Raw genomic sequence first — 56,703 nt, forward strand, 5'->3', positions numbered from 1 at the left:
GAGCGCATCCTCGGCCATCGGCATGCGGGCGAGGGCTTCGGCGCCCGGCTCCCCGAGGAGATCACCCCGGAGTTCGTGCGCGACGAGGTGGCCGCGGGCCGGGCGATCATCCCCTGCAACATCAACCACCCGGAATCCGAGCCGATGATCATCGGCCGCAACTTCCTGGTGAAGATCAACGGCAACCTCGGCAACTCGGCGGTGACCTCCTCCATCGAGGACGAGGTCGACAAGATGACCTGGGGCATCCGCTGGGGGTCGGACACCGTCATGGACCTCTCCACCGGGGCCAACATCCACGAGACCCGTGAGTGGATCATCCGCAACGCCCCGGTGCCGATCGGCACGGTGCCCATCTACCAGGCCCTGGAGAAGGTCAATGGCGTGGCCGAGGACCTAACCTGGGAGGTGTTCCGCGACACCCTGATCGAGCAGGCCGAGCAGGGCGTGGACTACTTCACCATCCACGCCGGCGTGTTGCTGCGCTATGTGCCGCTGAGCGCCAAGCGGGTCACCGGCATCGTCTCCCGGGGCGGCTCGATCATGGCCAAGTGGTGCCTCTACCACCACCAGGAGAGCTTCCTCTACACCCACTTCGAGGAGATCTGCGAGATCTGCAAGCGCTACGATGTCGCCTTCTCGCTGGGCGACGGCCTGCGCCCGGGCTCCATCGCCGACGCCAACGACGCGGCCCAGTTCGCCGAGCTCGAGACTCTCGGTGAGCTGACCCGCATCGCCTGGCAGCATGACGTCCAGGTGATGATCGAGGGACCGGGTCATGTGCCCATGCACCTGATCAAGGAGAACATGGACAAGCAACTCGCCGAGTGCGACGAGGCGCCCTTCTACACCCTGGGGCCGTTGACCACCGACATCGCGCCCGGTTATGACCACATCACCTCGGGGATCGGCGCGGCGATGATCGGCTGGTACGGCTGCGCCATGCTCTGCTACGTGACCCCCAAGGAGCACCTGGGGCTGCCCAACAAGGACGACGTCAAGACCGGCATCATTACCTACAAGATCGCCGCCCATGCCGCGGATCTCGCCAAGGGCCACCCCGCCGCCCAGCGCCGCGACAACGCCCTGTCCAAGGCGCGCTTCGAGTTCCGCTGGGAGGACCAGTTCAACTTAGGGCTGGATCCCGACACTGCCCGGGACTACCACGACGAGACCCTGCCCAAGGACTCCGCCAAGGTGGCGCATTTCTGCTCCATGTGCGGGCCCAAGTTCTGCTCGATGAAGATCAGCCAGGAGGTCCGCGACTATGCTCGGGACAGGGGCCTCGACGGCGACCGGAACGCCGTGATGCAGGGCATGGAGGAACAGGCGGAGAAGTTTCGCCGCGAAGGCGGCGAGCTCTACCGGGAGGTATAAGGCTCGACGCGGGCCTTGAAACGGAATGCCCCGCTGCCACCCTGTAGCGACGGGGCATTCTTCATAGGCGGCTCGGGCCCGCGCGGTTCAGAAGCGGTAGGTCAGACCGATGCTGGCCGCGTCGAAATCGAAGTCCGACTCCTCTAGGTAGCGCATGTAATCGGCACCCACCGCCAGGTTCGGTGTCACGGCATAGCTGGCACCGGCACCGTAGGAGAAGTCGCTCTCGCTGTCGGTCCTTTCGAACTCCACCTCGGTGCCCCCTAGCAGGCCATAGACCTTGAACGCCTGGGTGATGGGCAGCATACCCTTCACATAGCCGCCGGCCAGGTAGTCCAGGTCCACCGAACCGTCGGAGCCGCCGGTACCCAGGTGGCCTTCGATGGCGAGGTAGTCGTTGAAGGCCACGCCGCCCCGCAGCCGCAGGCCGGTGCTGTCGAAATCGCTGCGCCCATTCCGGTCCAGTTCCCAGTACATGGCATCGGCACCGACGTAGGGGCTCGGTTGGTAGGCCAAGGGCCCGCTCTGCGCCTGAACCGCACCGGTGACAAGCAATGCTGCCAAGGATGAGGCGGTAATGACTGATGTTTTCATGGCCATCTCCCATTGATAGGCTTGCACTCTTTGTCGTCGAGGGCAGGGGCAACTTACGTACCCGGCGATGTCAAGTGGGGGCCCATCAGCTGAGGGCTATGGGGAGGGTATCGTGATGCCGACGACGAGCGCCCCCGCCGGGAGAAGGTCGGGGGCGCTCATCATTCCGTTTCCGACTGGAGTCGACAGGGGTCAGAAGCGGTAGGTCAGACCGACGCTCGCCGCGTCGAAATCGAAGTCCGACTTGTCGAGGTAGGGCCCGAACGCAAATCCCACCTTACCTCTGCCGCGACTGGCCCAGCAGCATGCCGGGTATCCCTACTTTCTGACGCAACGCAGCATGCATTCGCCGTTACGACATCCACGGCACCAGCCATGCATCGTCAGAAGGCCCTGGGGTTGCCGATGGCCGGCCGCGCCATGGTGTTCGTCTTCCCCGACCTCAACACCGGCAACACCACCCACAAGGCGGTGCAGCGCAGCACCCGGGGGCAGCATCGCCCCCATGCTGCAGGGCCTGATGGAACGCGCTCTATCCCGCTCGCCTCTATCGGCCTAGAGTGGAAGCATACATTGTTCGCTAAGCAGCAGGAGGCATGCCCATGACGGCGCAGGACCGGCCCACGGCCTTGGCAGGAAACGGGAGACGCGCTCAGCTATCGCTCTTCGCACGCAACTTCTTCAAGCATCCCCGTATGCTGGGCTCGATCATCCCCAGTTCCCCCTTTCTGGTGCGGCGATTGGTCGAGCGGATCGACTGGCAGAACACCCGGGTGATCGTCGAATACGGGCCCGGCGTCGGGACCATCACCCGGGAGCTCCTGCGCCACATGCCAACGGAGGTGACCCTGCTGGCGCTAGAGACCAATCAGGAGTTCGTCGACTTCCTCCAGCAGTCGCTGCCAGATCCCCGGCTCCGAGTGGTCCGGGGCTCCGCCGAGACGATCCAGGCCGAGCTGACCCGCCTGGGGCTACCCGCCGCCGACTACGTAGTGGCCGGTATCCCCTTCAGCACCATGCCGGCCACAAGCCGCGAGTCCATCCTCATGAACAGTCTGGACGCGCTCTCGCCCCAGGGCTCCATGCTGATCTACCAGTTCTCCTCCAAGATATTACCCGACCTACACCGCGTCTTCTCCGACGTAGAGTGCGATTTCGAGCCCCTCAACATTCTCCCGGCGAAGCTCTACTACTGCCGCCCCTGAGGCGCCTGCCCGACCACCGCACCGATTGGAGAGATGGACCGCCCTCAGCCTCTGATACCGCCAGCAACGGGTGATCGTCATGGCCGGCCCTGAGGGCATGGCCTGAGACGACGCCCCTGCCGGTGGGGACGTCGCCGTTCAAGGCTACGCCAGAGCGTCAGAAGTGATAGCTCAAGCCCACACTGGCCGCGTCGAAGTTGTAGTTCTCCTCGTCGAGGTAGCGCATATAGTCGGCCCGGGCCGCCAGATTGGGCGTCACATCCAGTTCGGCGCCGCCCCCATAGGAGACATCGTTCTCCTCGTCGACGTCGAGCTCCACCTGGGTCACCCCCGCCAGGCCGTAGAGGCGAAACTGCGACCCGAGCGGCACGCTGCCCTTGGCATAAAGGCCGACAAGGTCATCCAGCTCTACCCCTTCATCGGATCCGCCGGTGCCCAGATGGCCCTCGAGGGCGAAGTATTCGTTGAACGCCAGGCCACCGCGCAGGCGCAGACCGGCACTGTCGGCATCCTTGGCAGGTCCGTCACGGTTGAGCTCCCAGAACATGGCGTCGGCACCGAGATACAGGCTCGGCGCGTAGGCCAGGGGACCCTCCTGGGCCTGAGTGGCGGTACCGACCAGCAGCAGGACGGCAGAAACAGCAGGTAGCGCGACGGGCTTCATGAACCACCTCCATGTAGGAAAGAATGTTTCAAATTGTTACGCAAGCAGTCTGGTCGCGCTTCGGTCAAAATGCAATATCCCTGGCTGAGAAAACCCGCCCCCTGATGGTCCTCATGATGAAGGGGTTCCATTGGAGCCCTCATCCCGTCGTGAGTTGAGGGCTCACGCGCCGAGACGCCCCGCCATAGGCGAGGAGGGCTCGGCCTGGTCCCGGCGCGGCATGCGACCGGCCAGGTAGGCACCGCGCCCGGCCTGAACGGCGGCCTTCATGGCCCGGGCCATGGCTACCGGGTCGTGGGCATGGGCGATGGCGGAGTTCATCAGCACGGCATCGCAGCCCAGTTCCATGGCCAGCGCCGCCTCCGAGGCGGTACCGATACCGGCATCGATCAGCACGGGCACCGATGAGCGCTCGATGATCAATCGAATGTGGTAGGGGTTCTGGATGCCACAGCCCGAGCCGATCAGCGAACCCAGCGGCATGATGGCGCAACAGCCCAGCGACTCGAGTTCCCCGGCCACGATGGGATCGTCGCTGGTATAGGCCATGACATCGAAGCCGTCGGCGATCAGCGCCTCGGCCGCCTTGAGGGTCTCCACCACATTGGGGTAGAGCGTAGTCTCGTCGCCCAGCACCTCGAGCTTGACCAGGTTATGGCCGTCCAGCAATTCCCGGGCCAGCCGGCAGGTACGCACGGCGGCCCGAGCGTCGTAGCAACCCGCGGTGTTGGGTAGCAGGGTGTAACGTGACGGCGGCACCACCTCCAGCAGAGGCGGCTCGTCGTTGCCCTGGCCCAGGTCGGTGCGGCGTACCGCGAAAGTCACCACCTCGGTGCCGCTGGCTTCGAGGGCCGCGGCCGTCTCTTCGGCGTTGCGATACTTGCCGGTGCCGACCAGCAGGCGCGAGGCAAACTCACGGCCGGCAATACGCAGCGGTTGGTCGTCTAGCGTCATCATCACAGGCTCACTAGGTCGAAGTGGATAAAGGCCAGCACCAGCAACAACAGAAAGACGGTCTCCGCCACCATTAGAATCACCGGTTTCCAGCCCACCACGGCCAGCTTCTGGAAGGAGGTCTTGATGCCCAAGGCGGCGATGGCCGTGACCAGGCACCAGCGTGACAGATCGGTGAAGCCCTCGGTGACCACCGGTGGAATCCAGCCGAGACTGTTGATGATCACCAGCGCCACGAAGGCCACCAGGAAGGTCGGCAGCATCGGCACCTTGCCTCCCCCATCCTCCTCCTGGCGGTTGCGACGGAACAGGAACATGAAGACCATCACCGCCGGCACCAGCATCGCCACCCGCAGCAGCTTGACGAAGGTCGAGACATCACCGGTGTTCTCGGAAATCATGTAGCCGGCACCGACCACCTGGGCTACGTCATGAATGGTGCCGCCGAGGAAGATACCCGCGTTGGTGTCACTCAACCCCAGCACGCCGACGATCAGCGGATAGGTCACCATCGCCATGGTGGACAGCGTCGTGACCCCCACGACGGTCATGATGGTGTTGCGCTCATGGGTGGCATTGCGTGGCATCACCGCCGACAGGGCCAGGGCCGCCGAAGCGCCACAGATCGCCACCGACCCGCCCGTGAGCAATCCCATGTCCCGATCGAGGCCCAGCAGGCGCGCCAGCACGGCCCCCATGACGATGGTCAACATCACGCCACAGACCACGGTAAGCACCGGTCCGATGCCGAGTTCGGCGACCTGCTCGATGGTGATACGCACGCCGAGCAGGGCGACACCGATCCTGAGCACCTGCCGGGCGGCAAACTCGACACCGGCCAGGCAGCGCCCTTCCTCGGAGAGAAAGTGCAGGGTCATGCCGAAAAGCAAGGCGTAGAGCAGCGTCGGTCCGCCGTAGTGATCGGCAATGAATGTGGTGGCCAAGGCGATGGTGATGCAGATCATCAGCCCCGGGAGAATGCGTTGGAAGGGCTCCAGGCTGCGGGGCAGGGCCCGCTTGTGAGCCTGGAGGGTCGACATATCGGATGCGCCATCGGCGTCTCGACGAGTCATATCGCCACCTTTGTAAGCCAGGGGTCGATCATCGCTTCCTGCGACACAGGATCGGCCCTTCGTTGTTTGGAATAGGGATCCCGGCAGGGAAACGCTCGGGGGACGTCCTCACCGGACATCGGGGCCGGGCGCCCATTACCGGCCCCACGGGCGTCATGTTGCATGGGCGCTGGAAGGGAAGTTAGGACCAGTTACGGGCCGGCCTTGAGGCCAATCCGGGCGCCACTATCAGGAGGCCCGCGCATGCTGGGCATGCGCTGCCTTGATCATGTCGGCCGCCTTCTCGGCGATCATGATCGTGGGCGCATTGGTATTGCCGGAGACGATCACCGGCATGATCGAGGCGTCCACCACGCGCAGCCCCGCCAGGCCATGTACGCACAACTGGTCATCCACCACCGCCAGCGGGTCATGCCCCATCTTGCAGGTACCGGCCGGATGATAGATCGTCTGGCTGTGCTGGCGTGCCGCCTCGAGGAGTTCCTCGTCGCTCTGATACTGCGCCCCAGGCACGTACTCCTCGGTAATCACCGAGGCCAGCGGTTCCTGCTCGGCGATGCGCCGCGCCACCTTGATGGCATCCACCGCGACCCGGCAATCCTTCTCGGTGCTCAGGTAGTTGGGCCGGATCGAGGGGTAGACGGCGGGGTCAGGACTGGTAATGCGAATGGAGCCACGGCTAGTCGGGCGCAGCTGACAGACCGAGGAGGTAAAGGCGGAGAAGGGATGCACGCCCTCGGCCGGCTTGTCGGCAGAGAGCGGCTGCATATGAAACTGGATATCCGGGCGCTGCAGACCATCTCGGGACCGAGTGAACACACACACCTGGCTGGCGGCGAGGGTCAGAGGGCCGGTACGGGTCAACAGATACTGGGTGCCCACCGCGAGTTTCCTCAGGGGATGACGCACTTCGTCGTTGAGCGTTCGACAGCGCGTCTTGAACACCAGGCGGACCTGCAGGTGATCCTGCAGGTTCTCTCCCACCCCCGGCAGCTCGTGCAGGCACTCGACCCCGACCGCTTTGAGATGCTCGGGGTCCCCGATGCCGGAACACTGCAGGATCTGCGGCGATCCGATGGCACCGCTGGCAAGCAGGACCTCGAGGTTGGCCCGCACGCGCTCCAGACGCTCACCATGACGATACTCGACCCCCACCACACGCTTGCCCTCGAGCAGCAGCCGCTGGCAGTGCGCCCGCTTGATGATGGTAAGGTTGGCTCGCTTCTGGGCCGGTCGGAGAAACGCCTTGGCCGTCGAACAGCGAAAGCCTTTGTAGGAAGTCTGCTGGAAGTAGCCCACCCCTTCCTGGGTCGCCCCGTTGACGTCGCGATTCTCGGGAATCCCGGCGGCCTTGGCGGCCTCGATGAACCGCTCGGCGATCTCGCGTCGCAGCCGCAGGTCCGACACCTTCAACGGCCCCTCGGTGCCGTGATACGGGTCGGCACCGCGTTCCTGACACTCGGACTTCTTGAAATACGGCAATACGGAATCGTAGTCCCAGCCCGCGTTGCCCGCCGCGGCCCAGTCATCGTAGTCCTCGCGCTGCCCCCGGATATACAGCAGTCCATTGAGAGAGCTGGACCCTCCCAGCACCTTGCCGCGAGGCCACTGCAGGCGACGGCCATTGATCCCTTCATCCGGATCGGTGAGGTAGCACCAGTCCGTCGCAGGATTGTGCATGGTCTTGAAATAGCCGACGGGGACATGGATCCAGGGATTCCAGTCGGCACCGCCCGCTTCCAGCAACAAGACCTTCGCCGTGGGATCCTCACTGAGCCGATTGGCGAGCACACACCCCGCCGACCCGGCCCCCACGACGATGTAGTCAAAGGCTTCTTGCTTGTTAGTTGTTGATTTCATAGCAAATTCACCATAACGAAACATTTTGTCTCGTTTATAATGCACGACAACCTAGACACTCGTCAATAACGATTCATTTCGTCTCAAAAAAACTTGAAATTATCGGCTGCTTGGCATATTTTGAGATCGTACTCCTCAATTGATCAGACGATGAAGCGAGGAGTCTGGCACACATCACGCACCATCCCTTCACAAGTCCAACCACAAAATGCGGGAGTCCTGCTCATGAAATCACCGTTTGGTAACGTATCTCGCCGGGACTTTTTGAACATCTCGGGACGCTTCGGCCTCACCTCCACCCTGATCGCGGCCTCCGGGCTAGGCGCCGGCCTCACCGCCAGCAGCCTGGCCCGAGCCGCCGAGCAGGAACAGCAGCGCCGCTATCAAACCGAACCGAAGTTCCAGCTTCGCTTCGGTGCCTCGGGATTCAACGAGCGAAACCTCGACATCCAGAAGTCCGGTCAGTTGTTCTTTGCACGCGATCTCGAGGAACGCACCAACGGTGCGATCCGTGTGGAGTTCATGGGGAGCAATGAGGTCTGCAACCAACTCGACTGTGTCAGCAAGGCCCAGCAGGGGATCGTCGATATCTTCTCTGCCTCGACACAGAATTCCGCAGGGGGCGCGCCCTACCTCAACATCCTCGACTTCGCCTATATGTTCCCGAGCGTCGCCTCGATGTTTCATTTCTTCTACGACAAGCGGAGTGAGACGCTGCTTCGCGAGCCGCTGCGCCAGCGACACAACCTGCAGTTCCTGTACACGCACTGCGACCTGAGAGGCCTGATGCTGGGCCTGAAGTGGCAGGACAGGCCGCTGGTGACCAGCCTGGAGCAGCTTCAGGGCACCAAGAACCGTGTTACCGGCACCCAGCTCGGGCGTATCGCCATGGAACAGCTAGGGCTCAATCCCGTTCCTGTCGCCTGGGAAGAGACCCTGGATGGGCTTCGCCAGGGCCTGCTCGACGGTGCCGAGACCTGGATGAGTGCCGTGGCTTATGCGGGCATGGCTCCCGTGGTGTCCCAGGCGGTCGACCTGAGGTTCTTTGCGGGTACCGAGCATACGGCCATGAACCTCTCCAAGTTCGAGAGTCTGGGTAGCGAACTTCAGGAACAGGTCATGGAATCGGCCTACTGTGCACAGATCTTCACTCAGGGCATGAACGAGGCCGGTCGCTACCAGATCGTCGGTGCCACCGAGCATCCTGCCGAGGGTACCGTCTTCGCCGAGAACAACGTCCGCGTCGCGCCTCTCTCGGATGCCGAGCGTGACAAGGCCGAGCAGCTCTGCGCCCCGGAATTCAACCCGGAGCCCTGGGAGCAATGGCGAGAGCGCCTCAATGCCTGGGCCGGTGGCGTGGACATCTACAAGGAAATTCATGGCATCGCCCGTGAGATACCGCGGGACACTGCCGCAGTCAATGTCAAGCCTCAGCGCTGGTGGAAAGGCTGAACCGGAGGCTCATGATGGCAAACCACAATTACCAACACGTTCAACCAGCCACGAGATGGCTGGTTCCCCTCCGCTGGCTGGATGAGAACCTTGAGAAGTGCATCATCCTTCTTTCGTATGCAGGCATGTCCGGCATCATCTTCGTGGAGGTCATTCGCCGATTCTTCTTCAACGTTCAAGCCCCCTGGAGCACTAGCATCCCCGTGCTACTGTTCCTCTGGCTGACCTGGTTCGGTGCCTCACTCAACGTAAAGAAGCGCACGCACCTGTCGCTCAATGAGATCCGCATGCGCCTGCCCTACACCGGGCAGTTCCTGTGCCTCATCCTGGATGCCGTGCTGTGGATCGGCTTCGGGGTCATGGTGATCAACTTCACCATCGACCAGGTACAACTGGCCTACAACAACTTCGCCATCGTGCCGGGTACCGATAACGTCATGCAATGGTGGTTCTACCTGGCCACACCGCTTGCCTGGATACTGATCATCTACCGTGTCCTTCAGAACCTCTTCGCTGACTGGCAACGCTTCCGCCTGCGTGAGCCTTTCAACCTCCAACCCTCGATAATGGATTAGGAGGACAGATCATGACAGACGGTCTTCTTATCGGCCTGATCACCACAGGCGTGACGCTCTTCTTTCTTCTCGGTGTGCCCATCTTCCTGGTCATCGGGCTATGGGTGGTCGGCACCAGCATGGTCATCGACTTCACCCTGGCCAATATCGGCGTGACCCTTTTCCAGGGCCTGAGTTTCTTCGGCCTGCTTGCCCTGCCTTTGTTCATTCTGACGGGTGACCTGATCAACGCGGCGGGTATCGCCAAGCGGCTATCCGACTTCGCCTACTCGGTGCTTGGCTGGCTGCGAGGCGGCATGGGAATGTCGACGCTGGGCGCCTGTGGCCTCTTCGCGGCGATCTCGGGCTCCAATGCCGGTACCACGGCGACCATAGGCTCGATCATGCATCCCGAAATGAAGAAGAATGGCTATGATGACCGCTTCTCGGCGGCCACCGCGGCATGCGGGGGCACCGTTGGCATCATCATTCCACCGAGCATTATCTTCATCGTTTACGGCTTCATGATGAACCTGTCGATCAGCGATCTGTTCATCGCCGGCATGATTCCCGGGGCCATGATGGTGCTGGGCATGATGGTGGCTTGTCATCTGGTGGCGCGGCGTCATGGCTGGGGCACTCTGATCCCCTTCAAGGTCAAGGAAAGTGCCGGCTTCGCACGCAAGGCCTACCTGGGATTTGCCACCATCGCCGTCGTCCTTTACGGCATCTACTCCGGCAAGTTCTCCCCGACCGAGGCTGCCGCCATCACGGTAGGCTTCACCTTAATCGCGGGGCTGATGATCACCCGGGAAATCAGCATCTTCCGGTTGCCCGCCATCATGCTTCGCTCGGGACAGATCGCCGGCATGCTGGCACCGCTGATCGCCATTTCGGTGGTGATGCAGCAGCTGCTATCCGTGCTGGGCGCCGGTCAGATCCTGGAAGGACTCTTGAATGATCTTGGCAACTACTATGTCATTCTTGGCGCTTGCATGGTGATGATCCTGCTCGCCGGTATGATCCTGGAGAGCCTTCCCGTCACCATCATCCTGGCCCCTATCCTGGCGCCGATCGCCCAGAACGCCGGCGTGGACCCTATCCACTTCTCGGTAATCTTCCTGGTGGGGGCGGCCATCGGCTTCGTCACACCGCCGTTCGGTCTCAACCTCTACGTGGCGAGCAGCATCACCGGCATTCCCTATCTCAGGTTGGTGCGCTACGTGATACCGTACTTCATCGCGCTGATAACCGCCTGGCTCGCCATCGCCCTGCTCCCGCCACTTTCCATGTTCCTGGTCAACCTGTGACCCGGCCGATGCGCAGCAGGCCCCCGGGCCTGCTGCGCTATCATCGCGGCAGCCACCAACAGGAAGCTCGTCGTAAGGAAAGCCCATGTCCAAAGACACGTCCACCAACACCACGCTCCTCCGCGCGATCCGCCTGCTCGAGGAGATCGCCACCGCCGACTACAGCATCAGTGCCGCGGATCTCGACAAGCGACTGGACATCCCCAAGCCGACGATCCACCGCCTGCTCAAGCAGCTTGAGGATCAACAGCTGATCACGCGCGATCTGGACGGCCGCCACCTGCTGCCCGGGCCACGGCTGCATCGCATGGCCATGGGCACGCTGGCCAACGAAAGCCTCAAGGCGCCGCGCCGCCTGTTGCTGGAGCGCCTGGCCAGGGAGGTGGGTGAAACCTGTAACCTGTCGCTGCTTGATGGCCATGAGCTGCTCTACTACGACCGGGTGGAAACCAACTGGCCGGTACGTGTCCAGCTTACCCCCGGATCACGCCTGCCGCTGCACTGCACGGCCAGCGGCAAGCTGTTTCTCGCCCTGATGCCTCCCCATCGGCGCCGTACCCTGCTGTCAAGCCTGACCCTGGACACCCATACCCCTTATACCCTGACATCCGTCTCGGCCCTCGAGGAACACCTCGCCCAGATCGCCCGGGACCGGCTGAGTACCGATAACGAGGAGTTCATCCAGGGCATGGTGGCCATTGCGGTGCCCATCTATGATCAGGTGGGCCATATGCAAGCCACCTTGGCGATCCATGCCCCGCGTCTACGTCATTCCATCGACTCGCTGCTGGAGTGGGCACCGCTGATGCGACAAGTCGCCTCGGAGCTTGAAGAAACCCTCTAGCCCGGTGCCCACAGAGGCGGGTGGTAGGCTTGCGGCGTTACCCTTCGCCGGCGGCCAGGATAAGTCGATCGAGCTGGTGCTTGGGCATGTCGTGGATATGCAGACGACGAGCGGCATAGAGCGCGGCTCCCAGGCCTCCCCAGCCCACCAGAGCGATCCAGGACGGCAGGCCAAGGGCACCCGGCGAACCGGGAATCAGCAGCAGCGCCAGGAAGCACAGGCTGCTCATCGCCCCCAGCAGCGACAGCACCTTCTTGAACGGCGACACGCAGCCGTCGTAGTGCTCGCCCGCGCAGGTCGGCGACCACTTGAAGCACTTGTAGGCCACGGCACAGCAATAGAAATAGGCGATTGCCACGCCGGTGGCGGCCATGTCGACGATCCACAGCAGCACCTCACGACCAAACCAGGGCGCCAGCAGGCAGACGCCGCAGGTGAACAGGATGCCCGCGGACGGCGTGCCATGGACGGGATGCAGGTGGGCGAATACCTCGGGCAGGAACGTCGCGCGCCCCTGGGCGAACAGCAGCCGGCTGGTGGAGATGTAGAACCCGTTGAGTCCGGTCGCGATTCCCATCAGCAACGCCACCGCCAGCATCGCCAGCCCGAGGTTACCGAGTACCCCCTGAACCACCTCGCCGGTACCCCAGACCGGCGACCCGGCCACGAGTTCGGTCCAGGGCATGGCAATCGAGGTCGCGACGATCAGCACCGAGTAGTGCACAGCCGCCATGAGCAGTGCCAGCACGATCAGCATGAAGGCCTTGGCCGGCGAGAAATCGAACTCCTCCGCCGCCTGGGGCACGCTGTCGAAGCCCACATAGGCCCAGGGCGCGATGGCCACGATGGCGAAAACCGCCGACCAGGTCGCCTTGTCCGGCTGAAACAGCGGCATCATGTTGTCGAAGGAGGTGGTAGGCGATACCAGCATCCCGGTGACCACCAGCAGTGCACCGATCACCAGCAACATACAGAAGACAAACTGGCTCTTGCCGGAGAGGCTTCCACCACGGATGTTGATCCAGGCAAACAGCATCAGCGCCAGGCTAGCGATGGCCACTTCTCCGAAGTACACTTCCCACCCGGCGATGGTGTACATCTCGCCGAAGGTCGCGATTTCCGGCACCAGAAACTTTGCCAGTAGCGCCAGTGCCGAGGCATTCAGCGCCACGATGGAGATATAGCCCAGCGTCAGGAACCAGCCGCAGAAGAAGGCATGACGGCGTCCAAACCCCAGGTAGGCGTAGGAGAAACCGCCCCCGGTGACCGGGAATATCTTGATGAGGAAACCGTAGCTGACACCGATCACGATCATCAGCAAGGCTCCGATGGCCAGTCCGATAATGGCCCCCATGGGGCCCGCTGTGGCGATCCAGTCTGCGGGTAATACGAAGCTCCCCCAGCCGATAGCAGAGCCGAAGGCAATTGCCCATACCCAATGCGGTTTCAGGCATTTCTTGAGCTGATTGGCTTGTTCCATGTTACCTCTCCTCTCGACCCCAGGGTGCCCTGCTAGCGGCGCCTTCCGATGCCTTATCTTGTCCAGCATCTTTTGGGAATTGTCGATCACGATTATTCTTGTTTCGCTACCTGCCCGGGATGTCAAGACATAGCCGCCAGGCGAAGACAGGACCCCATGAACATCGGCACCCTCGGGCGATGAGGCCTCACGAGGCCTTGGCAGGCACGACGACCACGGGCACCTTGGCCCGCTTGATCACGCCCTTGGTGACCTTGCCGGCATAGGCGGCGACAAAGCTGCGTTTGTTGGCCGCCATCACGATCAGGTCGCTGCCGGAGCGACTGGCGAAGTGAGTGATCACCGACGCCGGGTAGCCCTCGAGCACGCTACGCGTCACTTCCTTATCACCATAGGCGTCGTGTAGCTCGGGATGACGTCGCCAGAAGATGTCGATTCGCTGGTCGAGCTCCTCACGGGCCTGATCGAGGCGTTGTGCCATCAGGGTCTCAAGCATCTCCCGGTCGCGGATATTGACCTTGAGGGTATTCACCACGTCATCGGACAGGGACTTGACCGCATGCAGGATGTGAAGCTCGGCACCGGTGGCCAGTGCGAGCCCCACCGCCTGGGTCAGCACCAGGTCGCAGTCGCCTCTCAGCCCCACGCAACACAGGATACGACGGATATCATGGCTCATGATTCCTCCTCGGCCACCACAGGCGCGACTGGTGCGCCCGCGATGGCCTCCATCACGTGATTTTGCCATCTAGTAGCCCAGCAGGCTGGGCAACCACAGCGAGATCTGCGGGAAATAGGCGATGATGAACAGCGCCACGATGGAACCACCGGCAAAGGGCAACGCCTTCAAGGAGATCTCCTCGATCGACGAGCCCCCGATCCCCGAGGCCACGAACAGGTTTTCCCCGAGCGGTGGCGTCTGGAAGCCGATGGCCAGGGCGCAAACCACCACGATGCCCACATGCACCGGGTCCATGCCCAGCATGTACATGATCGGCAGCAGCACCGGTGTGAGGATCATGATCGCCGCCAGGGTCTCCATGAACATGCCCACGAACAGCAGGAAGAAGATGATCATCGCCCAGATGGCATAGGTGTTATCGGTGACGCCCAGCATCACCTCGGCAATGTAGGCAGGGACCCGCTGTTCCACCAGCAGGCGACCGAAGACGGTGGCCGTGAACAGGATCAACAGCACTCGCCCGGTGATCCAGGTGGTGGTCTCTAGCGTCCTCAGGGCTGGTTTCCAGGCCAGTTCCTTGTGCAGGAAGATGCCCACGACCAGCGTATAGAAGATCGCCACGATGGCCGACTCGGTGGGTGTGAACAGGCCGCTATAGATACCGCCAAGGATGATGAGCGGTGCCAGCATCGACCAGACCCCCTTGCGCAGGGTCCCGCGGATCTGCGGAAAGGACCAGTGATCGGTCAGGCCGCGATAGCCACGCTTGCGAGAAATGAAATAATTGATGGTCAGCAGGCAACCGGCGATCACCACTCCCGGCATGATGCCGGCGATGAACAGCTTGGGGATCGACAGGGTCTGAAAGGCCCCGTGCTCGGCGACGGCTTCCGGAGGCGGCTGCAGCCCCATGCCGGAAATACCGAAGATGACCATCGGGATCGAGGGTGGAATCACCACCCCAAGCCCTCCCGAGGAGGCGGTGATGGCGCTGCCGTAGCCCCGGTCATAGCCGCGGCTTGCCATGGCCGGGATCATCAGCATGCCCACCGCGGCAGTGGTCGCCGGACCGGAGCCGGAGATCGCCCCGAAGAACATGCAGGCAAACACCGTCGCCGCGGCGAGGCCACCGGTGGCGGGCCCGGCGAAGGCCTCGGCGATGTCCACCAGGCGCTTGGAGATACCCGCGGCCTCCATCAGTGCCCCGGCCAGGATGAAGGCCGGCAGGGCCATGAGGGGGAAGGACCCCACCGAGGTAAAAGCGATCTGCACGAACGCCATAGGATTCTCACCCAGGCTAAGATAGGTGGCCAATGCCGCCACCCCCAGCGAGACCGTGATGGGCGCGCCGAGGATCAACAGCAGGAAGAAGGCACCGAACAGGACATAGACAATCGTGGGATCCATACTCATTGCTCCCGCGGTTTCGGGCCATTACCCGTCGCGTCATCGTGGTGCTTGAACTTCTCGACCTCTTGGGACTCGGGGTCCACGAGATCCACCTTCTTGACGAACTTCAGGTAGTTGTTCTGGAGGATGCGCAGCGTCATGGCGACGAAGGCGATGGGCAGAATCAGGTAGAAATATTTCATCGGAACGCCCAGGGTCTGGGACTTCCAGAAAAGGTTCATCTTGTTAAAGACGAAGTCGTAGCTCAGGTAGATGAAGACCGCGTTGAAACCGATCCAGATCAGATCGGTGAGCACCATACAGAACGACTCGACCCACCGGGGAAAGAACTTGAACTGGAAGGTCACCCGGTTGTGGGCCGACATCTTGGTGGCATAGACCGCCCCAAGATAGGCGAACCACACGAAGGCGTAAGTCGCCAGTTCATCACCCCACGGCAGCGAGTAGCTGAATAGGTTCCTGAGCACGATCTGAGCGAACAGCAGCAGGACGAAAGACACCAGGAGCAGCTGGCAGAGCACGCCCTCCAGGTTGTCGATGATCTTGAAGAGTAACGGTTTCATGAGGTTGGCCCCTTGACGATCAGGCTCCCGGTAGGCACCTCCCCGCACCGGCACGAAGGCCGATGCGAGGGGTACTGCATGCCGTGATGCCGGGGATCACTCTGCCGGTGCAGGATCGCGGCCGAGGGCGGTCAGCACCTGGTCGAGTTTTTCCTTACCCCCGATGCTGTCGTAGAATTCGGGCCAGATACCGGTTGCCAACTCGATCCACTCCTGCTCGTCGTTGGCGGGGTGAGTGATCTCCATGCCGTGCTCTTCTACCAGGCGTTCCTTGATGGAGGCCTCGGTCTCGAGCAGGTACTCGTAGCTGTGATCGGTCGCTTCCTGGCCGGCTTCCAGCACCAGTTCCTGCATCTCGGAACTGAGACTCTGGAACTTGCCCTCGCTGATGATTAACGGCTCCATCGAGAACACATAGCAGCTCTCGGTGACATGGTCCTGGACCTCATAGAACTTCATCGCATCGATGGTGATATAGGGGTTGTCCTGTCCATCGACCACGCCCTGCTGCAGCGCCGTGAAGGTCTCGGACCAGGCCAGCGGATTGGGATTCACGCCCCAGGCCTGGTAGGCAGAGATCATGATCTCGTTCTTGGGTACCCGGATCACCAGCCCTTCGAGGTCGGCAGGGGTGGCCACGGGCCTGACGGAGTTCGTCAGGCGACGGCACCCGGAATAGGCCCAGCCCAGGATGCGCACGCCGGCATCGCGGATGGTGTTCTGGGTGAGTTCCTCACCGACCTCGCCTTGGGTCAAGGTGCGTGCATCCTCCGGGCTCTGGATCACATAGGGCAGCGTCATCACGCCCACCGTGGGTGAGAAGGGGGTGATGTTGTTGATGGCGAGTATCGACAGGTCCAGCAGGCCCATACTGGCATTGTTGACGGTGTCCTGCTCGCTGCCGAGCTGGCCGTTGGGAAACAGGTCGACGGTCACTTCACCATCGGTCTTCTCCTCAACGAGATCGGCAAAGGTCGTGCCCAACTCGTACTGGGTGCCCCCGGCGGCATCGCCCAGGGCCATCTTCCAGGTCTCGGCCATGGCGTTGCCGCTCAAGGTCAAGCTCGCGGCGGATACTGCCATGGGGATGATCAGTTTCTGGATACGCATGGTGACCTCCAAGCCTTGTTATTGTCGGAAAGTCAGGATGTCAGCGTGACGTAACGCTTGCCTGGATGACCGGCAGAGGACTTCAATCTGGTCCGATCATCGAGATACGTGCCGTTCGCCATATCCTGATCATCATGTTCTACGCTCTCGCCTGTCGTGCCACTAGAACCAGTGAGACACCGTCGATTGGTCCAGCTCTGTAAGGGTGTGCAGGACAGTCGGCGGGCACCCGTCGGGTTCGGATTCCAGGGCCATGGCCGCCGGAGGTATGGCATACTCAGGAGTTGCCTATTCATCAGCCGTGGCGAGACATAATTTCAATGAGCCAGTTTCTCTTCCATCTCGACCCCGACCTGCCGGAGAGCCTTCAACGCCAGTTACGTGAGCAGATCGCCCGGGCCATCCTGGACGGCCATCTGCCCCTGGACGAGGCGCTTCCCTCCAGCCGCAAGTTGGCCAAGGAACTGCACGTGGCCCGCAACACGGTGATGCTGGCGTACGAACAACTGCTCGATGATGGCTATCTGATCGCCAAGAAGCGCAGCGGCTACTTCGTCAATCCCGAGATTCTCGAGGGCCGTGCCGAGAAGCCCGTGCGCCTGAACGACATCGATGCCGAGCGCCTGCCTTGGGAAGACCTGCTGACCATGCATCCCTCTCGGCAGTCCACCATCAGCAAGCCCAGTGACTGGCATCGCTACGACTATCCCTTCATCTACGGACAGATCGATCCCGAACTGTTCCCCACTCAGCACTGGCGGGAATGCAGCCGCGATTCCATGAGCGTGCCGGCGATTCGCAGCTGGGCGGTGGACCACCTCAATGACGACGACCCCCTGCTGATCGAGCAGATCCACCAGCGGCTGCTGCCGAGGCGGGGAGTGTGGGCGAATCCCGAAGAGATCCTGGTGACAGTCGGCGCGCAGCAGGCCCTGTGGATGACCTGCATGCTGCTGCTCAAGGCCGGGCGCAGGTTCGGCATGGAAAACCCCGGCTACGTGGACATGTACAACATCGCCCGCACCTTTACCGATGACATCCGCCTGCTGCCGGTCGACGACCAGGGCATGCGCTTGGAAGCCGATATCACCGACTGCCAGCTGGTCTACGTCACGCCTAGCCATCAGGCGCCGACCACGGTCACCATGCCCTTGGAGCGACGTCGCGAGTTGCTGGATATGGCGGAGATCGACAACTTCCTGATCATCGAGGACGACTACGAGAGCGAGACCAACTACCTGGACAACCCCACCCCGGCCCTGAAGAGCCTGGATCGCCACAACCGGGTGATCTACGTGGGCAGCCTCTCCAAGACACTGGCACCGGGTCTGCGCCTGGGCTACATGGTGGGGCCGCCGGCGCTGATCCGCGAGGCCCGCGCGCTACGTCGCCTGATGCTGCGCCACCCTCCCACCAACAATCAGCGCGCCGTGGCGCTGTTTCTCGACCGCGGTTACCACGATGCCCTGCTGCGCCAGATCCACCAGGTGTTTCACAGCCGTTGGCAGCGGTTGGGCGAGGCCCTGGCTCGCCACATGCCCCATGCTTCGGTGCCTTCCACCTATGGGGGGTCCAGCTTCTGGGTGAAGGGTCCCGAGGGCCTCGACTGCCATAAGCTTCAGCGCCTGGCCGCCGAGCAGAGCATCCTGATCGAATGCGGCGACATCCACTTCTTCGATGCCCCCCGCCTCGAGTACTTCCGGCTGGGGTTCTCGGCGATTCCCGAGTCGCGCATCGAGCCCGGCATCGAGCACTTGGCAGCACTGATTCCTCAGGCCATCACCAAGCAGTAAGCGACTGACGGCCCTTCCCCCACCACAAGGCCGCCCCGAGGGCGGCCTGGTGACTGGATGACGCCTGATGCTGGGCCTAGAGCACTTCGTCCTTGAGGTGGTACCAGCGATACAGGAAGCGCTGGCCGAAGCGCCGGAAGGGGGCGAAGGCCTGGGACTCGACCATCTCGCGAATATTGGGATACGGCAGCCGGGAGGTGAAGATCGGCAGGTCCAGCTCCTTGCCGTGACCGGCGATCCACTGTGCCAGGCGCCGGCCGGCCTGGGCGGAATACATCACGCCGTTGCCGCCGTAGCCCAAGGCATAGTAGACCGTTTCCTTGGCATCGGGCTGATGAATGCGCGGCATCATGTCATGACTGACGTCGACCCACCCCCACCAGGAGTAATCGAGTTCGATGCCCTCGAGCGCCGGGAACTTGCGATGCATATCGCCGACCAGCAGATCCTCGTACTTCTGCTGCGGCGCGTCGCGGCCGGTGATCGCACTGCGGCTGCCGATCTGCAGTCGGTTGTCCGGCAGCAGACGGTAGTAATGGCGCAGGATTCGGGTATCGGTGATCACCTGGCGCGTGCGCAGGCTGCAGGCCTCGATCTCGTCATCGGTCAGCTGACGCGTGACGATGGAATTGGAGAGGATCGGCAGCAACCGGTTCTTGAGCTCGCGATGCAGGGTCTGGGAGGTGTAGCCCCCGGTGGCGATCCCCACCGCGCGCGCCTTGACCACCCCACCGGGGGTCGTCAGGTAGTGCACGCCGCCCCGGGTCTCGAAGCCCTGCACCGGACTGGCCGGGTGGATCTTCACCCCCAGCGCCCGGGCCTTGCGGTGATAGCCGAAGGCCAGCTTGCCGGCGTGGATGCCGATGCCCTCGGGCTCGTGCATGGCCCCGGCGGCTTCCCGGTCGCCGATCCAGTCGCGCTTGACCGTATCGGCATCCAGGATCCGGACATCGTAGTCGAAGGTCTCGCGTAGCAGCTTCGCTTCCTTCTCCAGAGTCGGCATGACCTTGTCGCGATGGGCCACATAGAGATGACCGCCGGGTTGCGGATCGCAATCGATATCGGCGATCAACTCCTTGAAGGTCGCCATGCCATCCAGGCATTCCTGATGAAGCTTCAGGGCGGTCTCCAGGCCGTAGCGCTGGATCCACTGGGAGCGCTTGAGGCGGCCGGAAGCACACTGGGCCTGCCCACCGTTGCGGGTCGAGCAGCCCCAACTGGTGCGGTTGGCCTCCAGCACCGTGGCCTTGATGCCGTATTCCCGGGCCAGGAAGATGGCGGCGGTCAACCCCGTGAAGCCGGAGCCGATGATCACCACATCGGCATCCGTGTCCTGCGTGATGGGTCCGTCATCGGCGGGGGGCTCGCCGGCTGTGCCGATCCAGTAGGTGGGCGCATAGTCACGCCCTGCCCCCGGTGTCGCAGCCTTCAGGGGATCATAGGCCGGATCATACGGCTGGGAGGGTGAGGTCTTGCCCTCCGTCTCCCCCTTGGCTGTTGGCATTGGTGTCTCCATGATCGGACTCCTCGCAGACTGGCTACCGTGATCGAACCCGGGGCAATCAAGCCTTGACGGGGGGGCGGTTCTTGCGGAAGGCGTTCTTCACGGCGATCTTGCCGTCGCGGAAGGTAAAGGCATCGATCATCCGAGCCTCGCTGCGCATGCCGTCGGCGGTGGTCCCCTGGTAGGTGGACTCGGTGAAGCCCTTGTCGCCGCTCACGTGGTGCTCGGCATCGACCCAACTGGCGTCCGGCGCGGTCTTCCAGGCATTCTCGAGGCCCTGACGGACCTCCGCCTGTCCCACGAAGCTCTTGCCCTGCAGTTCCGGGCCGGCAATGGCATGGAAGACACAGTCCTCGGTCATCATGTCCATGACGGCATCGATGTCATGACGGTTCAGGGCATCGCTGAAGGCCTGGAGAAATTCGATGTCGGGTTGGCGCATGTCGGGCTCCTAACGGTTGTGGTTGTTCAGGAAACGAAAACTGACACGGCACGGCCGCTTTGGCCTGTGTCATCGACGAGCCTACTGCCGAAACCACCCCAACATTAGCGCCAGATACCGGTGGAAGATTGGGCCAGACAATCGCCGTTCCCGCTCAGTCCGTGGCCACCATCGTCGGCACCGGCGCCAGACGATGAATCGGCTGGAAGGCACGGGGATCGATCACCGGTCGACGCCCCAGCACCTCGTCGGCCAATAGCCGCGCCGAAGCCGGGGCCAGCACCAGGCCATTGCGATAGTGGCCGGCATTGATGAAGAGCCCTCTCACGTCGGGCATTTCACCAATGAAGGGCAACCCATCGGGCGTGCCCGGCCGCAACCCCGACCAGTGATGTTCGATCTCGCACTCGGCCAAGGCCGGCAGGATGGACACCGCGCTGGCATGCAGGGAGTCACGGGCCTCACGGGTCGGGGTCTTGTCGAAGCCAGCCTCTTCCAGGGTCGATCCCACCAGCACGCGGCCATCGGCGCGGGGAATCAAGTATCGGCCGTGCCGCAGGACCACACGCTCGAGCAGCTGGCGTGACCCGGTGACCACCGGCGTCTTGAATACCATCATCTGCCCCTTGACCGGCCGCACGGGCAAGGCAAGCCCCAGGGGTGACAGCAGATGATTCGTCCAGGCACCCCCGCAGACGACCACCCGACCGGCCATGAAGCGACCGCCGGCCGTCACGGCCCCCTTTACGCGCCCTTGGCCGGTGATCAGCCGCTGGACCGCACAACCCTCACAGAGATCGACCCTCGGCAGGCGTTGCAGCAGCGCACGGAGGGCGCGGACCAGCCGCGGGTTACGAAGGCTGCCCAGGGTCGGCATCCAAAGCCCGCCCTCGATACCCTCGACGAGGCCCGGCTCACGGGCATAGACGGCGTAGGCATCGATACTGGCCAGGGACGTATCGAGGCCTTGTGCCCAGCGCCTGGCCATGTCGGCCTCGGCCGTGTCCAGGTAGAGCAAGCCGTTCTGGCGATACTCCGGGTCGATTCCGGTCATGTCGATCAGGCGGTCGGCCAGGTGCGGGTAGCGACTCTCCGACCAGCGCGAGAGCCGTGAGATGGCCTCGGGCTGACGCCAGGGATAGAGCGGCGAGACGATGCCACCGCCGGCCCAGGAGGCTTCCCGCCCGGCCTCGCCTCGCTCGAGCAGGGTGACGCTGAGACCGTCCTCGGCCAGTTGCCAGGCCGTCATCATACCGATGACGCCACCACCGATGATCAGAACATCTTGCATGGGAACTCTCCTCGCACGGGGATAGGCAGGTGATGTCACGCGGCCATAAAAAAGCCCCGGCCCGGCGAGGGAGCCGGTGGGCCGGGGCTTGACATGGGCGTCAGCTCAGCAGGGCGCGAAGCCGCCCGCCTTAGACGTAGTCCTGGTACTTCTCGAGCAGCCGCACGGGCTTTTTCAGGGCATCGCGACGGAAGGGGTCGCCCAGCTCGCGGGTGCACATGATCTCGAGGATGCAGGTCTTGCCCTCGTTCATCTGCAGGTCCACCGCCTTCTTCAGCGCCGGGCCCACGTCTTCCAGGCGGTCCACGGTGATGCCCTCGGCCCCCATCGCCCGACCGATCTCGGCGAAGCTCTGGTTCTCCAGCTCGCCGGCCACGAAGCGGCGATTGTAGAACTCCACCTGGTTCTTCTTCTCCGCGCCCCACTGGCGGTTGTGGAACACCACCGCGGTCACCGGGATCTGGTCACGCACCGCGGTCATGGTCTCCATCAGGCTCATGCCCCAGGCGCCGTCACCAGCATAGGCGATCGCCGGGCGCTCCGGTGCGGCCACCTTGGCCCCGATGATGGTCGGCAGCGCATAGCCGCAGTTGCCGAAGCTCATCGGTGCGAAGAAGCTGCGCGGCTTGTCGAAGCGCAGATAGCTGTGGGCCACGGCGTTGATGTTGCCGATGTCGGTGGACACCATCACGTCCTCGGGCATGGCCTTCTCGAGTTCGCGCAGCACCTGACGCGGGTGCAGGTACTCGCCGCCGGAGAACGGCGTCTCGCCGGCGGCCTCGTCGATGGCATCCAGGCTGAACGGGTCCTTCTCGTGGGTCCATTCGTCCAGCTCACGCTCCCAGGCGGCCTTCTCGCTGGCGATCTGCTCGGCGCGCTTGGCCTTGGTGGCGTCGCAGGCCAGTTCACGGCTGGCCAGGCGCTCGGTGATCGCCTCGGCCGCTTCCTTGGCGTCGCCGCAGATGCCCACCGCGATCTTCTTCACCAGGCCCAGCATCTTGTGGTCGGCGTCGATCTGGATGATCTTGGCGTCCTTCGGCCAGTAGTCCAGGCCGTGCTGCGGCAGGGTGCCGAACGGCCCCAACCGCGTGCCCAGCGCCACCACCACGTCGGCCTGGGCGATCAGCTTCATGCCCGCCTTGGAGCCCTGATAGCCCAGCGGGCCGCACCACAGCGGATGGCTGGCCGGGAAGGAGTCGTTGTGCTGGTAGCTGTTGACTACCGGCGCGCCCAGCCGCTCGGCCAGCGCCTGGCAGGCGTCCACGCCATCGGCCATCACCACGCCACCGCCGGAGACGATCACCGGGAACTCGGCCTTGGCCAGCAGCTCGGCCGCCTCGTTGAGGGTCCGGGTGCCGCCCGGACCACGGTGGAGACGCGCCGGCTCGGGAATCTCACATTCGATCTCGCCGTAGAAGTAATCCCGCGGGATATTCAGCTGGGTCGGGCCCATCTCCGACATCGCCCGATCGAAGCAGCGAGCGGTGTACTCGGCCATCCGCGCCGGGTGGGTCACGTGGCCCTGGTACTTGGTGAACTCCTGGAACATCGGCAGCTGATGGCACTCCTGGAAGCCGCCCAGGCCAATGCCGGTGGTGCCCGCCTCGGGGGTGACGATGACCACCGGGCTGTGCGCCCAGTAGGCCGCGGCGATGCCGGTCACGCAGTTGGAGATGCCCGGGCCGTTCTGGCCGATCACCGTGCCGTGGCGCCCCGAGACCCGCGCATAGCCGTCGGCCATGTGCGCTGCGCCCTGCTCGTGGACCACCGGGATCAGGCGGATGCCGGCCGGAGCGAAGATGTCCATGGCGTCCATGAAGGCCGAGCCCATGATGCCGAACATGTCGGTCACCCCGTTGGCGACCAGGGTCTCCACGAAGGCCTCCGAGGGCGTCATCGTCTGTTTGCCTTGTACGACCTGGCGGGTATCTGCGGTGTTGTCGGTGCTCATGGTGTCCTCCGAGCCAGTCATTCGAGTTGTTCTATATGAAACCTTTTATTCCGATTTCCGGAATACTAGAAGACTCTAGGCACCACCCCCTCCCTCGTCAAGGATAAATTTCATAAAACGATACGATTTGATTCTTTTTATGGAACTGTTCTATCCTCCCCGAACACTCGGCAGCGATGTCCCCTGCCCATGCATCGATCAGGGACACCCAATGGTCAACGGTCCCCGGCGGGCCGAGGAGACAGTGATGACAGAGCCCTTGAATGCCCAGCCCGACAGGATGGTGTCGGCCCGCGAGCTCTTCGGTATCGACAGTGACCTGATGGTGCCCACCTTCAGCGAGCGCGACGACTATGTGCCCGACATCGACGAGGCCTACCGCTTCAACCCGGACGTGACCCTGGCCATCCTGGCCGGCTTCACCCGCAACCGACGGGTAATGGTCCAGGGGCTGCACGGCACCGGCAAGTCCACGCATATCGAACAGGTGGCGGCCCGCCTAAACTGGCCCTGCATGCGGGTCAATCTGGACGGTCACATCAGCCGGCTCGACCTGGTGGGCAAGGACGCCATCGTGGTCCGTGATGGCGTCCAGGTCACCGAATTCCAGGAAGGCATCGTGCCCTGGTCGTTGCAGCGGCCGGTGGCCTTGATCTTCGACGAGTACGACGCCGGCCGACCGGACGTGATGTTCGTCATCCAGCGCATCCTGGAACGGGATGGCCATTTCACCCTGCTCGACCAGAACCGGGTCATCCATCCCCACCCCCACTTCCGGCTGTTCGCCACCGCCAACACCGTGGGGCTGGGCAACCTGACCGGGCTCTACCAGGGCACCCAGGTCCTTAACCATGCCCAGATGGACCGCTGGAATATCGTCGCCAAGCTCGACTATCTGCCGCGCGACGAGGAGGCGGCCATCGTGCTGGGTCGCGTGCCCAGCAAGGACACCGATAAGGGACGACGGCTCATCGCCTCCATGGTGGCGGTGGCCAACCTGACGCGTCAGGGCTTCGCCGCCGGCGACCTCTCCACCCTGATGTCACCACGTACCGTGATCACCTGGGCCGAGAACTGCGAGATCTTCCGCAACCCGGCCTTGGCCTTTCGGCTGTCCTTCCTCAACAAGTGTGATGAGGCCGAGCGCCCCCTCGTCGCCGAGTACTACCAGCGCTGCTTCGGCGAGGAACTCGATGAATCCTGGATGCGGGAGGCCACCTCGTCATGACCCTGAGCGCCCAGCAGCAGGCGCGCCGGCAGCAACGGATCGAGGAGTTGTGCGCGGCCAGCCTGCGCGCCATGACCGGCGAGGCCGGCCTGCACTATCGCGGTCGGCGGCTGTATCAAGGCGAGACGCGCCTGCCGACCCATGCGCCCCACCTGCGCATCGACCCTGCGCAGGACGACTTCGCCGACTGCCGGGCCGCCGCCGACGGCATGGCCCTACGCCTGCTGCATTCCGATGCGACCCTCCATCGCGACCGCTGCCCAGAGGACCCCATCGAGCACCTGGTCTTCGAGCTACTCGAGCAGCTGCGGGTGGAGACCCGTGCGCCTAACGACATGCCGGGCATGGCCTCCAACCTGCTGCGGCGCTTCGAGCGCTGGTCGCGCGACTTCTACCGCTCCGGACTGACCGAGGGCAGCATCGGCCTGCTGCTCTACACCGTGGCTCAGATGTGCTGGTCGCGGCTGCAGGCCCGGCCGGTGCTGGAGGAGACCGAGGACTATATCGAGGGCACCCGGGCCTCCTTGGTGCGCGAGCTCGGCACGGCGCTCTATGGCCTGCGCCGCCAACGCCACGATCAGGCGGCCTACGCCGAGCATGCCCTGGCCATCGCCCGGATCGTCGCCACGCGGGTGCGCGCCGAACGGGCCCAGGCCGGTGACGACGAGGAGGATCCGGCAGAAGCGGCCAGCGACGCCTTCGCCCTGCTGCTCGATCTCGAGGACGGCGACGGCGACGAGGACGGCGTGGCAGCCGCCACCACCGGGCACAGCAAGACCTTCGAGGACGCCGCCCAGGCCTATCGGGTCTTCACCACCCGCTTCGACCGCGAGGTCGCGGCCGGCAGCCTGGTGCGCCGCGCCCTGCTGCGCGAGAACCGCGAGCGCCTGGACCAGGCCACCACCGAACAGGGCATCAACCTACCCCGCCTGGCCCGCCGGCTGGGCAGCGTGCTCTGGGAGCCGCGTACCGACGGCCGGTCCTTCGGCGAGGAGGAGGGCCACATCGACGGGCGTCGCCTCGCCCAGCTAGTGAGTTCACCCACCGAGCGACGCCTGTTCTATCGCGACCAGGTCAAGCTCGGCACCGACTGCGCCGTGAGCCTGCTGATCGACTGCTCGGGCTCCATGAAGCACCACATTGTACCGGTGACGATGATGGCCGAGAGCCTGATCCGCGCCCTGGAGATGATCGGGGCGAGCACCGAGCTGCTCGGCTTCACCACCGGCGCCTGGAACGGCGGCCGCGCCTATCAGGCGTGGATGCGCGGCGGGCGTCCCCGCGGCCCGGGACGCCTCAACGAGGTGTGCCACCTGGTGTTCAAGGACGCCGAGCGCAGCTGGCGCCGCGCCCGCACCGACATCGCGGCCCTGCTCAAGCCCGACCTGTTCCGCGAAGGCATCGACGGCGAGGCCGTGGACTGGGCCTGCGAACGCCTGCTCGCCCGTCCCGAGACCCGGCGCCTCCTGATCGTGATCTCCGACGGCTGCCCGGCAGACAGCGCCACCAACCTGGCCAACGATACCTACTACCTGGACAACCATCTCAAGGAGGTGGTCGCCCGGCGCACCCGGGAGGGCCAGGTGGAGGTGTTGGGCCTGGGCGTGGGCCTGGACCTCAGCCCCTTCTACCGCCGCTGCCTGGCCACCGACATGGCCCAGGCGCTGGACACCCACCTGTTCGACGAGATCGTCGAGCTGATCGGCGGCCGTCACCGGCGCTGACGATCGTACGAACACATGGCTTGCATGCCGATACCGAGGAGATCGCAATGGCCAAGACCCGCATGGTGACCCAGTTCGGCATGGGCACCTCGATCCGCAGCCGCGACTATACCGAGGCCGCAGCCCGCGCGATCCGCGATGCCCTGTGGCACCACTCGCTCAACGTCGCCGATGCCTTTGGCTTTCCCAAGGAGGCGATGCTGATCGATGTCGAGATTGGTATCCAGCGGCCCAAGGCCGTGGACAGCGACGCGCTGCTGGGCATCTTCCCCTACGGCCAGCCTGCGATCCGGCTGGTCAAGGGCGGGCTCGACGTGGACAAGCCCGACGGCAGCGGCACCACCGTGATCGCCAATGCCGCCGTCATCGTCTCCTTCGACATGGAGCGCCGCCATGACTGAACGACGCATCATCCTCGAGATGGGCACCGGCAACGACCTCTACGGCGAGGACTACACCAAGGCCGCCTGTCGCGCCGTGCAGGACGCCCTGCACCACTCATCCATCGTGCTGTTCAAATCGCTTAACATCGACCACCGCGAGATGCGGGTCCAGGTGACGATCGGCGTACAGGCCCCCGAGCGGGTCGATGCCGCGGTGGTGGCGGCCGAGCTGCCCCGCGGCCGCGCCGAGGTCAACGTGGTGCACGGCGGGCTGAACGTCCACGACCCGGACCAGTGCACCACCCACATCGTGGCCACCGCGGCCATCGCCGCAATGCTGCCGATCGAGGATGGCGCCTGGCGACTCTGTGAGTCCGCCCACTAAGCGTCCTCCCCCGGATCGCGCGCTCCTCACCGCCGGTGAGGAGCGCGCTCAGTCGTTATCTCTGGGGTTGTCTGCCTTGCAGGCGGTTCTCATCGTCGATCACGCGGGCCATGGTTGGCGCCAAGCGCGACCACATCCAGAAGACGATATTGATGTCACGCTCCACAGCGCCCCGAACCTGGGAGGGAACACGGATGCCGGCAAACCCCATCCCCACCAGCTGCTCAGCAATCTCCCACGCAATGACGGGCTGTCGCCGCAACTTCTTGTCCAGCCAGGCTTCGTTCATCCAGGTATCCGGGTTGGGGCGGACCTGTTCGCGAGTTGCCGGGTCGCAAAGGTCCAGTATCGGGCCGCAATCTATCTCGTAGGTGCACAGAGTCAGCGGTTGCGTCTTGTAGGGGAACCCCTGCTGTGACTCGAGCCATGCAGTCTCAAAGCGCTCGCTTGTATAGAGGGCGGGCTGGCCGACTCGATTCCAGCGACCGCCGTTTCGTGCCGCACCCTCCCCTGACTCCGGCGAGTGCTGCCACTTAGGATTGTGCCCGCGATAGACCAGTCCTTGGTACTGAAAGCCTAGATCCTGAAGGCTCACGCATACCCTCCCTCGGCAATGTGCGACAGATAGGCCCTGACATCGTCAGCTCGTCCATGACTGACCAGTTCCTCTGCTGTGAGGTCACCCAGGGGAGCGATCGGATAGGTGCGGTACCAGGACCACGCCGCGCTGATGGAGCCCGCCCAGGGCTCGATGCGTTTGAGGATCTCCATCGCCTGACGAAGACGCTGTTGTGTTGATACCGCACGGAGACGGTCTTTGCGAATGATGGCGCTGTGGCTCAATCCGATCGCGTGGGCAAACTCTCGCTTGGTGATGTGCAACTCGTCCAAGATGGCATCGGCTGCGATAAAGCCTTCCTGATCCATGACCTCACGGATTTCGACGCCCATACTTGTCACCTCATGCGACGTACATATATGTCATAATAAGCGACAATGTAATGTGCGTCAAAGGCTTGGTGGCTATGACTCACTGTGGCGCGACATCCATGAAGACGTCCCTGCCACCGCTCGGGAGACACACCGTGCCGTGGTGCACGGCGGGCTCAACGTCCACGCTCCGGACAACGCCACCACCCACTCCTGCTCGACCTCGAGCGGTCGGCCGAACAGCGTCGTCCCCCAGTCGGCGAGCCGCGACCAGCGGCGCGCATTGGGTGGCTTGCCGGCCAGGGTTCACAGAAGCTCGGAGACAATCAGCCCGCCCCCAATCAACAACAGCGTGACAAAGGCCAGGCGCCGCATGGCCAGGGGCGAGAGCCGGGGCGGCCAGCGCCGCCCGACATAGGTGGCCAGCGCCACCACCGGAATGGCCCAGGCCGTGAGGGTGAGGATCTCGAGATCCAGCGCGCCCTGGAGAGCAACGAACAGGGTGCGCATGCCCGAGGTCGCGGCGAAGATCAGGATCAGCATGTTGCGGATCGCCACCGGCGCCAGCGGCTGGCGATAGCACTGGTAGATCACCGGTGGCCCGGCGATGCCGAACAGCCCACCACAAAGCCCCGACAGCACGCCACTGACGAAGAAGCTGCCCCGTGACGAAAGGGTCTCGCGCTGACGGGGACGCAGCACCAGGCTCACACCGCCATAACACACCAACAGACCCAAGGCGATGCGCAGCGCGCTGGCAGCACTGGCACTGAGGACATCGAGCAGCAGGACGCCGATGACCGTCGCCGGCACGATGCCGGCGACGGTGGCAGCGATCACCGGCATATCGAGATGCTTCAGCTTGCCCGGCAGGGCCACCGCACTGTTGGTCAGCATCATCAGGCTGACCACCGCCGCCACCGAGGCCACCGGCGCGACCTCGAGCCCGCTGGTGGCGCCCATCACGATCATGCCCAGGCCAAACCCGGTCACCGTCTGGAAATAGCCGGCGATGGCGGCAATAGCGATGAATGGCAGTAATACCTGGAGGGTCATCGTGCTTTTGATCCTTTATGAACGCGACCGCCGCCATGACATCGGCGATGTCGCTGACACTAGGCGTCGGCCCGGCCAGCCTCCCAGGACAGCGGCGGTAATACTACCCCGACGCCACCGAGAGTACGCCTCCCAGCAGGATCACCGTACCCAGTCCGATCAGGGTCAGCATGGCCAGCTGACGCATGACCGCGGCCGAGCACGGTGGCGGGTAGCGACGCCCAAGCCAGGTCGCGAGCCCCACCACGGGCATCGACCACAGGGCAAGCTCCCAAACATCCGCAGTCAGGCCACCCTGGCTCGCGACGAACAGGGTGCGCACCCCGGAGGTGATCGCGAAACACAGGATCAGCAACAGCCGTATCGTCTCCAGGGGCAGCGGCTGGCGATAGCAGTGATAGATGACCGGTGGGCCGGGTACGCCGAAGAGCCCGCCGCATAACCCCGTCAAGGCACCGCTCACGGCGAAGGTCCAGGCGGCGGACTCCTTGAGGCGAGGACGCGGGCGCAGACCGATACTGATCCCGCCGTAAAGCACGAGGGTGCCCAGCAACAGGGTCAGCAGCGTCGCGAAGGTGGCGCTCAACCACGACAACACCCATACCCCCACCATGATGGACGGTACGATGCCCATCGTCAGCGCCATGACCCGACGCCCTCCCAGGCCGCGCCATCCCCCCGGCAGGGCGACGGCACTGTTGACCAGGGTCACCAGGCTGACCACCGCCGCCAGCACCGGGACCGACGCCACCCCGAGCCCCCCGGCCGCCCCCATCACGATCATGCCGAGGCCAAATCCCGACACCGTGTGCAGGTAACCGGCCACGCCCATGATGGCGAGCGTCCCCAGCAGCACCCCGGGCTCGATCGCTAGGGTCCAGGGGGCCATGCCGAGCTCCTACCGGTGGCCATCAGGCGTCGGTGGCGGCCGAGAGGGTCTGCGCCTGCACCGTGGTCACGGCGATCACATGGTAGATATCCTCGACGCTGCAGCCCCGCGAGAGATCGTTGGCCGGCTTGGCCAGCCCCTGCAGAAGCGGGCCGATGGCCTCGGCACCGCCGATCCGCTCGGCCAGCTTGTAGCCGATGTTGCCCGCCTCGAGGTCCGGAAAGATCAGCACGTTGGCATTGCCCCTGACCTGCGAGTCGGGCAGCTTACGCGCGGCGATCTCGGCCACGATAGCGGCATCGAGTTGGACATCCTCGTCGATGGCGAGCCCCGGACGACGCGCCTTCACGCTACGGGCCGCCTGTACCACTTTTTCCACATTGCCGTGCTGAGCACTACCGCTGGTGGAGAACGACAGCATGGCCACGCGCGGCTCCTCGTTCAGCAGGGCTCGGGCGCTGTCGGCGGCGGCCATGGCGATATGCGCCAGCTGCTCGGCATCGGGGTCGATGACCAGGCCACAGTCGGAGAAGATCATGCCGCCCTTGAGGTTGTGGAAGGGTTTGCACAGCATCATCAAAAAGAAGCTCGAGACCAGCTTGCTGCCCGGGGCGAGACCCAGCAGCTGGATGGCGGTGCGCACCACGTCGGCGGTGGTGTGCACGGCGCCGGCCACGCTGCCATCGGCGTGGCCTTCACGGACCAGCATGTTGGCGAAGCACAGCGGTTCCCGTATCGCCGCCTGGGCTTGCTCCCGGGTCATGCCCTTCTTCTTGCGAAGCGTAAACAGCGCCTCGGCCAGGGTCTCGGTGAGCGGCGAATCCACCGGGTCGATCAGCTCGACGCCTGACAGACTGACGCCTAGCTCCCTTGCCCCTTCGGCCATAGTGGCCCAATTCCCCACCAGGAGGATCCTGGCGATACCGTCCTCGGCCGCCTTGACCGCTGCCTGCAAGACGCGTTCGTCCTGCCCTTCGCAGAGCACGATGCGCCGGGGGTCGCGGCGCGCGCGCTCGAGAATCTGATTCAAGGCTTTCATGGGACTCCCTCTTCCTGTCGGGCCCGGGGCCCTGAAGAAAAACCCCCGGCGAACCGGGGGAAGACCACTACTACAATACGAGGCTGTCAGACGTAGTCCTGGTACTTCTCGAGCAGCCGCACGGGCTTTTTCAGGGCATCGCGACGGAAGGGGTCGCCCAGCTCGCGGGTGCACATGATCTCGAGGATGCAGGTCTTGCCCTCGTTCATCTGCAGGTCCACCGCCTTCTTCAGCGCCGGGCCCACGTCTTCCAGGCGGTCCACGGTGATGCCCTCGGCCCCCATCGCCCGACCGATCTCGGCGAAGCTCTGGTTCTCCAGCTCGCCGGCCACGAAGCGGCGATTGTAGAACTCCACCTGGTTCTTCTTCTCCGCGCCCCACTGGCGGTTGTGGAACACCACCGCGGTCACCGGGATCTGGTCACGCACCGCGGTCATGGTCTCCATCAGGCTCATGCCCCAGGCGCCGTCACCAGCATAGGCGATCGCCGGGCGCTCCGGTGCGGCCACCTTGGCCCCGATGATGGTCGGCAGCGCATAGCCGCAGTTGCCGAAGCTCATCGGTGCGAAGAAGCTGCGCGGCTTGTCGAAGCGCAGATAGCTGTGGGCCACGGCGTTGATGTTGCCGATGTCGGTGGACACCATCACGTCCTCGGGCATGGCCTTCTCGAGTTCGCGCAGCACCTGACGCGGGTGCAGGTACTCGCCGCCGGAGAACGGCGTCTCGCCGGCGGCCTCGTCGATGGCATCCAGGCTGAACGGGTCCTTCTCGTGGGTCCATTCGTCCAGCTCACGCTCCCAGGCGGCCTTCTCGCTGGCGATCTGCTCGGCGCGCTTGGCCTTGGTGGCGTCGCAGGCCAGTTCACGGCTGGCCAGGCGCTCGGTGATCGCCTCGGCCGCTTCCTTGGCGTCGCCGCAGATGCCCACCGCGATCTTCTTCACCAGGCCCAGCATCTTGTGGTCGGCGTCGATCTGGATGATCTTGGCGTCCTTCGGCCAGTAGTCCAGGCCGTGCTGCGGCAGGGTGCCGAACGGCCCCAACCGCGTGCCCAGCGCCACCACCACGTCGGCCTGGGCGATCAGCTTCATGCCCGCCTTGGAGCCCTGATAGCCCAGCGGGCCGCACCACAGCGGATGGCTGGCCGGGAAGGAGTCGTTGTGCTGGTAGCTGTTGACTACCGGCGCGCCCAGCCGCTCGGCCAGCGCCTGGCAGGCGTCCACGCCATCGGCCATCACCACGCCACCGCCGGAGACGATCACCGGGAACTCGGCCTTGGCCAGCAGCTCGGCCGCCTCGTTGAGGGTCCGGGTGCCGCCCGGACCACGGTCGAGACGCGCCGGCTCGGGAATCTCACATTCGATCTCGCCGTAGAAGTAATCCCGCGGGATATTCAGCTGGGTCGGGCCCATCTCCGACATCGCCCGATCGAAGCAGCGAGCGGTGTACTCGGCCATCCGCGCCGGGTGGGTCACGTGGCCCTGGTACTTGGTGAACTCCTGGAACATCGGCAGCTGATGGCACTCCTGGAAGCCGCCCAGGCCAATGCCGGTGGTGCCCGCCTCGGGGGTGACGATGACCACCGGGCTGTGCGCCCAGTAGGCCGCGGCGATGCCGGTCACGCAGTTGGAGATGCCCGGGCCGTTCTGGCCGATCACCGTGCCGTGGCGCCCCGAGACCCGCGCATAGCCGTCGGCCATGTGCGCTGCGCCCTGCTCGTGGACCACCGGGATCAGGCGGATGCCGGCCGGAGCGAAGATGTCCATGGCGTCCATGAAGGCCGAGCCCATGATGCCGAACATGTCGGTCACCCCGTTGGCGACCAGGGTCTCCACGAAGGCCTCCGAGGGCGTCATCGTCTGTTTGCCTTGTACGACCTGGCGGGTATCTGCGGTGTTGTCGGTGCTCATGGGAAACCTCCACGGGAGCGCTGAGATTGGTGTTGTGCTCGCGAGCTCTTTTTTATGGTACTAAACGTTCCGATATCTGGAACACGAACAAAAAGTAGCGCTCGACATGAGCCACGTCAACACAAATTCCATAAAATGGTACAAATTGATTTCTTTTCAGGAATAAATTACCTTGTCGGCAAAGGGAGAGCTGACCATGACCACCCATCGAACCGATATGAGCCGCCTCGAGGGCGATACACCGGCCCAGCGCCTGCTGGCCCTCTTGGAGGTCATCGCGGGGAAGGACCAATTCTTCACGCTGCAGAGCATGGTCGACGAGACCGGCCTGCCCAAGCCCACTCTGCATCGCATGCTCCAGCAACTCGAGTCATCGGGCATGCTGCAACGTGAGGCCGATGGTCGGCACTACAGCAAGGGCAGCCGCTTGCGGCGGCTGGCCGAAACCCTGCTGCTCAATGACACGGTCCAGGGTGCCCGGCATGCCGTGCTGACCGAACTGGTCGATGAGGTCGGAGAGAGCTGCAATATCACGGCGCTCTCCGGTGGCGAGGTGCTGTATCTCGACCGGGTGGAGACCTCGGCTCCCCTGCGCTTCTATCTGCACCCCGGCTCGCGGGTCCCGATGCATTGCTCGGCCAGCGGCAAGCTGTTCCTCGCTCAGATGGCGCCCGCTCAACGCCGGCGCCTGCTGGACCAGATGCCGCTGCAGGGCTTCACCCACAATACCCTCACCGACCCGGAGGCCCTCGAGGCCGAGATCGAGACCGTGCGTCGTCAAGGATATGCCTTCGATGACGAGGAATTCCTGCCGGGGCTGCTGTGCATCGCGGTGCTGGCGCCCAATCCGGAGGGTCCGTCGAACACCGGCCTGGCCATTCAAGCCCCCGTGATGCGCATGACCCGCGACAAGGCACTGGCCTGCCTGCCGGCGTTGCAACGGGCCGCCGAGGCCATCGCCACCATCAACCGAGAAGCCCTGCCGGACACCGCGGATCTCGCCTCGGCGAATCGCTAGGACGCTATTGCGGTGAGGAGGACGGGTGGCGATCGTGCGCCGTGGCGGCTAGGGCGGGTGCCGCTCCCCCTGGCTTGGGGGTCGGATTCCGCATATCCTCTGAGCCATACGTGATGGCCTGCACCATAACAGGGAGACCCCAATGGCCGGACTGCTACCCGATGTCGACCCCGATGGACTGCTCGAGTACTCGGTGGTCTATACCGACCGCGCGTTGAATCACATGTCGAAGAGCTTTCAGGGCGTGATGCGCGACATCTCGGCCACGCTCAAGCGGGTCTATCGAGCTCACTCGACGGTGATCCTGCCCGGTAGCGGGACCTTCGGCATGGAGGCGGTGGCCCGCCAGTTCGCCACCGACCGTCGCTGCCTGGTGATCCGCAACGGCTGGTTCAGCTATCGCTGGAGCCAGATCCTCGAGATGGGCAAGATTCCTGCCGAACTCAACGTACTCAAGGCGCGCCGGCTGGATGACGACGACCCCACCTCCCCCTTCTCCCCGCCCCCCCTGGACGACGTGCTCGATGCGATCCGCGACCAGAAGCCCGACATCGTCTTCGCGCCCCACGTAGAGACCGCCTCGGGCATACTGCTGCCCGATGACTACCTGCGCCGCATCGCCGATGCCATCCACCAGGAAGGCGGGCTCCTCGTGCTGGACGGTATCGCCTCCGGGACCCTGTGGGTCGATATGCAAGACCTAGGGATCGATGTGCTCGTCAGCGCACCCCAGAAGGGCTGGAGCAGTTCCCCCTGCTGCGGCCTGGTGATGCTCTCGCGCCTGGCCCGGGAAATCATCGACGAGACCACCAGTACCAGCTTCGCCTGTGACCTGAAGAAGTGGCTGTCGATCATGGAGACCTACGAGGGCGGCGGCCATGCCTACCACGCCACCCTGCCTACCGACGGCCTGCGTCGGCTGCGCGACATCATGACCGAGACCGAGGCCTACGGCATCGACAAGGTCCGTGACGAGCAGCTGGCCTTGGGCCGACGCATCCGCGAGATGCTCGCCGAGCACGGCTTTAAAAGCGTGGCGGCACCGGGCTTTGAAGCCCCGGGGGTGGTGGTCTGCTACACCGACGATCACAACATCGTCGCCAAGTTCGCCAAGGCCGGCGTCCAGATTGCCGCGGGCGTGCCACTGAGGTGCGACGAGGGGGATCACTACCAGGCCTTCCGCGTCGGCCTGTTCGGCCTGGACAAGCTGCACCACCTCGAGCGCAGCCTGGCCAACCTGGAGGGCGCTCTCAAGCAGGTGGAGACGGCCCGGTAGCTCCCCGCCTTCCTCGAACGCCAGCGGGACGGTCCATGACCGTCCCGCTGGCGTTTCGTAGGCGCCAAGCGGCAAGGAGACGCGTCGCGTCGGTCACACCCCGCCCATGCCGCGTGGCAAGAAGCCCAGGTTGTTCTCCACTGACGTCACGCCGGGTGTGTTCTCGGCGGCGACCTGCACGGCCAGGCGCTGCTCCTTGCTGTCCACCAGGCCCCACAGCTGCACCTGGCCATCGGCGACGATGATATTGAGGCGGTCGATCATCACGTCGGTGTTGTCATCGACCTCCTTGAGGATGGCATCGCGGATTTCGCGATCATCCCGCGTGGCGGCCGGCGCCGAGTCGGCAACCGAGAAGCCGCGCAGCAGGTTGGAACGGCTGACGATACCCACCAGGCGCCCGTCGCGGACCACGGGTACCCGCTTGATGCGACGTTTCTCGAGCTGGGAGGCGATCTGGTGCAAAGGCTCGTCCTCGCTCACGGTAAGCGGATCCGGGGTCATGATCTCGCGGGCCTTGCGGCCATGGCTCTTGACATAGTCGACGGCGCTATGGCCGGAGAAAAGCCTCAGCCACCAGGAGCGAGGCTCGCCGTTATCACTCTCGACGCGGCGCATCAGGTCGCCCTCGCTGACGATGCCCAGCACTCGGTTATCGGCATCGACGACCGGCACCGCACTGATGCCATGCTCGACCAGTAGGCTGGCTATCTCACGCACCTCGCTATCGGGCGTGACGGTGATCACATTGGGGGTCATGACGTCGGCGGCACGCATGGCAGGGTCTCCTCGGCTTTGGCGGGATCGGGCAGTCGCTGGACCGCCTTGTCGCGAACGCGTTTATTGACAGGATAGCAAGGCTGGCCGGCGTCGGCCTTGATCCGGGACAGCTTCTTTCCCTGGAATGCCTCACGGCTGCGCCAGATGCCCGTCGGTGATTAGCTCGTCGATCTCTTCCAAGGCGGCAAAGCGGGCTGGGCGGATGACAAAAAGGAAGGAGGCCCCTGCCGGCCTCGACACGCATGGCCTACCCTGTGAAACTCAGCCCGCCGTAGCGTTATTAACCCGACACGCATGTTTGCCAGGTTAATAATGGCACCGGTAAGTGCCGTCGCGGTTCGACAGAGCGGCGCGAGTCCGTGTAACACTCGCAAATTCTCGCCGCTACGCTAGGGGTGCGCGGGCGATAGGCACATAGGGCAGGACGATCTACTTGAATGTCGATTTAATTAGGAGTTCCCATGACGCTCATCATGAGCCTGGTCGGGATGATGACCCTGTTCGCCATCGCCCTGCTCTTCTCGACCGACCGTCGTGCGATCCGCCTGCGTACCGTGGGCGGCGCCTTCGCCATCCAGGCCGGTCTCGGGGCCTTCGTCCTCTATGTGCCCGCCGGCCAGGCGGTGCTCAAGACCGTCTCCGACGCCGTCAGCCAGGTGGTGCTCTATGCCAACGACGGCATCGATTTCCTGTTCGGCGGCCTGGCCAACGTCGAGTCCGTGGGCTTCGTGTTCGCCATCAAGGTGCTGCCGGTGATCATCTTCTTCTCGTCTCTGACCGCCGTGCTCTACTACCTCGGCATCATGCAATGGGTGATCCGGCTGCTCGGCGGTGCCCTGCAGAAGGCGCTGGGCACCTCACGCACCGAGTCGCTCTCGGCCACCGCCAACATCTTCGTCGGCCAGACCGAGGCCCCGCTGGTGGTGCGCCCCTTCATCGCCCGCATGACACCCTCGCAGCTGTTCGCGGTGATGTGCGGCGGCCTGGCCTCGGTAGCCGGCTCGGTGCTGGCTGGCTATGCGGCCCTGGGCATCCCCATGGAGTACCTGGTGGCGGCCTCCTTCATGGCCGCCCCGGGCGGACTGCTGTTCGCCAAGCTGCTGATGCCGGAGACCGCAACGCCGAACGACGATATGGACGAGGCCGAGGAGCGCCTCGACGCCGAGGAGCACCATCCCAGCAATGTGCTGGACGCCGCCGCTGCCGGGGCCTCCTCTGGCCTGCAGCTGGCCGCCAACGTCGGCGCCATGCTGCTGGCCTTCATCGGCCTAATCGCCCTGCTCAACGGCATCCTCGGGGGCCTCGGCGGCTGGGTCGGCCTGGAGTCGCTGAGCCTGGAGCTGATCCTGGGCTGGCTGTTCTCGCCGCTGGCCTTCCTGCTCGGCGTGCCCTGGGATGAAGCGACGCTCGCCGGCTCGTTCATCGGCCAGAAGCTGGTGGTCAACGAGTTCGTCGCCTACATCAACCTGTCCCCCTACCTCGACGGAGAGCAGATGGTCGCCGCCACCGGCGAGCCGATGTCGGCCCACACCGCGGCGGTCCTCTCGTTTGCCCTGTGCGGCTTCGCCAACCTGTCGTCCATCGCCATCCTGCTCGGCGGCCTCGGGAGCATCGCCCCCAGCCGGCGCCACGAGATCGCGCGGTTTGGCCTCAAGGCGGTGCTGGCCGGCACCCTCTCCAATCTGATGTCGGCCACCCTCGCCGGCTTCTTCCTGGCCCTCGCCGCCCTGGGCTGAATCCTATCCGTGTGCGGCCGTCATGCCCTGCCGCGCCCACCCTTCTCACCGACCCGATGGAACATGCCATGACCGCTTCCCCTTTCGACGACCTTCAGCATGCGGCCCATGAGGCCCTGACCCTGATGGACCTGACCAGTCTCAACGACGACGACACCGATGCCACCATCGAGGCGCTCTGCCAGCGAGCGAAGACGCCGGCCGGCACTCCGGCGGCACTCTGCGTCTACCCACGCTTCATCGTCACGGCCCGCCGTGCCCTGACCGCCCATCGCCTCAACGACAGCATAAAGATCGCCACGGTCACCAATTTTCCCCGCGGCAACGCCGATGTCATGGCCGCTGCCCGGGAGACCCGCGAGGCTGTGGCCTCCGGCGCCGACGAGGTCGACGTGGTCTTTCCCTGGCGCGCCCTGCGGGACGGCGACGAGGTCCTCGGCCGGGAACTGGTCGAGATGTGCAAGGCCGCCTGCGGCACCAAGACCCTCAAGGTGATCCTCGAGACCGGCGAGCTCAAGGACGCCACCCTGATTCGCCGCGCCAGCGAGCTGGCTATCGAGGGCGGCGCCGACTTCCTCAAGACCTCCACCGGCAAGGTCACCATCAACGCCACCCTGGAGGCGGCCGAGATCCTGATATCGGTGATCCGCGAGAGCGGTCGCGACGTGGGTTTCAAGGCCGCCGGTGGGGTGCGCAGTGCCGAGGACGCTCAAGCTTACCTGCAACTCGCCGAGCGACTCATGGGCCGCGACTGGATCACTCCGGCCCACTTCCGCTTCGGCGCCTCGGGACTACTCGACGACCTGCTGGTGACGTTGGAGATGGCGTCGGCACCGGACGGGGTCCCAAGAGACTACTGATGGCCGCCCAAGGCCTCCCCCAAGAGCTGATCCGCACCAAGCGCGACGGCCAGCGGCTGTCCCGCGAGGCGATCCGTGAGCTGGTGGCCGGCCTCACCGATGGCCGCCTCTCCGATGCCCAGGTCGGCGCCCTGGCCATGGCCATCTTCATCCGCGGCATGGACGCCGCCGAGACGGTAGTCCTGACCGAGGCCATACGCGACTCCGGCCAGGTGCTCGCCTGGGACGACCTCGACCTGCCCGGCCCGGTGCTCGACAAGCACTCCACCGGCGGTGTTGGCGACCTGGTCTCGCTGGTGCTAGGCCCCTGGGTCGCCGCCTGCGGCGGCCATGTCCCGATGATCTCCGGTCGCGGGCTGGGCCACACCGGCGGCACCCTGGACAAGCTGGAGGCGATCCCCGGCTACACGGTCACCCCCGATACGGTCATCTTCCGCCGCCTGGTCAAGGATGTCGGCGTGGCGATCATCGGCCAGACCGGCGCGCTGGCCCCGGCGGACAAGCGCCTCTACGCGGTACGCGACGTCACCGCCACCGTGGAGTCGCTGCCGCTGATCGTCGCCTCGATCCTTGGCAAGAAGCTCGCCTGCGGCCTCGACGCCCTGATCATGGACGTCAAGGTCGGCAGCGGCGCCTTGATGCCCACCCCCGAGGCATCCCAGGAACTGGCGGAAACGGTTGTCGAGGTGGCCAGTCGTGCGGGTACGCCAACTACGGCATTGCTCACCGACATGAGCCAGCCGCTGGCGCCCTGCGCCGGCAATGCCCTCGAGGTACGCGAGGCGCTGGCCGTGCTGACCGGCGAGAAGCGAGACGGCCGCCTGCTGGAAGTGACCCGCACCTTGGCGGCGGAGATGCTGCTGGCCGGCGGGCTGGCCCAAGACCGCGAGGCGGCCCTGGCGCGCCTCGATGCGCGCCTGGCCTCCGGCGAGGCCGCCGAGCGCTTCGCGCGCATGGTCGCCGGCCTCGGTGGCCCCGGTGACCTGCTGGAGCGAGACGACCGCCACCTACCTGCCGCCCCGGTGGTGCGCGAGGTTCGCGCCGAGCACGCCGGCTACCTGCGGGCCCTCGACACCCGGGCGCTGGGCCTGGCGGTGGTGGAACTCGGCGGCGGGCGCCGCGCCCCGGAAGACACCATCGACCCGGCGGTGGGCTTGACCGGCATCGCCGCGCTGGGCGAAGCGGTCCCGGCCGGCCAGCCGTTGGCCACCGTCCACGCCCGTAGCGAGGACGACGCCGAGCGAGCCGCACGCCGGGTGCGCGAGGCCGTCACCTTCAGCGAGGCCCCGGCCACGCCGCCTACACTAATACACGACGTCATTCGTGGGGAGGCTCCATGACACGCGCCCTCGTGCTCGTCCTCGACTCCTTCGGCATCGGCGCCACGCCCGATGCCGAGGCCTTCGGCGATGCCGGGGCCGACACCCTGGGCCATATCGCCGCGGCCTGCGCCCGGGGCGAATGCGACCTTCCACAGGGCCCCGAAGCCGGCCCGAGCGAGGGCCGAAAGGGGCCGCTTCACCTGCCAAACCTGGCCCGGCTGGGGCTCTTTCACGCCCACCACGAGAGCACCGGCGCGTGGGCCGAGGGCGTCGCGGTGCCCGCCATGGTGGTCGGTGCCTATGGCTACGCCCGGGAACTCTCCTCGGGCAAGGACACCCCCTCTGGCCACTGGGAGATCGCCGGAGTCCCGGTGCGCTTCGAGTGGGGCTACTTCCTGGAGCACGAGCACAGTTTCCCGAGCGAGCTGCTCGAGGCGCTGATCCGCGAGGCTGAGCTGCCCGGGGTGCTGGGCGACTGCCACGCCTCCGGCACCGAGATCATCGCCCGCCTCGGCGAGGCGCACCGGCGCACCGGCAAGCCCATTGTCTATACCTCGGCAGACTCCGTGTTCCAGATCGCCGCCCATGAGGAGGCCTTCGGGCTGGCGCGGCTCTACCACGTCTGCGGGATCGCCCGCCGACTGCTCGAGCCGTACAACATCGGCCGGGTGATCGCGCGGCCCTTCACCGGGGACGCCGCCGCGGGCTTCACTCGCACGGCCAACCGCCGCGACTACAGTGTCGAGCCGCCCTCGCCCACGGTGCTGCAGAAGCTCCATGACGATGGCGGCACGGTGGTAGCCATCGGCAAGATCGCCGATATCTACGCCCACTGTGGCATCAGCGAGACGCTCAAGGCCAGCAGCCACGACGCCCTCATGAACGTCACCCTGACCGCCCTGGACGAGGCCGGCGACCGGACGCTGGTGATGACCAACTTCGTCGACTTCGACATGGTCTATGGCCACCGCCGTGACGTGGCCGGCTACGCCGCCGCCCTGGAGGCCTTCGATGCTCGGCTCCCCGAGCTGCTCGAGCGCCTCGAAGACGATGACCTGCTGGTGATCACCGCCGACCACGGCTGCGACCCGACCTGGACCGGCAGCGACCATACTCGGGAACACATCCCGGTGCTGGCCGTGGGCGCCGGCCTCGCCCCGGGCTCGCTCGGTGCCCGCGCCAGCTTCGCCGACATCGGCCAGAGCCTGGCTCGCCACTTCGGTTTGCCGCCCATGGACGACGGTGAGAGCTTCCTCCCCGATCACCACCGCCAAGGAGCGCATTGATGGCCACCCCGCATATCGACGCCGAATACGGCGACTTCGCCGACACCGTGCTGATGCCTGGCGACCCGCTTCGCGCCAAGTACATCGCCGACACCTTCCTGAGCGATGTTCGCCAGGTAAACAGCGTACGCAACATGTACGGCTACACCGGCACCTACCAGGGTCGCGAGGTTTCGGTGATGGGCCACGGCATGGGCATTCCCTCGGTGTCGATCTACGCCAAGGAGCTGATCACCGATTATGACGTCAAGCGGCTGATCCGGGTCGGCTCCTGCGGCGCGGTGCGCGACGACGTGGCGGTGCGCGACGTGGTGATCGGCCTGGGCGCCTGCACCGATTCGGGGGTCAACCGCACCCGGTTCCGCGGCCACGACTTCGCCGCCATCGGCGACTTCGAGCTGACCCGCCATGCGGTGGACGCCGCTGCGGCCCAGGGCGTGCCGGTGAAGGTGGGCAACCTCTTCTCGGCGGACCTGTTCTACAACCCGGACACCGAACTGGTCGAGACTCTGCGCCGCTACGGCATCATCGGCGTGGAGATGGAGGCCGCCGGCCTCTACGGGGTGGCCGCCGAGTTCGGCGCCCGGGCTGCGACCATCTGCACGGTCTCCGACCACATCGTCAAGGGCGACTCGCTGTCCAGCGACGAGCGCGCCACCACCTTCGACGAGATGATGACCATCGCCCTGGACAGCGTGCTACGCGACGCTGCGGCCCAGGAGGCCAGCGCATGAGCGGCGAGATCGAGCGCGACTCCCTCCACCAGGACATCGTCGAGGCGCTGATCGAGGTGCGCGACCGCGCCTATGCGCCCTACTCCAACCACCCGGTGGGCGCCCTGGTGATCAGCGAGAGCGGCACCCGCCATGTTGGCGCCAACGTCGAGGTGGCCCACTACAAGGGACTGTGCGCCGAGGCCTCGGCCATCGCCGCGATGGCCAGCGCCGGCGAGCGCGAGCTGCGCGTGGTCTACGTGATCGGCCCCGACAAGCACCTGTGCACCCCCTGCGGCGACTGCCGTCAGCGCATCCGCGAGTTCGCCAGCCCCGAGACGTTGATTCGGGTGGTCGACGCCGAGGGCCGGCTGCTCAAGTGCTATACCATGGAGGAGCTGCTCCCCGACTCCTTCGGCCCCGAGAACCTCGGCCGCCCCCCGACCCTGGGCGACTAAGGTCCGCGGCGCCCCTCATCATCCGCCATCGACACCCCGGAGCCCCTTAATGTCTCGCGCCATCGACATTCCCGCCGCCGACGGCACCATCGACGCTCATATCTTCACGCCCGGCAGCGCCGGCGGCTCACTGCCGGCCGTGGTGCTGTTCACCGATATCGGCGGCCTACGCCCCTGCTACCATGAGAAAGCCCAGCAGATCGCCGACAACGGCTACGCCGTGTTGATGCCCAACGTCTACTACCGCGATGCGAGCGGCGCTGTCGTGCCCAAGGGCAAGTCCTTCCGCGATCCGGATGTGCGACCGACCCTGCTCGAGTATGCCGCCCACCTGACACCCGAGGCGCAGGCCCGCGATTTCGCCGCCCTCCTGGACTGCCTCGATAGCGAGGCCGAGTTCGCGGATGGCAAGATCGGCGTGGTCGGCTATTGCATGACCGGCGCCTTCGCGCTGCGCATGGCGGCCGAACACCCCGGCCGCGTGGCCGCCGCGGCCGGTTTTCACTCGGCCCGCCTGGCGCAGGCCGACGACCCCAACAGTTCCGTGCACTTGGTCGGCACCATCGAAGGGCGCGTCTATCTCGGCCACGCCGACAAGGATGAGCTGCTGCCCCCCGAGCAGATCGCCCGCCTGGACGAGGCGCTGGCCAGGGCCGGCGTGCACTTCACCACGGAGCTCTACCAGGGCGCGGCCCACGGCTTCACGGCCAAGGATGCCCCTTCCTACGATGCGGCCGCCGATGCCCTGCATCACAAGCGGCTCGCCATGCTCCTGGAGGAGACGCTGTAAATGCCCCGAGGCATGCGTCGTGTGATGTTAGGGCGAAATACGTTGCATGGCCCTGGCATCATCAGGTGTTGCGAGAGATAGCCTGCATCATGGCATGCCACCCGAGGCTACCTCATCATCGACGGCTCGCCTGGAGGCCCAAGCGAAGCCGAGTAGCCCCACGACCGGACCGGGAACCAGAAGCCAGGCGGCATTCAACCCCACGTGCTCGAACAGGGTAGTGGTGGCAGCGATCGAGACGACGGTGATGGCAAAGCCGATGGAGTTCTGCATGGCCAGCGCGGCACCCACCAGCTCCCGCGGGCAGGCGTGTGCCGCCAGGGCGGAAAATTGGGGCGAGTCCGCGATGACGGTCGCGCCCCACACCAGCAGGAGAAGGGCCAACACGATGGCCGGCAGCTCCTGCCAGGACAGGGCAAACACCAGGGCGCAGACGCCTGAGGCGGCCAGGGCGCCCAGCGCCACCTTGGCGCTGCCGATACGTCGCGACAGCCACCCGCCGACCACACAACCCAGGGCCCCGATCCCGATGATGCCGAACGCCATGCCGGAGACCCCGAGCATGGCATACTCGCTGGCCAGCACCGTATGCGACACCAGCAGCGGCACTACCGTCCAGAACGCGTACAGCTCCCACATGTGCCCGAAGTACCCCAGCGCGGCCGCCCGGAACCGGGGCACCCTGAATGCCTCCAGGACCGTGGCCCGTCGTTCCGTCTCGGTGAGTGATAGCGATTTCCTCTGGCGGGCATCCGGCAGGTGAGGCCCATCCCCCAGCCAGTGGATCAGCAGCGCCCCCAGCAGCGCGAGCACCGACGAAGCAGAAATGATGGCTTGCCAGGGAAGATCGGCCCCCATCTCGCGCAGCCCATGGGGCAGCGCCGTGCCCAGCGTCAGCATGGCGACCAGCTGGGCCAGCGCCTGGCCGGTACGCTCCGGCGCCCAGCTGACGATCAGCTTCATGCCCACCGGATAGATGCCCGCCAGCGACACGCCGACCAGAAAACGCAACAGCATGGCGCTGGCCAGCCCCTCGGACAGCCAGGCGAAGCCGGCATTGAACAGCCCACCGGCCACCGCGCTACAGACGAAGATCCGGCTGGCGCGGTAGCGATCCGCCAGGCCGCCGAGCGCCATGACCAGGGTGCCGAGGATGAAGCCGACCTGCACCGAGCTGGTCAGCCAGCCGATATCGCCGGCACTGATCTGCCAGGCGCTCATCAGGTCGTCCGCCGCGCTGTTGGTGCTGAACCAGAGCGAGGTGCCGAACAACTGGGCAATGGCAATGGTTGCCACGGGCCACACATGGCGCTTGGTATCTGTCTCGACGTTTCCCGATGTCATGGCGGTCCTCCGATTCGCTACGCCAGGTCTAAGCTTTGCTAACCGGTGGACATTCTCTGGACGAGCAGCTTGTCGATCCGTCGCCCATCCAGGTCGATGACCTCGATCCGCCAGTCGCCGACGATCACGTGCTGGCCCACCTTCGGCAGTTCCGCCGCCTGGTGGAGGACAAGGCCGGCCACGGTCGCATAGTCGGGAGTTTCCTTCAGCGTGAGGCCGATGTACTCGGCGAACTCGTCGATGGGCATCCAGCCGGCGACGAGCAACGAGCCGTCCGCACGTTCGACCAGCTTGGGCTCGTCCGCCTCCGCGTCATCGAATCCTCCTGTGATCGCACCGAGGATATCCATGGGGGTGATGATACCCTCGAAATGGCCGTACTCGTCATAGACGAGCAGCATCTGCGCGGGAGCCGCCTTGAGCTGCTCGATTACCTGCATTGCCGGCAGGGCATCGTGGACCACCGGGGCGGGTCGTGCGAGTGACCTGGGCTCAAAGCCTTCCTCTTCCACCTGCAGGAGGTCATGACTCTGCAGGATGCCGACAATGTCGTCCTGACCGCCATCACGCAGAGGTAGGCGTGACCGGCCAGAGACACGCAGTCGGGCGAGGATCTCGGCACGGGTGTCGCCGACGCCGGCGAGCTCGACCTCGTGCCGCGGGGTCATCAAGCCGCGCGCGTGGCGGTCGGCGATGCGCATGACGCCGGTGATCATCCGGGTTTCGCCCTTCTCGAGGGTGCCGGCGCCCTCCGCCTCCACGATGAGCATCCGGATCTCCTCGTCGCTGACGGTGGTTTCCCGCTTGCCCGAGTGTCCGAGCAGCCTGAGGACGAGCTTTCCTGACCAGACCAGAAGCCAGACGAGCGGCAGGGCGGCGCGGGAAAGCAGATGCATCGCCGGCGCCACACGAGAGGCCACGGTCTCCGGGTTGGCCAACGCGATCTGCTTGGGAACGAGTTCACCGATGATCAGTGAGAGGTAGGTGATCACAACCACGACGATACCGACCCCCAGCGGATCGGCAAGCCGTACCGGGACCCCAAGGTCCGGCAGTACGCCGGCAAGCCGAGCACCCAGCGTCGCCCCGGAGAAGGCACCAGCGAGTACGCCGACCAAGGTGATGCCGATCTGCACCGTCGAGAGAAACCGCCCCGGGTCCTCGGAAAGGGCGAGGGCGATCCTGGCGCCACGGGAGCCATCCGCGGCCCGCGTCTTGAGGCGCGTCGAGCGAGAAGAAACGATCGCCAGCTCCGACATGGCGAGCAGGCCGTTCAGCACGATCAGGGCCAGGACGATGAGGATTTCGAGGAGCATGAGAGTAGTAGCGTGACGGCAGTGGAGGGCTATCGGGAGAGTGCGCCACAAGGGTGGGGAAAACGCATATGAGCATGGCACACAACCGGGTCGCCGGCACGGGAAGCCTGCCATGGCCACCTTAGGGGCAGCCATTCACAAGCTGGTACACATCGCCTTTGGCGTCTTAAGGACGCTGACCCAATATCGGCCCTCAACTCACCGCATAAGGAGTGAAACCAGTTGAAAAAGACGGGATCTCGCTTCGCCTTGTCCCGGCGCCCACCATTGCTGGGATTTCGGAAATGAGCGCTTATTCACCGAAGCGCCCGCGGAGGTAGTCGATGATGGCCTGGGCGCCATAGAGCCAACGCTCATTGCCCTGCGCCTCGTGGATGTACAGGCAGGGAACTTCCAGCTTGCCGCCCTCCTCCTTCAGGACCCGGGTATGCTCGGGGTCGAGGCGTACGTCGCGGGTCTCGATCGTAAGCCCCAGCCGGGCGATCTCCCGCCTCACCTGGATGCAGTCGGGCTCGCTCCAGGCCTGATAGAGGGCCAGGGTCTCGCAGGCCTGATCCACCTCGGCCTGCTGCGCCTCGTCGCGCGAGACTTCCCGGCGGGTGCCGAGCTTGTTGGCTACCCATATAACCGGCGCCAGCAAGGTTCGAATGAGTGAACGCATCGTCATCCTCCCGCATTTACCATAGTGACCTCGCGACGGTCCGATACGTCGGGGCCTGCTGATGGAAAAACCCACCCTCGCTTCCACTGTGACTCTCACTCAGGCTGAAGGGACGTGCAAGGAACGCTCAGCTGGTCTGGCGGACCACCAGTTCCACCGGCATGGAGACGTGGCGCGGCGGCCTGCCCGCCAGCACCTCGCCCAGCAACAGGAGGTAACCCTCACCGCCCGTCGACCTGGGCGGCCGTACGAGCGGGACAGGTTCAAGTGGAGCAGGTTCGAATGAGGCAGCTCAGAGGAGAGCTCAGGTCACGGGATCCGGTGAGCCTCCACTGGTGCTGGTCTGGCGCTGCGGATCGGCGACGCCGGCCCGGCCAGGCTCGCGACCGCTGGCATCGCGTTCGCCGCCGCGCTCGGCGCTGCCGTCGAGGCGGCCACCCCCACGGCCTTCCATGCTGACGCTGAGACGCGGTATCCCCAGGTCGAGATCCTGCTGCTCCATGCGCCGTTTGAGCAACAGGTTGAAGGCCCGGGCCACGTCCCACTGCATCTGCGGTGCCGTGCGCAAACGCATGCGCAGGATGGGGCAGCCCTCCTCGAAGGCGTGAACGCCCTCCATCTCCAGCGGTGACCAGATGTGGTGGCGCATCACCGGATCCTGGCGCAGCTCGAGGGCGGTCTCCTGCATCAGGGTGATGGCGTCGTCGATCTTCATAGTGTAGGGAATACGGATCTTCATCAGCGCGATGCCGAATTGCCGCGACATGTTGTGGATGGACTCGATGCGGCTGAAGGTGATGATGTGGACGACGGCATCCAGGTCGCGCAGGCGCACGGTGCGCAGGGTCAAGCCCTCGACGGTACCGATGTGCCCGTTGATCCTGACGAAGTCGTCCACCGCCAGCGAATCCTCGATGAGGATGAAGATGCCGGTGATCAGGTCCTGCACCAGGGTCTGCGCGCCGAAGCCGATGGCCAGGCCGATCACCCCGGCACCGGCCAGCAGCGGCGTGACATTCACCCCGAGATTGGCCAGGCCGACGATGGCCGCGATGATCACGATGGTGGCGAAGATGATGTTACGAAGCATCGGCGTGATGGTCTGGGCCCGCGCCAGATTGACCCGCCGCCCCCGGGCTCGCGCCGGGCTGGTCAGAGCACGCTGGATGGCGGTGTCCGCGAAGATCCAGACCAGCCAGGCCAGCAGGACCGTGAAGCCGATGGCCAGCAGGGCCTGGCCGATGCGTGCGCTGGCCACGCCCTGCTGGCCGATGCCGATCAAGGAGCCGCCCCACACCTGCAGGGAGAGCTCGGCGAAGACGATCCAGGCCACGACATGGGAGAGGGCATAGCCGAAGCGCTCCAGGCGCCCACGGTATCGGCTGACCCGTCGACGCAAATTGTGGCGGTTGCGCCGCTCGCCGTGGCGCCGGATCAGCCCGGTGATCACCAGGGTCAGCACCAGCAGAGAGGCGGAGATGATCGAGCGAGCCAGGGCGGTCCCCACGTCCCCCACGGTGACGAAGATCGCCAGCAGTGAACCGCCCACCAGCAGCAGCGCCGGCACATGCCAGAGTCCTCCGAGCACCCGTACCATCTCGGCGGCGCTGCCGCTCTCCTGGCGCACCCGGTAGGGACGGTTACGGATCAGGTGTCGAATCGGCCGCTTGAAGCGCAGGATGAAGCGCACGCTAAGCAGCGCCGCCAGGACATTGGCCAGCACCGACATCAGGCTGGCCAGGTCACGGCCGAGCATCTCCATCAGGTGGCTCGAGTTGAAGGCATCGCCCAGCGCAATCAGCGCTCCGATCACGAACAGCGGGCGCAGGCTGTGCTGGTGCAGCCATTGCACGGCGACGAAACGGTGGCCCCGAGCGAATACCGAGGTCACCGTTTCCACCACCACCGACAGGGTGCGCCCGCACAGCGCCACATAGGCAACCACCAGGGTGGCCGTGCGTCCGGCGCTGGGGGGTACCAACTGGGCGATACCCAGCACCAGGGCAAAGGCCAGCGCCCAGGGCAGCAGGCGGCGCAGAAAGTGCACCGCCAGTAGCCAGCCCTTGGGCTCCCGGGGCAGGTCCAATGGCCACTCTCGACGCTTGGCCAGCATGCGGCCCAAGGCGACCAGGATCACCAGCAAGCCGCCCCAGATCACCAGCAGCACGGTGAACTCGACGACGAAGCGCAGCAGCTCGGCACTGCCGGTCTCGATCACCAGATCCCGCAAGTCGGTCCAGCCCTCATTGAGCTTGCGTTGCCACTGGGCCAGCGGAGACTGCTCGGACTCGGCCTGCTCCCCCAGGTCGCTGAAGGTCTCGGCCAGCGCCCCCAGCAGCCCCTGCGTGGCGGGGATGCTCCCTTGGGTGGCGGGCTCATGGGCCATCTTCAGATCCCGTAGGCTCTCCAGCAGGGCCTGGCGCTGCTCGCTGTTCTCCAGGGTGGTGATCACCCGATCCAGGGACTCTTGGAAGGCCTGTGGATCCGGGGCTTCCGTCGAAGGCTCGGTACCGGTCAGCGCCGCCAGGGGCGAGGACTGGGCCCAGGCCGCCAGAGGCAGCCACAGTCCCATCAGCAGCAGGCAGAGCACCCTCAGGGTGTGGAAAGCAACACGTTGCATGGGGTCTCCATTCGTTCCGCGAAGATGGCCGACGCACACCTGCCCCTCGAGGGCAGTATGATAGGCTGCCGGCACGACCTCGCACAGGATGCCGTCATGACGCCGCAATCGCCACCCGAGCCTCGCACCCCCGATGGCCGCCAACGCCGCGTCGGCGTCGAGATCGAGTTCGCCGGCCTGCCGCCCCGGGAAACAGCCTGCCTGGTCCGCGACCTCTTCGACGGCGAGATCGAGGTGCTCAGTCCCCACCGCCTCAAGGTCATCGGCACCCGCTGGGGCGACTTCGGCATCGAACTGGACACCCAGTATGCCCATCCCGACGAGCGCCGGCTCGACCCCGAGGCCTCACGGGACAGTGAGTGGGAACGCATGCGGCGGGACTTTCACGCCCGCACCCGGGAGTTGATCGGCGATGTGGTAACCGGCCTGGTGCCCACCGAGATCGTCTGCCCCCCGGTGCCCTGGGACGAGCTGGGCGAGCTGGACCAGCTGTTCGAAGCCCTGCGCCAGCATGGCGCCAAGGGCACCGAGGCCAGCCTGCTCTACGGGTTTGGGCTGCACCTCAACCCCGAGGTTCCCGACCTTTCCACCACCACCATCCTGGCGTACCTGCGCGCCTACCTGCTCTCGGCCGCCTGGCTGCGCGAACAGATCCACGTGGATATCACCCGGGAGGTGCTACCCCATGCCAGTCCCTTCCCGCGGGCCTATGCCCTGAAGGTGCTCGACCCGGACTATGCCCCGGACCTCGAAACACTGATCGACGACTACCTAACCGACAACCCGACCCGCAACCGGGAGCTGGACATGTTACCGCTGTTCGCCCATCTGCGCCCCGACTACCCCGACGAACTGCTGCGCAGCCGGCTGGTCAGGGCACGCCCCACCTTCCATTACCGGCTGCCCAACGCCCAGCTCGCGGAACCCGGCTGGGGGGCGGTGACGGAGTGGAACCGCTGGCTCGAGGTGGAGCGCCTGGCCATCACCCCGGAGACGCTAGCCGAGCGCAGTGCCCAGTTCCTGGCGCGGCATCGGCCCTCCCGGCCCAGGCGTTGGCTCATGCGCCTGCGCCGCTGGGTGCAGCGCACATGAGCCGCTCGCCCCGCCCCCTGATCGGCATCACCACCTCCGATGCCAAGAGCCGCCTCGCCTGGTGGTTCGACTGGTTCGCCGTCTGGCGCCATGGCGGACGCCCGCTGCGCCTGTCGCCCTCGCGGCGTCGGCCGGTCCACCTCGATGGCCTGATCATCGGTGGCGGTGACGATATCCAGGCCCACCTCTACGGGGGGGAGGTGCAGCTGGATGTCCGCGTCGATCCCGAACGCGACAAGCTGGAGCTCGAGCTGCTGGAACGGTTCATCCCCTTGGGCACGCCGGTACTGGGCATCTGCCGTGGCGCCCAGCTGATCAACGTACATCTCGGCGGCACCCTCGACCCAGACATCTACACCACCCACGAAGGGCTCAAGCGGCGTCGTACCGTGCTGCCTCGCAAGACCGTGGATATCGTCGGTGATAGCCGGCTGAACCGCATCCTGCGGGTCAGCTGGTGCCGCATCAACAGCCTGCACCATCAGGCGGTGAAGCAGGCCGGCGAGGGCATCGAGATCGTCGCCCGCGACCGCGACGGCCTGGTACAGGGCATCGAGTCGCGGGAGCATGACTTCCTGATCGGGGTGCAGTGGCATCCCGAGTGGCTGATCTTCAACCGTCCACAGCAGCGCCTGATCCGGGCCCTGCTCGAGGCGGCGCGGGCGCACCGACGCCAAGAACGCCAGGGCCACCCTGAAGCGGCCCCGGCGCGAGCCGAGGGATAAGGGCGGAAAGACGCGATCAGCTCTCCAGCTTGGCCTCCAAGGTGATCGTGGCATTGAACAGCTTGGAGACCGGGCACCCTTCCTTGGCCTTGTTGGCCGCGTCCTGAAACGCCGCGTCATCGGCACCGGGGATCTTGGCCACGGTGTCGAGATGCACGGCGGTGATGGCAAAGCCGCCCTCGACCTCCTCCAGGGAGACCTTGGCCTCGGTGGCGATGCGCTCGGGCGTCAGGCCCTCCTCGCCCAGGATCATCGACAGGGCCATGGAGTAACAACTGGCGTGGGCCGCACCGATCAGCTCCTCGGGATTGGTGCCCGCCTCGCCTTCGAAGCGCTTGGCGAAGCTGTAGGTCACCTCCTGAAGGGCACCGCTCTGGGTGGATACCGTACCCTTGCCATCCTTGAGGCCGCCTTGCCAGACGGCGCTACCGGTTTTGTTGATGCTCATGTCGTCTCCTTGATCGTTGAGTGGGTCCGATCGTTGCTCCTGCAGCATACACACTGGGGGAAGGAACTCGCGACATCCATCTGCGTTTCAACTGTCCTCGGGGGCAACCCGACGGAGCGCCGCCAGCTCGCAGGCCAGGGTAGCGTAGCCCAGCTCCCGCATCGCCGCGATATTGCGCGCGGGAATGCCTTCCGGATCGGGATGGTGCGCAATCGCCCGCGCGAGCCCGGCCTCGCGCAGCAGGTGCAGCATCGGGAAAGGCGAGCGATTGGTGAAGTTGGCGGGATCGCTCGGCTCGGCGTCCTCGAAACAATAGTCGGGATGGAAGCTCGCCAGTTGGTAGGTGCCTTCATAGCCCTCTGCCACCAGCAACGCCTCGGCGAGAACCAGGAGGTCCAGGTAGTCGTCGAAGTCGGCGAGCCCCTCGGTCAGCACAAGCAGGGTGGTCTCGGTGGTGGTGTCGGCATCGAGATGCCGGCACTCATCCATCAGCGTCAGCAGCGCTCTCTCGCGGTCATCGGCGGGCAGCGCCACGTAGCGGATACTGTCGCGAGCCAGTTCGCGACCGGCGAAGGGACAGACGTCGCGGGCAACGACGAAGGTCTCCACCCAGGCACGGGTGGCGACGAGGGCAGCGTCAGGCGAGACGCGCATGGTTGGGTTCCGATGATGAATAGGCGCCCATAGTCTGCCGATCCTGGCCGGCAAGCAAGCCACCGAGGGCGATCCAGCTGGCACATGCCAAGGGGCGCCGGGGACAGGTCACCGCCGCTTCTGATCGCGTCGCGAGGCCAGCCGGTCGGCCAGGCGCGTGGGCTCGGGCAACTTGGTCTTGCCCAGGCAGGCCACTACCCAGGCCACGGCGGTCTCGAGACACAGCCGGTGCCCCGGCGAGACGAACACCGGCTTGACGCCCCGGCGCGAGCGCAGCACCGCCCCGATGACCTCTTCGTGCTCGCCCCAGCCATCGACCAGCGCCGCCCAGTCGCCACGCTCGGGACCGGGTTCGCCGTGCCGGCCGCACAGCCGCGACTTGGCTACGCCGATGGTCGGCAGGTCGAGCCACAGCCCGAGGTGGCTGGCCACCCCCAGCCGGCGCGGATGGGCGATGCCCTGGCCGTCCACCATCACCAGCTCAGGCCAGGTCGTCAGCCTCTCGAAGGCGGCCAGGGTGGCCGGCACCTCGCGAAACGACAGCAGGCCGGGGATATAGGGCATGCGCGTCGGCTCGCGGTGCACCGCCTGCTCCACCATCTCGAACGCCCCGCCCGGTGCCGGTGGCCAGGCCAGCACCACCACCGCCGCCCGGGTGATCTCGCCAGCCTGTTCGAAGCCGATATCCACCCCGGCAATACGGCGCACCGGGTCCAGGCGATCCTCGCGCTCGATGCGCCCGGCCAGGCGCTGCTGCAGGGCGATGGCCTCATCGGGGGTAAGGTTCCAGTCGTGCAAGGACGTGATCGGCATGCGGGCTCCCTGATGTGTCGGCGTCGCTCGGGTTAGACTAGGGCCTTTGGACCGCGTGACGGAACACCGGGGAACCGATGCTGAGATTGATCCATACCGCCGACTGGCACCTGGGCCAGAGCTTCCATGGCCAAGAGCGCCATGTCGAACATCGTGCCTTTTTGAGCTGGCTGCTCGACACCCTGGTGGCGCGCCAGGCCGATGCCCTGCTGGTGGCCGGCGATATCTTCGACGTGGTCAACCCCTCGCTGCGCGCCCAGGCGCTGCTCGTCGACTTCATCGTCAGCGCCCATGAACGCCTGCCCCGGCTGGATATCGTGCTGATCGCCGGCAACCATGACAGCGGCAATCGCCTCGAGCTGCCGGCGCCTCTGATGCGCCGGCTACGCGCCCATGCCCTAGGCCGGGTGAGCTGGCAGGGCGACGGCACTCTGGACGCCGAGCGGCTGCTGGTGCCGCTCACCGACGCCGCGGGCGAGACCCGCGCCTGGTGCCTGGCGCTGCCCTTCCTGCGACCCGCCGAGATCACCGGCCAAGGCCCCGCCGAGCTCCCCCAGGACGCCTCCGGGAACGATTCACTCCATAATGACTACGTCGCCAGTATCACGCGCGTCCATGAAACGCTGATCGACGCGGCCCGGGCGCGACGTGAGCCCGGCCAGGCACTGGTGGCCATGAGTCACGCCCACCTGCGCGGTGCCGCCGTCTCCGAGGCCAGCGAGCGTCCCATCGTCATCGGTGGCGAGGAATCGGTCTCCGCCGCGCTGTTTCCTGAGGACATCGCCTATGTGGCGCTGGGTCACCTGCATCGCGCCCAACAGGTCGGCGAGACGCGCATCCGCTACAGTGGCAGCCCCTTGCCCCTGGACTTCAGCGAGGTCGACTATGCCCATCAGGTGGTAGAAGTCACCCTCGACAAGGAAGCCCTGGCCGGCATCGAGACGCTCCCCGTGCCGCGCCCGGTGGCCATGCATCGCCTCGGTCCCGCCCCGCTGGACGCGGTGCTGACCGAGCTCGAGGCTCTCGACCCCGACCTGCCCGGCCAGGATCGGGGGCAGGATCTTCCTAGAGAGCGCTGGCCCTGGCTGGAGGTACGCGTCACGCTCGACGCCCCGCTGCCGGACCTGCGCGCCCGGATGGAGGCGGCGCTGGCCGGCAAGGCACTGCGCCTGTTGCGCCTGGAGCGACGCCTGCCTCGGGTCGCGCGCGAGGAGGCCCCGACCCGGGTCGACCTCGAGGAACTCGGCCCGCAACGGCTCTTCTCGCATACCTGGGAGAAGCGCTGGGGCGAGCCACCCACCAAGGACGTGCTGGCCGATTTCAACCGGCTGCTGCAGGACATGCTGGACGACGAGGACACCGACGACAGGAAGCCCCACCCATGAAGATCCTCGCCCTGCGCCTGGCCAACCTGGCCTCCCTGTCCGGCCCGCTGACGCTCGACTTCACCGCGACGCCCCTCGCCGATGCGGGCCTGTTCGCCATCACCGGGCCCACCGGCGCCGGCAAGAGCACCCTGCTCGACGCCTTGTGCCTGGCGCTCTACGGCGGCACGCCGCGGCTGCGCCAGGCCCCGGGGCGCGAGGCGCCGCTGCCCGACGTGGAAGGCGAAACCCTCAACACCGCCGATCCCCGCACCCTGCTGCGCCGCGGCACCGCCAGCGGCTACGCCGAGGTCGACTTCCTGGGGCGCGACGGCCGTCGCTACCGCGCGCGCTGGGCCGTGCGCCGCGCCCGGGAGAAGGTCGGTGGCAAGCTGCAGAAGGTCGAGCAGTCGCTGCGCGACCTCGAGGATGATCGCCTGCTGACCACCCAGAAACGCGAGTTCGACCGCCTGCTGCCCGAGCGCCTGGGGCTCAGTTTCGAGCAGTTCACCCGCGCCGTGCTGCTGGCCCAGAGCGAATTCGCCGCCTTCCTGCAGGCCGACGACAACGAGCGCAGCGACCTCCTGGAACGCCTGACCGGCACCGCCGAGTACTCCGCAATTTCCATCGCCGCCTACCGCCGCGCCAGTGAGGCAAAGAAAACCGTCGATGCCCTGACGACCCGGCTTGCCGACGACCTGCCCGCCGAGCCCCAGGCCCGCGCCGAGCTCAAGCGCCACGCCAAGACCGCCCAGGGCGAGCTGGACGCCGTCCAGGCCCAGGTCAAGCACCTGGAGACGCAACAGCAATGGCACGCCAGCGACGACCGGCTGCGCGAGGCCTGGCTCGAGGGATACCGGCAGCAGCAGGACGCCGAGGCCCACTGGCAAGGCCTGGCGGGTGCCCGCGCCGACCGCGAGTGGCGACGCCTGCTCGCTCCCCAGCGCCATCGCCTGACCCGCCAGGCCGAGTTGCCCGGCGAGATCGCCGCGACCGAGGCGACTCATGCCGAGACGCAACGGGCGCTGGAGAAGGCCAGGGCCACCCAGCAGCAGGCCCGCCAGGACAACGACCGGACCGAGCAGGCGCTGATCGAGGCCATCGATGCACGCCGCCAGGCCGAGCCCGCTCTGCGCGAGGCCCGCGACCAGGCCCAGGCGCTCGCTACCCTGGAGAAGCAGCTCACCGACCTGAAGGCGAACCGGAACCAACAGCAGAAGCAGGCCGACATGCTTGCCGAGCAGCGCCACCGGGCCAGCGACGAGCAGCGCGCACGACAGAAACAACACGACGAGTGGCAGTCCGCCCTGCATCGGCTGCTGGGTGCTCACCCGCACCTCGACGCGGCCCGCCAGGCGGCCCAGCAGGCCCACGACCATGCCGCCCAGCGCCATCTGGCGCTGGGCGACCTCGCCAGCCGCTGGCAGGAGTTCAGCCGCGCCGACGCGGCCAAGCGACGGCTGACCGGCCAGGTCGACAAGGATCGACAGCGCAAGGCGCGACGGCTGGCCGAGGGCCAGAACGCCCGACAGCGGCTGGCCGAGGCGCAGCACCACTACGCCAGCGTCTCTGCCCTGATCGAGCGCAGCCGTGCCGTGCGCAGCGAGAGCGTGGCGAGGTTGCGCGAGAACCTGCAGGAGGGCGATCCCTGCCCGGTCTGCGGCGGGCTCGACCACCCCTGGCGCCACCAACCGCCGGCCACGCCCGAAGCCGCCCAGCTCGCCGCTCAGCAGGACGAAGAAGACCGCCAGTTGTCGAACGCCCAGCGGCAGC

Annotated in this window: 52 protein-coding genes and 1 pseudogene (2 of these 53 running past the window's edge); 25 read left to right on the forward strand and 28 right to left on the reverse strand. The window is 65.5% G+C overall.

The genetic code is table 11. The annotated features are described in order from the left end of the window. A protein-coding gene (gene thiC / locus FHR94_RS05790; protein ID WP_183324680.1) for a phosphomethylpyrimidine synthase ThiC crosses the window boundary here: on the forward strand, window positions 1-1,377 show its 3' portion. The gene continues 513 nt to the left of window position 1, outside the view; only the last 1,377 of its 1,890 coding nucleotides appear in the window; the start codon falls outside the window, past its left edge; its stop codon occupies window positions 1,375-1,377. A gap of 87 nt (window positions 1,378-1,464) precedes the next feature. Here thiC and FHR94_RS05795 read toward each other — a convergent pair whose 3' ends face one another. Further along, the gene (locus FHR94_RS05795) at window positions 1,465-1,971 is read right to left on the reverse strand and encodes a porin family protein (protein ID WP_183324681.1); all 507 of its coding nucleotides are present in this window, start codon (window positions 1,969-1,971) and stop codon (window positions 1,465-1,467) included. A 381-nt stretch (window positions 1,972-2,352) separates the two neighbouring features. Between FHR94_RS05795 and FHR94_RS05800 the strand changes: the two are divergent. Both FHR94_RS05800 and FHR94_RS05805 read left to right on the forward strand, forming a co-directional pair. After that, window positions 2,353-2,530: pseudogene (locus FHR94_RS05800) on the forward strand (phosphate acyltransferase); the annotation flags it as partial. 43 nt (window positions 2,531-2,573) lie between these two features. Next, on the forward strand, window positions 2,574-3,176 hold the full coding sequence (locus FHR94_RS05805; protein WP_183324682.1) for a class I SAM-dependent methyltransferase: 603 nt from the start codon (window positions 2,574-2,576) through the stop codon (window positions 3,174-3,176). Window positions 3,177-3,333: 157 nt separating this feature from the next. On the opposite strand, the gene FHR94_RS05810 is transcribed toward FHR94_RS05805, so the two are convergent. The 4 genes from FHR94_RS05810 to FHR94_RS05825 form a co-directional block, all read right to left on the reverse strand. Further along, entirely contained in the window at window positions 3,334-3,840 is a 507-nt protein-coding gene (locus FHR94_RS05810; RefSeq protein ID WP_183324683.1) for a porin family protein, read from the reverse strand. Between the two features lie 162 nt (window positions 3,841-4,002). After that, window positions 4,003-4,797, reverse strand: a complete 795-nt coding sequence (locus tag FHR94_RS05815) for a thiazole synthase (RefSeq protein ID WP_183324684.1) — start codon at window positions 4,795-4,797, stop codon at window positions 4,003-4,005. Next, window positions 4,797-5,867, reverse strand: coding sequence for a YeiH family protein (locus FHR94_RS05820; RefSeq protein WP_246389838.1), 1,071 nt, complete (start codon window positions 5,865-5,867; stop codon window positions 4,797-4,799). The genes FHR94_RS05815 and FHR94_RS05820 overlap by 1 nt, the downstream gene beginning before the upstream one ends. 228 nt (window positions 5,868-6,095) lie before the next feature. Next, entirely contained in the window at window positions 6,096-7,727 is a 1,632-nt protein-coding gene (locus tag FHR94_RS05825; protein WP_183324685.1) for a GMC family oxidoreductase, read from the reverse strand. Between the two features lie 225 nt (window positions 7,728-7,952). Between FHR94_RS05825 and FHR94_RS05830 the strand changes: the two genes are divergently transcribed. From FHR94_RS05830 to FHR94_RS05845, 4 genes are all read left to right on the forward strand, one after another. After that, window positions 7,953-9,179, forward strand: coding sequence for a TRAP transporter substrate-binding protein (locus FHR94_RS05830; RefSeq protein WP_183324686.1), 1,227 nt, complete (start codon window positions 7,953-7,955; stop codon window positions 9,177-9,179). Between the two features lie 125 nt (window positions 9,180-9,304). Continuing rightward, window positions 9,305-9,754, forward strand: a complete 450-nt coding sequence (locus FHR94_RS05835) for a TRAP transporter small permease (protein ID WP_221188373.1) — start codon at window positions 9,305-9,307, stop codon at window positions 9,752-9,754. 11 nt (window positions 9,755-9,765) lie between these two features. Beyond that, on the forward strand, window positions 9,766-11,043 hold the full coding sequence (locus tag FHR94_RS05840) for a TRAP transporter large permease (RefSeq protein WP_183324688.1): 1,278 nt from the start codon (window positions 9,766-9,768) through the stop codon (window positions 11,041-11,043). An 85-nt stretch (window positions 11,044-11,128) separates the two neighbouring features. Beyond that, entirely contained in the window at window positions 11,129-11,887 is a 759-nt protein-coding gene (locus FHR94_RS05845) for an IclR family transcriptional regulator (RefSeq protein WP_183324689.1), read from the forward strand. 37 nt (window positions 11,888-11,924) lie between these two features. Here FHR94_RS05845 and FHR94_RS05850 read toward each other — a convergent pair whose 3' ends face one another. The 5 genes from FHR94_RS05850 to FHR94_RS05870 all read right to left on the reverse strand — a co-directional run bounded on the left by FHR94_RS05850 (window position 11,925) and on the right by FHR94_RS05870 (window position 17,132). Then, entirely contained in the window at window positions 11,925-13,367 is a 1,443-nt protein-coding gene (locus FHR94_RS05850) for an APC family permease (RefSeq protein ID WP_183324690.1), read from the reverse strand. A gap of 187 nt (window positions 13,368-13,554) precedes the next feature. Beyond that, window positions 13,555-14,046, reverse strand: a complete 492-nt coding sequence (locus FHR94_RS05855) for a universal stress protein (protein WP_183324691.1) — start codon at window positions 14,044-14,046, stop codon at window positions 13,555-13,557. A gap of 69 nt (window positions 14,047-14,115) precedes the next feature. Continuing rightward, window positions 14,116-15,456, reverse strand: coding sequence for a TRAP transporter large permease (locus FHR94_RS05860; RefSeq protein ID WP_183324692.1), 1,341 nt, complete (start codon window positions 15,454-15,456; stop codon window positions 14,116-14,118). Between the two features lie 2 nt (window positions 15,457-15,458). Next, window positions 15,459-16,022, reverse strand: coding sequence for a TRAP transporter small permease (locus tag FHR94_RS05865; RefSeq protein WP_183324693.1), 564 nt, complete (start codon window positions 16,020-16,022; stop codon window positions 15,459-15,461). A 96-nt stretch (window positions 16,023-16,118) separates the two neighbouring features. Beyond that, window positions 16,119-17,132, reverse strand: a complete 1,014-nt coding sequence (locus FHR94_RS05870; RefSeq protein ID WP_183324694.1) for a TRAP transporter substrate-binding protein — start codon at window positions 17,130-17,132, stop codon at window positions 16,119-16,121. 320 nt (window positions 17,133-17,452) lie between these two features. On the opposite strand from FHR94_RS05870, the gene pdxR reads away from it, so the two are divergent. Continuing rightward, window positions 17,453-18,925 (forward strand): MocR-like pyridoxine biosynthesis transcription factor PdxR, encoded by a 1,473-nt coding sequence (pdxR, locus tag FHR94_RS05875; RefSeq protein ID WP_183324695.1) that lies wholly within the window; start codon window positions 17,453-17,455, stop codon window positions 18,923-18,925. A gap of 76 nt (window positions 18,926-19,001) precedes the next feature. On the opposite strand, the gene FHR94_RS05880 is transcribed toward pdxR, so the two are convergent. The 4 genes from FHR94_RS05880 to xsc (FHR94_RS05895) form a co-directional block, all read right to left on the reverse strand. Continuing rightward, the gene (locus FHR94_RS05880) at window positions 19,002-20,441 is read right to left on the reverse strand and encodes an NAD(P)/FAD-dependent oxidoreductase (protein WP_183324696.1); all 1,440 of its coding nucleotides are present in this window, start codon (window positions 20,439-20,441) and stop codon (window positions 19,002-19,004) included. Window positions 20,442-20,487: 46 nt separating this feature from the next. Continuing rightward, entirely contained in the window at window positions 20,488-20,871 is a 384-nt protein-coding gene (locus FHR94_RS05885; protein WP_183324697.1) for a nuclear transport factor 2 family protein, read from the reverse strand. Between the two features lie 154 nt (window positions 20,872-21,025). Continuing rightward, window positions 21,026-22,162 (reverse strand): glycine oxidase ThiO, encoded by a 1,137-nt coding sequence (gene thiO, locus FHR94_RS05890; RefSeq protein ID WP_183324698.1) that lies wholly within the window; start codon window positions 22,160-22,162, stop codon window positions 21,026-21,028. Between the two features lie 130 nt (window positions 22,163-22,292). Beyond that, the gene (xsc, locus tag FHR94_RS05895) at window positions 22,293-24,113 is read right to left on the reverse strand and encodes a sulfoacetaldehyde acetyltransferase (RefSeq protein WP_246389839.1); all 1,821 of its coding nucleotides are present in this window, start codon (window positions 24,111-24,113) and stop codon (window positions 22,293-22,295) included. A gap of 247 nt (window positions 24,114-24,360) precedes the next feature. Between xsc (FHR94_RS05895) and FHR94_RS05900 the strand changes: the two genes are divergently transcribed. Genes FHR94_RS05900 through FHR94_RS05915 form a run of 4 tightly spaced genes read left to right on the forward strand, consistent with a single transcriptional unit; the run spans window position 24,361 to window position 27,833 of the window. Further along, complete coding sequence (locus tag FHR94_RS05900; protein WP_183324699.1) at window positions 24,361-25,341, forward strand: AAA family ATPase; 981 nt, start codon at window positions 24,361-24,363, stop codon at window positions 25,339-25,341. Beyond that, window positions 25,338-27,065 carry a cobaltochelatase CobT-related protein gene (locus tag FHR94_RS05905; RefSeq protein ID WP_183324700.1) on the forward strand — a complete coding sequence of 576 codons (1,728 nt, stop codon included), beginning with the start codon at window positions 25,338-25,340 and terminating at the stop codon, window positions 27,063-27,065. Before FHR94_RS05900 ends, FHR94_RS05905 begins: the two co-directional genes overlap by 4 nt. Window positions 27,066-27,112: 47 nt before the next feature. Next, on the forward strand, window positions 27,113-27,466 hold the full coding sequence (locus FHR94_RS05910) for a Lin0512 family protein (RefSeq protein WP_183324701.1): 354 nt from the start codon (window positions 27,113-27,115) through the stop codon (window positions 27,464-27,466). Beyond that, on the forward strand, window positions 27,459-27,833 hold the full coding sequence (locus FHR94_RS05915) for a Lin0512 family protein (RefSeq protein WP_183324702.1): 375 nt from the start codon (window positions 27,459-27,461) through the stop codon (window positions 27,831-27,833). The genes FHR94_RS05910 and FHR94_RS05915 overlap by 8 nt, the downstream gene beginning before the upstream one ends. Before the next feature lie 55 nt (window positions 27,834-27,888). On the opposite strand, the gene FHR94_RS05920 is transcribed toward FHR94_RS05915, so the two are convergent. From FHR94_RS05920 to xsc (FHR94_RS05945), 6 genes are all read right to left on the reverse strand, one after another. Continuing rightward, window positions 27,889-28,428, reverse strand: a complete 540-nt coding sequence (locus tag FHR94_RS05920; RefSeq protein ID WP_183324703.1) for an RES domain-containing protein — start codon at window positions 28,426-28,428, stop codon at window positions 27,889-27,891. Next, the gene (locus FHR94_RS05925; RefSeq protein ID WP_183324704.1) at window positions 28,425-28,784 is read right to left on the reverse strand and encodes an XRE family transcriptional regulator; all 360 of its coding nucleotides are present in this window, start codon (window positions 28,782-28,784) and stop codon (window positions 28,425-28,427) included. The genes FHR94_RS05920 and FHR94_RS05925 overlap by 4 nt, the downstream gene beginning before the upstream one ends. Before the next feature lie 285 nt (window positions 28,785-29,069). Then, window positions 29,070-29,819 carry a sulfite exporter TauE/SafE family protein gene (locus tag FHR94_RS05930; protein ID WP_183324705.1) on the reverse strand — a complete coding sequence of 250 codons (750 nt, stop codon included), beginning with the start codon at window positions 29,817-29,819 and terminating at the stop codon, window positions 29,070-29,072. Between the two features lie 103 nt (window positions 29,820-29,922). Continuing rightward, window positions 29,923-30,708 carry a TSUP family transporter gene (locus FHR94_RS05935; protein WP_183324706.1) on the reverse strand — a complete coding sequence of 262 codons (786 nt, stop codon included), beginning with the start codon at window positions 30,706-30,708 and terminating at the stop codon, window positions 29,923-29,925. A gap of 22 nt (window positions 30,709-30,730) precedes the next feature. Beyond that, complete coding sequence (gene pta / locus FHR94_RS05940; RefSeq protein ID WP_183324707.1) at window positions 30,731-31,747, reverse strand: phosphate acetyltransferase; 1,017 nt, start codon at window positions 31,745-31,747, stop codon at window positions 30,731-30,733. Window positions 31,748-31,833: 86 nt separating this feature from the next. Further along, window positions 31,834-33,654, reverse strand: coding sequence for a sulfoacetaldehyde acetyltransferase (gene xsc / locus FHR94_RS05945; protein WP_246389840.1), 1,821 nt, complete (start codon window positions 33,652-33,654; stop codon window positions 31,834-31,836). 196 nt (window positions 33,655-33,850) lie between these two features. On the opposite strand from xsc (FHR94_RS05945), the gene FHR94_RS05950 reads away from it, so the two are divergent. Together FHR94_RS05950 and FHR94_RS05955 are read left to right on the forward strand one after the other, a co-directional pair. Beyond that, complete coding sequence (locus FHR94_RS05950) at window positions 33,851-34,672, forward strand: IclR family transcriptional regulator (RefSeq protein WP_183324708.1); 822 nt, start codon at window positions 33,851-33,853, stop codon at window positions 34,670-34,672. Between the two features lie 142 nt (window positions 34,673-34,814). Beyond that, window positions 34,815-35,948, forward strand: a complete 1,134-nt coding sequence (locus FHR94_RS05955; RefSeq protein ID WP_183324709.1) for an aminotransferase class V-fold PLP-dependent enzyme — start codon at window positions 34,815-34,817, stop codon at window positions 35,946-35,948. Window positions 35,949-36,041: 93 nt separating this feature from the next. Here the strand turns inward: FHR94_RS05955 and FHR94_RS05960 are convergent, their stop codons facing one another. Further along, window positions 36,042-36,725 carry a CBS domain-containing protein gene (locus FHR94_RS05960; protein ID WP_183324710.1) on the reverse strand — a complete coding sequence of 228 codons (684 nt, stop codon included), beginning with the start codon at window positions 36,723-36,725 and terminating at the stop codon, window positions 36,042-36,044. 464 nt (window positions 36,726-37,189) lie between these two features. Between FHR94_RS05960 and FHR94_RS05965 the strand changes: the two genes are divergently transcribed. The 7 genes from FHR94_RS05965 to FHR94_RS05995 all read left to right on the forward strand — a co-directional run bounded on the left by FHR94_RS05965 (window position 37,190) and on the right by FHR94_RS05995 (window position 43,893). After that, window positions 37,190-38,464 (forward strand): NupC/NupG family nucleoside CNT transporter, encoded by a 1,275-nt coding sequence (locus FHR94_RS05965; RefSeq protein WP_183324711.1) that lies wholly within the window; start codon window positions 37,190-37,192, stop codon window positions 38,462-38,464. Window positions 38,465-38,532: 68 nt separating this feature from the next. Beyond that, window positions 38,533-39,324, forward strand: a complete 792-nt coding sequence (deoC, locus tag FHR94_RS05970) for a deoxyribose-phosphate aldolase (protein WP_183324712.1) — start codon at window positions 38,533-38,535, stop codon at window positions 39,322-39,324. Beyond that, a complete protein-coding gene (deoA, locus tag FHR94_RS05975; protein WP_183324713.1) occupies window positions 39,324-40,664 on the forward strand; it encodes a thymidine phosphorylase in 1,341 nt (446 codons plus the stop codon). The genes deoC and deoA overlap by 1 nt, the downstream gene beginning before the upstream one ends. Continuing rightward, window positions 40,661-41,932 (forward strand): phosphopentomutase, encoded by a 1,272-nt coding sequence (locus FHR94_RS05980; RefSeq protein ID WP_183324714.1) that lies wholly within the window; start codon window positions 40,661-40,663, stop codon window positions 41,930-41,932. The genes deoA and FHR94_RS05980 overlap by 4 nt, the downstream gene beginning before the upstream one ends. Then, entirely contained in the window at window positions 41,932-42,666 is a 735-nt protein-coding gene (gene deoD / locus FHR94_RS05985; protein ID WP_183324715.1) for a purine-nucleoside phosphorylase, read from the forward strand. The genes FHR94_RS05980 and deoD overlap by 1 nt, the downstream gene beginning before the upstream one ends. Beyond that, window positions 42,663-43,103, forward strand: coding sequence for a cytidine deaminase (gene cdd, locus FHR94_RS05990; RefSeq protein WP_183324716.1), 441 nt, complete (start codon window positions 42,663-42,665; stop codon window positions 43,101-43,103). The genes deoD and cdd overlap by 4 nt, the downstream gene beginning before the upstream one ends. A 49-nt stretch (window positions 43,104-43,152) precedes the next feature. After that, on the forward strand, window positions 43,153-43,893 hold the full coding sequence (locus FHR94_RS05995) for a dienelactone hydrolase family protein (protein ID WP_183324717.1): 741 nt from the start codon (window positions 43,153-43,155) through the stop codon (window positions 43,891-43,893). An 87-nt stretch (window positions 43,894-43,980) separates the two neighbouring features. Here FHR94_RS05995 and FHR94_RS06000 read toward each other — a convergent pair whose 3' ends face one another. The 4 genes from FHR94_RS06000 to FHR94_RS06015 all read right to left on the reverse strand — a co-directional run bounded on the left by FHR94_RS06000 (window position 43,981) and on the right by FHR94_RS06015 (window position 49,834). Further along, on the reverse strand, window positions 43,981-45,237 hold the full coding sequence (locus FHR94_RS06000; RefSeq protein ID WP_183324718.1) for an MFS transporter: 1,257 nt from the start codon (window positions 45,235-45,237) through the stop codon (window positions 43,981-43,983). A 38-nt stretch (window positions 45,238-45,275) separates the two neighbouring features. Continuing rightward, on the reverse strand, window positions 45,276-46,688 hold the full coding sequence (locus FHR94_RS06005; RefSeq protein WP_343064636.1) for a hemolysin family protein: 1,413 nt from the start codon (window positions 46,686-46,688) through the stop codon (window positions 45,276-45,278). Between the two features lie 157 nt (window positions 46,689-46,845). Then, a complete protein-coding gene (locus tag FHR94_RS06010) occupies window positions 46,846-47,214 on the reverse strand; it encodes a glutaredoxin family protein (protein WP_183324720.1) in 369 nt (122 codons plus the stop codon). Window positions 47,215-47,518: 304 nt separating this feature from the next. Further along, on the reverse strand, window positions 47,519-49,834 hold the full coding sequence (locus FHR94_RS06015) for a mechanosensitive ion channel family protein (RefSeq protein WP_183324721.1): 2,316 nt from the start codon (window positions 49,832-49,834) through the stop codon (window positions 47,519-47,521). Window positions 49,835-49,930: 96 nt separating this feature from the next. On the opposite strand from FHR94_RS06015, the gene FHR94_RS06020 reads away from it, so the two are divergent. Both FHR94_RS06020 and FHR94_RS06025 read left to right on the forward strand, forming a co-directional pair. Further along, window positions 49,931-50,926: an amidoligase family protein gene (locus FHR94_RS06020; RefSeq protein WP_183324722.1), complete on the forward strand. Its 996-nt coding sequence runs from the start codon at window positions 49,931-49,933 to the stop codon at window positions 50,924-50,926. After that, window positions 50,923-51,651, forward strand: coding sequence for a gamma-glutamyl-gamma-aminobutyrate hydrolase family protein (locus FHR94_RS06025; protein ID WP_183324723.1), 729 nt, complete (start codon window positions 50,923-50,925; stop codon window positions 51,649-51,651). The genes FHR94_RS06020 and FHR94_RS06025 overlap by 4 nt, the downstream gene beginning before the upstream one ends. A 16-nt stretch (window positions 51,652-51,667) precedes the next feature. Here FHR94_RS06025 and FHR94_RS06030 read toward each other — a convergent pair whose 3' ends face one another. The 3 genes from FHR94_RS06030 to nfi form a co-directional block, all read right to left on the reverse strand. Beyond that, on the reverse strand, window positions 51,668-52,099 hold the full coding sequence (locus tag FHR94_RS06030; RefSeq protein WP_183324724.1) for an OsmC family protein: 432 nt from the start codon (window positions 52,097-52,099) through the stop codon (window positions 51,668-51,670). An 87-nt stretch (window positions 52,100-52,186) separates the two neighbouring features. Next, window positions 52,187-52,753 carry a DUF1415 domain-containing protein gene (locus tag FHR94_RS06035; RefSeq protein ID WP_183324725.1) on the reverse strand — a complete coding sequence of 189 codons (567 nt, stop codon included), beginning with the start codon at window positions 52,751-52,753 and terminating at the stop codon, window positions 52,187-52,189. Window positions 52,754-52,861: 108 nt separating this feature from the next. Then, complete coding sequence (gene nfi, locus FHR94_RS06040; RefSeq protein WP_183324726.1) at window positions 52,862-53,566, reverse strand: deoxyribonuclease V; 705 nt, start codon at window positions 53,564-53,566, stop codon at window positions 52,862-52,864. A 77-nt stretch (window positions 53,567-53,643) separates the two neighbouring features. Between nfi and FHR94_RS06045 the strand changes: the two genes are divergently transcribed. Together FHR94_RS06045 and FHR94_RS06050 are read left to right on the forward strand one after the other, a co-directional pair. Then, a complete protein-coding gene (locus FHR94_RS06045) occupies window positions 53,644-54,951 on the forward strand; it encodes an exonuclease SbcCD subunit D (RefSeq protein WP_183324727.1) in 1,308 nt (435 codons plus the stop codon). Next, on the forward strand, window positions 54,948-56,703 hold the 5' portion of the coding sequence (locus FHR94_RS06050; protein WP_183324728.1) for an AAA family ATPase. The gene runs 1,547 nt beyond the window's last position; only the first 1,756 of its 3,303 coding nucleotides appear in the window; the start codon lies at window positions 54,948-54,950; its stop codon lies beyond the right edge, outside the window. The genes FHR94_RS06045 and FHR94_RS06050 overlap by 4 nt, the downstream gene beginning before the upstream one ends.

Source organism: Halomonas cerina (genome assembly GCF_014192215.1).
GTDB lineage: Bacteria > Pseudomonadota > Gammaproteobacteria > Pseudomonadales > Halomonadaceae > Halomonas > Halomonas cerina.

Bases quoted from the DNA above. Each gene is read 5' to 3' on its own strand.
- deoC (WP_183324712.1), top strand. From the start codon at position 38,533: ATGACCGCTTCCCCTTTCGACGACCTTCAGCATGCGGCCCATGAGGCC.
- FHR94_RS05820 (WP_246389838.1), bottom strand. From the start codon at position 5,867: ATGACTCGTCGAGACGCCGATGGCGCATCCGATATGTCGACCCTCCAG.
- FHR94_RS06025 (WP_183324723.1), top strand. From the start codon at position 50,923: ATGAGCCGCTCGCCCCGCCCCCTGATCGGCATCACCACCTCCGATGCC.
- FHR94_RS05805 (WP_183324682.1), top strand. From the start codon at position 2,574: ATGACGGCGCAGGACCGGCCCACGGCCTTGGCAGGAAACGGGAGACGC.
- FHR94_RS06015 (WP_183324721.1), bottom strand. From the start codon at position 49,834: ATGCAACGTGTTGCTTTCCACACCCTGAGGGTGCTCTGCCTGCTGCTG.
- FHR94_RS05950 (WP_183324708.1), top strand. From the start codon at position 33,851: ATGACCACCCATCGAACCGATATGAGCCGCCTCGAGGGCGATACACCG.
- FHR94_RS05955 (WP_183324709.1), top strand. From the start codon at position 34,815: ATGGCCGGACTGCTACCCGATGTCGACCCCGATGGACTGCTCGAGTAC.
- pta (WP_183324707.1), bottom strand. From the start codon at position 31,747: ATGAAAGCCTTGAATCAGATTCTCGAGCGCGCGCGCCGCGACCCCCGG.
- FHR94_RS05835 (WP_221188373.1), top strand. From the start codon at position 9,305: ATGTCCGGCATCATCTTCGTGGAGGTCATTCGCCGATTCTTCTTCAAC.
- FHR94_RS05825 (WP_183324685.1), bottom strand. From the start codon at position 7,727: ATGAAATCAACAACTAACAAGCAAGAAGCCTTTGACTACATCGTCGTG.
- FHR94_RS06010 (WP_183324720.1), bottom strand. From the start codon at position 47,214: ATGCGTTCACTCATTCGAACCTTGCTGGCGCCGGTTATATGGGTAGCC.
- FHR94_RS05855 (WP_183324691.1), bottom strand. From the start codon at position 14,046: ATGAGCCATGATATCCGTCGTATCCTGTGTTGCGTGGGGCTGAGAGGC.
- FHR94_RS05965 (WP_183324711.1), top strand. From the start codon at position 37,190: ATGACGCTCATCATGAGCCTGGTCGGGATGATGACCCTGTTCGCCATC.
- cdd (WP_183324716.1), top strand. From the start codon at position 42,663: ATGAGCGGCGAGATCGAGCGCGACTCCCTCCACCAGGACATCGTCGAG.
- FHR94_RS05810 (WP_183324683.1), bottom strand. From the start codon at position 3,840: ATGAAGCCCGTCGCGCTACCTGCTGTTTCTGCCGTCCTGCTGCTGGTC.
- FHR94_RS05995 (WP_183324717.1), top strand. From the start codon at position 43,153: ATGTCTCGCGCCATCGACATTCCCGCCGCCGACGGCACCATCGACGCT.
- xsc (WP_246389840.1), bottom strand. From the start codon at position 33,654: ATGAGCACCGACAACACCGCAGATACCCGCCAGGTCGTACAAGGCAAA.
- pdxR (WP_183324695.1), top strand. From the start codon at position 17,453: ATGAGCCAGTTTCTCTTCCATCTCGACCCCGACCTGCCGGAGAGCCTT.
- FHR94_RS06035 (WP_183324725.1), bottom strand. From the start codon at position 52,753: ATGCGCGTCTCGCCTGACGCTGCCCTCGTCGCCACCCGTGCCTGGGTG.
- FHR94_RS05870 (WP_183324694.1), bottom strand. From the start codon at position 17,132: ATGCGTATCCAGAAACTGATCATCCCCATGGCAGTATCCGCCGCGAGC.
- FHR94_RS05840 (WP_183324688.1), top strand. From the start codon at position 9,766: ATGACAGACGGTCTTCTTATCGGCCTGATCACCACAGGCGTGACGCTC.
- FHR94_RS05930 (WP_183324705.1), bottom strand. From the start codon at position 29,819: ATGACCCTCCAGGTATTACTGCCATTCATCGCTATTGCCGCCATCGCC.
- FHR94_RS05915 (WP_183324702.1), top strand. From the start codon at position 27,459: ATGACTGAACGACGCATCATCCTCGAGATGGGCACCGGCAACGACCTC.
- FHR94_RS05795 (WP_183324681.1), bottom strand. From the start codon at position 1,971: ATGAAAACATCAGTCATTACCGCCTCATCCTTGGCAGCATTGCTTGTC.
- deoA (WP_183324713.1), top strand. From the start codon at position 39,324: ATGGCCGCCCAAGGCCTCCCCCAAGAGCTGATCCGCACCAAGCGCGAC.
- FHR94_RS05815 (WP_183324684.1), bottom strand. From the start codon at position 4,797: ATGATGACGCTAGACGACCAACCGCTGCGTATTGCCGGCCGTGAGTTT.
- FHR94_RS05980 (WP_183324714.1), top strand. From the start codon at position 40,661: ATGACACGCGCCCTCGTGCTCGTCCTCGACTCCTTCGGCATCGGCGCC.
- FHR94_RS05850 (WP_183324690.1), bottom strand. From the start codon at position 13,367: ATGGAACAAGCCAATCAGCTCAAGAAATGCCTGAAACCGCATTGGGTA.
- FHR94_RS05905 (WP_183324700.1), top strand. From the start codon at position 25,338: ATGACCCTGAGCGCCCAGCAGCAGGCGCGCCGGCAGCAACGGATCGAG.
- FHR94_RS05880 (WP_183324696.1), bottom strand. From the start codon at position 20,441: ATGGAGACACCAATGCCAACAGCCAAGGGGGAGACGGAGGGCAAGACC.
- FHR94_RS05830 (WP_183324686.1), top strand. From the start codon at position 7,953: ATGAAATCACCGTTTGGTAACGTATCTCGCCGGGACTTTTTGAACATC.
- FHR94_RS06030 (WP_183324724.1), bottom strand. From the start codon at position 52,099: ATGAGCATCAACAAAACCGGTAGCGCCGTCTGGCAAGGCGGCCTCAAG.
- deoD (WP_183324715.1), top strand. From the start codon at position 41,932: ATGGCCACCCCGCATATCGACGCCGAATACGGCGACTTCGCCGACACC.
- FHR94_RS05865 (WP_183324693.1), bottom strand. From the start codon at position 16,022: ATGAAACCGTTACTCTTCAAGATCATCGACAACCTGGAGGGCGTGCTC.
- xsc (WP_246389839.1), bottom strand. From the start codon at position 24,113: ATGAGCACCGACAACACCGCAGATACCCGCCAGGTCGTACAAGGCAAA.
- FHR94_RS06000 (WP_183324718.1), bottom strand. From the start codon at position 45,237: ATGACATCGGGAAACGTCGAGACAGATACCAAGCGCCATGTGTGGCCC.
- FHR94_RS06045 (WP_183324727.1), top strand. From the start codon at position 53,644: ATGCTGAGATTGATCCATACCGCCGACTGGCACCTGGGCCAGAGCTTC.
- FHR94_RS05910 (WP_183324701.1), top strand. From the start codon at position 27,113: ATGGCCAAGACCCGCATGGTGACCCAGTTCGGCATGGGCACCTCGATC.
- FHR94_RS06005 (WP_343064636.1), bottom strand. From the start codon at position 46,688: ATGGCTGCCCCTAAGGTGGCCATGGCAGGCTTCCCGTGCCGGCGACCC.
- thiO (WP_183324698.1), bottom strand. From the start codon at position 22,162: ATGCAAGATGTTCTGATCATCGGTGGTGGCGTCATCGGTATGATGACG.
- FHR94_RS05860 (WP_183324692.1), bottom strand. From the start codon at position 15,456: ATGGATCCCACGATTGTCTATGTCCTGTTCGGTGCCTTCTTCCTGCTG.
- FHR94_RS06020 (WP_183324722.1), top strand. From the start codon at position 49,931: ATGACGCCGCAATCGCCACCCGAGCCTCGCACCCCCGATGGCCGCCAA.
- nfi (WP_183324726.1), bottom strand. From the start codon at position 53,566: ATGCCGATCACGTCCTTGCACGACTGGAACCTTACCCCCGATGAGGCC.
- FHR94_RS05925 (WP_183324704.1), bottom strand. From the start codon at position 28,784: ATGGGCGTCGAAATCCGTGAGGTCATGGATCAGGAAGGCTTTATCGCA.
- FHR94_RS05900 (WP_183324699.1), top strand. From the start codon at position 24,361: ATGACAGAGCCCTTGAATGCCCAGCCCGACAGGATGGTGTCGGCCCGC.
- FHR94_RS05935 (WP_183324706.1), bottom strand. From the start codon at position 30,708: ATGGCCCCCTGGACCCTAGCGATCGAGCCCGGGGTGCTGCTGGGGACG.
- FHR94_RS05885 (WP_183324697.1), bottom strand. From the start codon at position 20,871: ATGCGCCAACCCGACATCGAATTTCTCCAGGCCTTCAGCGATGCCCTG.
- FHR94_RS05845 (WP_183324689.1), top strand. From the start codon at position 11,129: ATGTCCAAAGACACGTCCACCAACACCACGCTCCTCCGCGCGATCCGC.
- FHR94_RS05960 (WP_183324710.1), bottom strand. From the start codon at position 36,725: ATGCGTGCCGCCGACGTCATGACCCCCAATGTGATCACCGTCACGCCC.